The organism is Bordetella hinzii LMG 13501 (genome assembly GCF_001548475.1).
GTDB lineage: Bacteria > Pseudomonadota > Gammaproteobacteria > Burkholderiales > Burkholderiaceae_B > Bordetella > Bordetella hinzii.
Genome location: NZ_LRUJ01000006.1, coordinates 1 through 55,118, shown reverse-complemented (window position 1 = coordinate 55,118; position 55,118 = coordinate 1). Strand labels below are relative to the sequence as shown.

Annotated in this window: 55 protein-coding genes (1 of these 55 running past the window's edge); 26 read left to right on the top strand and 29 right to left on the bottom strand. The window is 67.6% G+C overall.

Annotated features, from left to right (window positions below; translation table 11 throughout):
• Positions 1-147, bottom strand: partial view of a DUF72 domain-containing protein gene (locus AXA74_RS24625; protein WP_029580672.1) — the 5' portion only. The gene continues 657 nt to the left of window position 1, outside the view; only the first 147 of its 804 coding nucleotides appear in the window; it begins with the start codon at positions 145-147; its stop codon lies off the left edge, out of view.
• Between the two features lie 84 nt (positions 148-231).
• Here AXA74_RS24625 and AXA74_RS05825 point away from each other — a divergent pair, with 84 nt between their 5' ends.
• The 4 genes from AXA74_RS05825 to AXA74_RS05810 all read left to right on the top strand — a co-directional run bounded on the left by AXA74_RS05825 (position 232) and on the right by AXA74_RS05810 (position 3,106).
• Positions 232-864, top strand: a complete 633-nt coding sequence (locus tag AXA74_RS05825; protein ID WP_032955704.1) for a LysE family translocator — start codon at positions 232-234, stop codon at positions 862-864.
• Between the two features lie 18 nt (positions 865-882).
• A complete protein-coding gene (locus AXA74_RS05820) occupies positions 883-1,506 on the top strand; it encodes a LysE family translocator (RefSeq protein ID WP_029580670.1) in 624 nt (207 codons plus the stop codon).
• A gap of 63 nt (positions 1,507-1,569) precedes the next feature.
• Entirely contained in the window at positions 1,570-2,691 is a 1,122-nt protein-coding gene (locus AXA74_RS05815) for a 3-deoxy-7-phosphoheptulonate synthase (protein ID WP_029580669.1), read from the top strand.
• 70 nt (positions 2,692-2,761) lie between these two features.
• On the top strand, positions 2,762-3,106 hold the full coding sequence (locus AXA74_RS05810; RefSeq protein ID WP_029580668.1) for an I78 family peptidase inhibitor: 345 nt from the start codon (positions 2,762-2,764) through the stop codon (positions 3,104-3,106).
• A gap of 4 nt (positions 3,107-3,110) precedes the next feature.
• On the opposite strand, the gene AXA74_RS05805 is transcribed toward AXA74_RS05810, so the two are convergent.
• On the bottom strand, positions 3,111-3,953 hold the full coding sequence (locus tag AXA74_RS05805; RefSeq protein WP_029580667.1) for a ParB N-terminal domain-containing protein: 843 nt from the start codon (positions 3,951-3,953) through the stop codon (positions 3,111-3,113).
• A 19-nt stretch (positions 3,954-3,972) separates the two neighbouring features.
• Complete coding sequence (locus tag AXA74_RS05800) at positions 3,973-4,584, bottom strand: LON peptidase substrate-binding domain-containing protein (protein WP_029580666.1); 612 nt, start codon at positions 4,582-4,584, stop codon at positions 3,973-3,975.
• 182 nt (positions 4,585-4,766) lie between these two features.
• Between AXA74_RS05800 and AXA74_RS05795 the strand changes: the two genes are divergently transcribed.
• The 3 genes from AXA74_RS05795 to AXA74_RS05785 are packed head-to-tail and all read left to right on the top strand — an operon-like array spanning position 4,767 to position 7,002.
• Entirely contained in the window at positions 4,767-5,183 is a 417-nt protein-coding gene (locus AXA74_RS05795; RefSeq protein ID WP_029580665.1) for a VOC family protein, read from the top strand.
• A gap of 38 nt (positions 5,184-5,221) precedes the next feature.
• Positions 5,222-6,658: an MFS transporter gene (locus tag AXA74_RS05790; protein ID WP_048940064.1), complete on the top strand. Its 1,437-nt coding sequence runs from the start codon at positions 5,222-5,224 to the stop codon at positions 6,656-6,658.
• A complete protein-coding gene (locus tag AXA74_RS05785) occupies positions 6,655-7,002 on the top strand; it encodes a GFA family protein (RefSeq protein ID WP_029580663.1) in 348 nt (115 codons plus the stop codon). The genes AXA74_RS05790 and AXA74_RS05785 overlap by 4 nt, the downstream gene beginning before the upstream one ends.
• A gap of 224 nt (positions 7,003-7,226) precedes the next feature.
• Here the strand turns inward: AXA74_RS05785 and AXA74_RS05780 are convergent, their stop codons facing one another.
• Positions 7,227-8,201, bottom strand: coding sequence for a GlxA family transcriptional regulator (locus AXA74_RS05780; protein ID WP_172899592.1), 975 nt, complete (start codon positions 8,199-8,201; stop codon positions 7,227-7,229).
• Positions 8,202-8,326: 125 nt separating this feature from the next.
• Here AXA74_RS05780 and AXA74_RS05775 point away from each other — a divergent pair, with 125 nt between their 5' ends.
• Positions 8,327-8,686: a DUF1428 domain-containing protein gene (locus tag AXA74_RS05775; protein WP_032979648.1), complete on the top strand. Its 360-nt coding sequence runs from the start codon at positions 8,327-8,329 to the stop codon at positions 8,684-8,686.
• A 58-nt stretch (positions 8,687-8,744) separates the two neighbouring features.
• On the top strand, positions 8,745-9,704 hold the full coding sequence (locus tag AXA74_RS05770; RefSeq protein ID WP_029580660.1) for a Bug family tripartite tricarboxylate transporter substrate binding protein: 960 nt from the start codon (positions 8,745-8,747) through the stop codon (positions 9,702-9,704).
• Positions 9,705-9,710: 6 nt separating this feature from the next.
• On the opposite strand, the gene AXA74_RS05765 is transcribed toward AXA74_RS05770, so the two are convergent.
• Positions 9,711-10,169 (bottom strand): GNAT family N-acetyltransferase, encoded by a 459-nt coding sequence (locus tag AXA74_RS05765; protein ID WP_032955709.1) that lies wholly within the window; start codon positions 10,167-10,169, stop codon positions 9,711-9,713.
• Between the two features lie 136 nt (positions 10,170-10,305).
• Between AXA74_RS05765 and AXA74_RS05760 the strand changes: the two genes are divergently transcribed.
• Complete coding sequence (locus tag AXA74_RS05760) at positions 10,306-11,466, top strand: MFS transporter (protein ID WP_032955735.1); 1,161 nt, start codon at positions 10,306-10,308, stop codon at positions 11,464-11,466.
• 111 nt (positions 11,467-11,577) lie between these two features.
• A complete protein-coding gene (locus AXA74_RS05755) occupies positions 11,578-12,159 on the top strand; it encodes a hypothetical protein (protein ID WP_029580657.1) in 582 nt (193 codons plus the stop codon).
• A 7-nt stretch (positions 12,160-12,166) separates the two neighbouring features.
• On the opposite strand, the gene AXA74_RS05750 is transcribed toward AXA74_RS05755, so the two are convergent.
• Both AXA74_RS05750 and AXA74_RS05745 read right to left on the bottom strand, forming a co-directional pair.
• A complete protein-coding gene (locus AXA74_RS05750) occupies positions 12,167-13,090 on the bottom strand; it encodes a ZIP family metal transporter (protein ID WP_032955711.1) in 924 nt (307 codons plus the stop codon).
• Positions 13,091-13,155: 65 nt separating this feature from the next.
• Entirely contained in the window at positions 13,156-14,070 is a 915-nt protein-coding gene (locus tag AXA74_RS05745; RefSeq protein WP_032955712.1) for a LysR family transcriptional regulator, read from the bottom strand.
• A 162-nt stretch (positions 14,071-14,232) separates the two neighbouring features.
• Between AXA74_RS05745 and AXA74_RS05740 the strand changes: the two genes are divergently transcribed.
• Positions 14,233-15,783, top strand: a complete 1,551-nt coding sequence (locus AXA74_RS05740) for an MmgE/PrpD family protein (protein ID WP_032979673.1) — start codon at positions 14,233-14,235, stop codon at positions 15,781-15,783.
• A gap of 18 nt (positions 15,784-15,801) precedes the next feature.
• The gene (locus tag AXA74_RS24125) at positions 15,802-15,948 is read left to right on the top strand and encodes a hypothetical protein (RefSeq protein WP_155271760.1); all 147 of its coding nucleotides are present in this window, start codon (positions 15,802-15,804) and stop codon (positions 15,946-15,948) included.
• Positions 15,949-15,952: 4 nt separating this feature from the next.
• Here AXA74_RS24125 and AXA74_RS05735 read toward each other — a convergent pair whose 3' ends face one another.
• A complete protein-coding gene (locus AXA74_RS05735) occupies positions 15,953-16,570 on the bottom strand; it encodes a LysE family translocator (RefSeq protein ID WP_032979649.1) in 618 nt (205 codons plus the stop codon).
• Positions 16,571-16,698: 128 nt separating this feature from the next.
• On the opposite strand from AXA74_RS05735, the gene AXA74_RS05730 reads away from it, so the two are divergent.
• The gene (locus AXA74_RS05730) at positions 16,699-17,160 is read left to right on the top strand and encodes an Lrp/AsnC family transcriptional regulator (RefSeq protein ID WP_029580652.1); all 462 of its coding nucleotides are present in this window, start codon (positions 16,699-16,701) and stop codon (positions 17,158-17,160) included.
• Here AXA74_RS05730 and AXA74_RS05725 read toward each other — a convergent pair.
• On the bottom strand, positions 17,132-17,599 hold the full coding sequence (locus AXA74_RS05725) for a winged helix-turn-helix transcriptional regulator (protein WP_126623572.1): 468 nt from the start codon (positions 17,597-17,599) through the stop codon (positions 17,132-17,134). The genes AXA74_RS05730 and AXA74_RS05725 overlap by 29 nt on opposite strands.
• A 77-nt stretch (positions 17,600-17,676) precedes the next feature.
• Here AXA74_RS05725 and AXA74_RS05720 point away from each other — a divergent pair, with 77 nt between their 5' ends.
• A complete protein-coding gene (locus AXA74_RS05720) occupies positions 17,677-18,894 on the top strand; it encodes an MFS transporter (protein WP_032979650.1) in 1,218 nt (405 codons plus the stop codon).
• Here AXA74_RS05720 and AXA74_RS05715 read toward each other — a convergent pair.
• Positions 18,836-19,708: a phosphonopyruvate hydrolase gene (locus AXA74_RS05715; RefSeq protein WP_029580649.1), complete on the bottom strand. Its 873-nt coding sequence runs from the start codon at positions 19,706-19,708 to the stop codon at positions 18,836-18,838. The two genes, AXA74_RS05720 and AXA74_RS05715, sit on opposite strands and share 59 nt — an antisense overlap.
• Before the next feature lie 174 nt (positions 19,709-19,882).
• On the opposite strand from AXA74_RS05715, the gene AXA74_RS05710 reads away from it, so the two are divergent.
• From AXA74_RS05710 to AXA74_RS05700, 3 genes are read left to right on the top strand one after another with little or no spacing between them, the layout of a single operon-like run.
• On the top strand, positions 19,883-20,062 hold the full coding sequence (locus AXA74_RS05710; protein ID WP_029580648.1) for a DUF3008 family protein: 180 nt from the start codon (positions 19,883-19,885) through the stop codon (positions 20,060-20,062).
• Between the two features lie 32 nt (positions 20,063-20,094).
• Positions 20,095-20,646, top strand: coding sequence for a helix-turn-helix domain-containing protein (locus AXA74_RS05705; RefSeq protein WP_032955716.1), 552 nt, complete (start codon positions 20,095-20,097; stop codon positions 20,644-20,646).
• Between the two features lie 12 nt (positions 20,647-20,658).
• On the top strand, positions 20,659-21,204 hold the full coding sequence (locus AXA74_RS05700) for a GNAT family N-acetyltransferase (RefSeq protein ID WP_032979651.1): 546 nt from the start codon (positions 20,659-20,661) through the stop codon (positions 21,202-21,204).
• Here the strand turns inward: AXA74_RS05700 and AXA74_RS05695 are convergent.
• From AXA74_RS05695 to AXA74_RS05680, 4 genes are all read right to left on the bottom strand, one after another.
• Entirely contained in the window at positions 21,201-21,656 is a 456-nt protein-coding gene (locus AXA74_RS05695; RefSeq protein WP_029580645.1) for a PaaI family thioesterase, read from the bottom strand. The two genes, AXA74_RS05700 and AXA74_RS05695, sit on opposite strands and share 4 nt — an antisense overlap.
• Positions 21,653-22,252: a TetR/AcrR family transcriptional regulator gene (locus AXA74_RS05690; protein ID WP_029580644.1), complete on the bottom strand. Its 600-nt coding sequence runs from the start codon at positions 22,250-22,252 to the stop codon at positions 21,653-21,655. Before AXA74_RS05690 ends, AXA74_RS05695 begins: the two co-directional genes overlap by 4 nt.
• A 33-nt stretch (positions 22,253-22,285) precedes the next feature.
• A complete protein-coding gene (locus AXA74_RS05685; protein WP_032979652.1) occupies positions 22,286-23,434 on the bottom strand; it encodes a thiolase family protein in 1,149 nt (382 codons plus the stop codon).
• A gap of 145 nt (positions 23,435-23,579) precedes the next feature.
• On the bottom strand, positions 23,580-24,533 hold the full coding sequence (locus AXA74_RS05680; RefSeq protein ID WP_032955719.1) for a LysR family transcriptional regulator: 954 nt from the start codon (positions 24,531-24,533) through the stop codon (positions 23,580-23,582).
• Between the two features lie 101 nt (positions 24,534-24,634).
• Here AXA74_RS05680 and AXA74_RS05675 point away from each other — a divergent pair, with 101 nt between their 5' ends.
• Both AXA74_RS05675 and dkgB read left to right on the top strand, forming a co-directional pair.
• Positions 24,635-25,837 (top strand): MFS transporter, encoded by a 1,203-nt coding sequence (locus AXA74_RS05675; RefSeq protein ID WP_029580640.1) that lies wholly within the window; start codon positions 24,635-24,637, stop codon positions 25,835-25,837.
• 32 nt (positions 25,838-25,869) lie between these two features.
• The gene (gene dkgB / locus AXA74_RS05670) at positions 25,870-26,676 is read left to right on the top strand and encodes a 2,5-didehydrogluconate reductase DkgB (protein WP_029580639.1); all 807 of its coding nucleotides are present in this window, start codon (positions 25,870-25,872) and stop codon (positions 26,674-26,676) included.
• Between the two features lie 262 nt (positions 26,677-26,938).
• On the opposite strand, the gene AXA74_RS05665 is transcribed toward dkgB, so the two are convergent.
• Positions 26,939-27,385 carry a carboxymuconolactone decarboxylase family protein gene (locus AXA74_RS05665; protein WP_029580638.1) on the bottom strand — a complete coding sequence of 149 codons (447 nt, stop codon included), beginning with the start codon at positions 27,383-27,385 and terminating at the stop codon, positions 26,939-26,941.
• Between the two features lie 156 nt (positions 27,386-27,541).
• On the opposite strand from AXA74_RS05665, the gene pdxR reads away from it, so the two are divergent.
• The 3 genes from pdxR (at position 27,542) to AXA74_RS05650 (ending at position 31,952) form a co-directional block, all read left to right on the top strand.
• Complete coding sequence (gene pdxR, locus AXA74_RS05660) at positions 27,542-28,960, top strand: MocR-like pyridoxine biosynthesis transcription factor PdxR (protein WP_032955720.1); 1,419 nt, start codon at positions 27,542-27,544, stop codon at positions 28,958-28,960.
• Positions 28,961-29,264: 304 nt separating this feature from the next.
• The gene (locus tag AXA74_RS05655; RefSeq protein ID WP_032979653.1) at positions 29,265-31,196 is read left to right on the top strand and encodes an ATP-dependent nuclease; all 1,932 of its coding nucleotides are present in this window, start codon (positions 29,265-29,267) and stop codon (positions 31,194-31,196) included.
• 129 nt (positions 31,197-31,325) lie between these two features.
• On the top strand, positions 31,326-31,952 hold the full coding sequence (locus AXA74_RS05650; protein WP_032979654.1) for a tyrosine-type recombinase/integrase: 627 nt from the start codon (positions 31,326-31,328) through the stop codon (positions 31,950-31,952).
• 415 nt (positions 31,953-32,367) lie between these two features.
• On the opposite strand, the gene AXA74_RS05645 is transcribed toward AXA74_RS05650, so the two are convergent.
• The gene (locus AXA74_RS05645) at positions 32,368-35,352 is read right to left on the bottom strand and encodes a TrlF family AAA-like ATPase (protein ID WP_032979655.1); all 2,985 of its coding nucleotides are present in this window, start codon (positions 35,350-35,352) and stop codon (positions 32,368-32,370) included.
• Between the two features lie 237 nt (positions 35,353-35,589).
• On the opposite strand from AXA74_RS05645, the gene AXA74_RS05640 reads away from it, so the two are divergent.
• Positions 35,590-36,840 (top strand): hypothetical protein, encoded by a 1,251-nt coding sequence (locus tag AXA74_RS05640; RefSeq protein ID WP_032979656.1) that lies wholly within the window; start codon positions 35,590-35,592, stop codon positions 36,838-36,840.
• A gap of 342 nt (positions 36,841-37,182) precedes the next feature.
• Here AXA74_RS05640 and AXA74_RS05635 read toward each other — a convergent pair whose 3' ends face one another.
• Positions 37,183-38,373 carry an MFS transporter gene (locus AXA74_RS05635; protein WP_032979657.1) on the bottom strand — a complete coding sequence of 397 codons (1,191 nt, stop codon included), beginning with the start codon at positions 38,371-38,373 and terminating at the stop codon, positions 37,183-37,185.
• Positions 38,374-38,466: 93 nt separating this feature from the next.
• Between AXA74_RS05635 and AXA74_RS05630 the strand changes: the two genes are divergently transcribed.
• A complete protein-coding gene (locus AXA74_RS05630) occupies positions 38,467-39,336 on the top strand; it encodes an AraC family transcriptional regulator (protein WP_048940613.1) in 870 nt (289 codons plus the stop codon).
• Here the strand turns inward: AXA74_RS05630 and AXA74_RS05625 are convergent.
• The 6 genes from AXA74_RS05625 to AXA74_RS05600 are packed head-to-tail and all read right to left on the bottom strand — an operon-like array spanning position 39,311 to position 46,390.
• Positions 39,311-41,410, bottom strand: coding sequence for an acetate--CoA ligase family protein (locus tag AXA74_RS05625; RefSeq protein ID WP_032979659.1), 2,100 nt, complete (start codon positions 41,408-41,410; stop codon positions 39,311-39,313). The genes AXA74_RS05630 and AXA74_RS05625 overlap by 26 nt on opposite strands.
• Positions 41,407-42,453 carry an acyl-CoA dehydrogenase family protein gene (locus AXA74_RS24765; RefSeq protein WP_060833141.1) on the bottom strand — a complete coding sequence of 349 codons (1,047 nt, stop codon included), beginning with the start codon at positions 42,451-42,453 and terminating at the stop codon, positions 41,407-41,409. The genes AXA74_RS05625 and AXA74_RS24765 overlap by 4 nt, the downstream gene beginning before the upstream one ends.
• Before the next feature lie 3 nt (positions 42,454-42,456).
• Positions 42,457-43,662: an acyl-CoA dehydrogenase family protein gene (locus AXA74_RS05615; protein ID WP_080700999.1), complete on the bottom strand. Its 1,206-nt coding sequence runs from the start codon at positions 43,660-43,662 to the stop codon at positions 42,457-42,459.
• A 1-nt stretch (position 43,663) separates the two neighbouring features.
• Positions 43,664-44,443, bottom strand: coding sequence for an enoyl-CoA hydratase/isomerase family protein (locus AXA74_RS05610; protein ID WP_376740352.1), 780 nt, complete (start codon positions 44,441-44,443; stop codon positions 43,664-43,666).
• 16 nt (positions 44,444-44,459) lie between these two features.
• Positions 44,460-45,404, bottom strand: coding sequence for a Bug family tripartite tricarboxylate transporter substrate binding protein (locus AXA74_RS05605; protein ID WP_029580630.1), 945 nt, complete (start codon positions 45,402-45,404; stop codon positions 44,460-44,462).
• A 14-nt stretch (positions 45,405-45,418) separates the two neighbouring features.
• On the bottom strand, positions 45,419-46,390 hold the full coding sequence (locus tag AXA74_RS05600; protein WP_032979661.1) for a Bug family tripartite tricarboxylate transporter substrate binding protein: 972 nt from the start codon (positions 46,388-46,390) through the stop codon (positions 45,419-45,421).
• A gap of 182 nt (positions 46,391-46,572) precedes the next feature.
• On the opposite strand from AXA74_RS05600, the gene AXA74_RS05595 reads away from it, so the two are divergent.
• Complete coding sequence (locus tag AXA74_RS05595) at positions 46,573-47,166, top strand: TetR/AcrR family transcriptional regulator (protein WP_029580628.1); 594 nt, start codon at positions 46,573-46,575, stop codon at positions 47,164-47,166.
• 6 nt (positions 47,167-47,172) lie between these two features.
• Here AXA74_RS05595 and AXA74_RS05590 read toward each other — a convergent pair whose 3' ends face one another.
• The 6 genes from AXA74_RS05590 to AXA74_RS24335 all read right to left on the bottom strand — a co-directional run.
• Positions 47,173-48,021: a hypothetical protein gene (locus AXA74_RS05590; RefSeq protein ID WP_032979663.1), complete on the bottom strand. Its 849-nt coding sequence runs from the start codon at positions 48,019-48,021 to the stop codon at positions 47,173-47,175.
• 102 nt (positions 48,022-48,123) lie between these two features.
• Complete coding sequence (locus AXA74_RS05585) at positions 48,124-48,903, bottom strand: efflux RND transporter periplasmic adaptor subunit (RefSeq protein ID WP_032979665.1); 780 nt, start codon at positions 48,901-48,903, stop codon at positions 48,124-48,126.
• A gap of 8 nt (positions 48,904-48,911) precedes the next feature.
• Entirely contained in the window at positions 48,912-50,894 is a 1,983-nt protein-coding gene (locus tag AXA74_RS05580; RefSeq protein ID WP_032979667.1) for a preprotein translocase subunit SecA, read from the bottom strand.
• A gap of 1 nt (position 50,895) precedes the next feature.
• Positions 50,896-53,049: a membrane protein gene (locus AXA74_RS05575; RefSeq protein ID WP_032979669.1), complete on the bottom strand. Its 2,154-nt coding sequence runs from the start codon at positions 53,047-53,049 to the stop codon at positions 50,896-50,898.
• 10 nt (positions 53,050-53,059) lie between these two features.
• The gene (locus AXA74_RS05570) at positions 53,060-54,883 is read right to left on the bottom strand and encodes an HlyD family efflux transporter periplasmic adaptor subunit (protein ID WP_029580623.1); all 1,824 of its coding nucleotides are present in this window, start codon (positions 54,881-54,883) and stop codon (positions 53,060-53,062) included.
• Positions 54,876-55,118, bottom strand: a 243-nt coding sequence (locus AXA74_RS24335) for a hypothetical protein (protein ID WP_211269876.1), incomplete at its 5' end; no start/stop codon positions are given. The genes AXA74_RS05570 and AXA74_RS24335, both read right to left, overlap by 8 nt.

Sequence of the window (55,118 nt, the reverse complement as noted above, 5' to 3'; positions counted from 1 at the left end):
GTAGAAGGTGCCGTTGACCTCGATGGCGCTGAGCTGGCGCGAGGCGTGGTGCAGTTCGCGGGCATGCGGCAGGCCGGGCGGATAGAACACGCCGTCACGCCAGGGGGGATAGGTCCAGCCGCCGATGCCGGCACGGATAGAAGTCATGCGCGCTCCCGTCAGTTGGCTCTATGGTAGCGGCCATGGCCGGGCTTGATGTAATCTCGCGTAACACCTTGCCTGGCGGCCCTCATGCCCGATCTTACCCACCTCCTCGGTTTTGCCCTCGTCTGCCTGGGCATGGTCCTCACACCCGGCCCCAATATGGTCTACCTGGTCTCCCGCTCGCTGTCGCAAGGCGTGCGCGCCGGCCTGGTGTCCCTGTGCGGCGTGGCCCTGGGGCTGGTGTTCTTCGTGCTTTGCGCGGCCCTGGGCATCACCGCCTTGCTGATGGCGGTGCCCTATGCCTACGAAGCCCTGTGCTTCGGCGGCGCCGTCTACCTGGCCTATCTGGCCTGGCAGGCGCTGCGCCCGGGCGGCCGCTCTCCCTTCGAAGTCCGGGCCCTGCCGCCCAGTTCGCCGCGGCGCCTGTTCTCCATGGGCTTGCTCACCAGCCTGCTCAACCCCAAGATCGCCGTGCTCTACCTGTCGCTGTTGCCGCAATTCATCGATCCCGAGCGCGGCCACGTGCTGGCGCAGTCGCTGGTGCTGGGGTTCACACAGGTCGGCATCAGCATCACGGTCAACGCGCTGATCACGGTCATGGCCGGCAGCATCGCCGTCTTCCTGATGCAGCGTCCGCGCTGGATGGCCGCGCAGCGCATCCTGATGGGTTCCGTGCTGGGCGCGCTGGCGCTGCGCATGGCGCTCGAAGCCCGCCGCTGAAACCAGGAAACACTCCCCATGACCCTCGCCGCCTGGCTTGCCTTCGTCGCCGCCTCCACCGTCCTGCTCATCATCCCCGGCCCGACGCTGCTGACCGTCATCAGCTACTCCCTGTCGCACGGACGCCGCGCCCGCCTGCCCCTGGTGGCCGCCGTGGCGCTGGGCGACAGCACCGCCTTGCTGCTGTCGCTGCTGGGCCTGGGCGCCTTGCTGGCGGCCTCGGCCTTCTGGTTCACCGTGGTCAAGACGCTGGGCGGGCTCTACCTGCTGTTCCTGGCCGTCAAGCTGCTGCGCGCCGGCGTGGCCGCGCGCCTGGACACGCCCCAGGCCGGCGCGGCCTCGCGCTGGCGGCTGTTCGCCAACACCTATCTGGTCACCGCCCTCAATCCCAAGGGCATCATCTTCTTCGTGGCCTTCCTGCCCCAATTCATCCAGCCGGCGCGGGCCCTGCTGCCGCAATACCTGGTGCTGGGCCTGACCTTCGTCGCGCTGGCCGCGCTCAACGCCACGATGTACGCGGTCTTCGCCGGCCAGGCCCGGCGCGCGCTGACCTCGCCGGCGGCCCAGAAGCGCTTCAACCTGGCCGGCGGCTCGCTGCTGGCCGGCGCCGGCCTCTGGGCCCTGGTGGCGCGCCAGCCCTGAGGCGGACGGCCAAAGTGCGATAATGGCGGACTGCCCAACGCCTCTCGCGCACGGAGAACCGCTTTGACCCGCATTGACGACGCTCTGCATGACCGGGAAGCCGGCCAGGCCGACTCCACCCAAGATACGACCCGTATCGATGGCACCCGCATCGGCGCGGTGCGCCCGCTGATTTCCCCGGCCCTGCTGCTGGACGAGCTGCCCACCCCGGCCGCCGTCCAGGACCTGGTCGAATCCCGCCGCGCCGAGATCGCCGACGTGCTGCATGGCCGCGACGACCGCCTCATCGTGGTGGTGGGCCCCTGTTCCATCCATGACCACGGCCAGGCCATGACATACGCGCGCCAGCTCAAGGCCGCCGCCGATGCCCTCAAGGACGATCTGCTCATCGTCATGCGCGTCTACTTCGAGAAGCCGCGCACCACTGTCGGCTGGAAGGGCTTCATCAATGACCCGCGCCTGGACGGCAGCTTCCGCATCAATGAAGGCCTGCGGCGCGCCCGCGCGCTGCTGCTGGAAATCTCCGGCCTGGGCCTGCCCATCGCGACCGAGTTCCTGGATCTGCTCAGCCCGCAATTCATCGCCGACCTGATCGCCTGGGGCGCCATCGGGGCGCGCACCACCGAAAGCCCCAGCCACCGCCAGCTGGCCTCCGGCCTGAGCTGCCCGCTGGGCTTCAAGAACGGCACCGACGGCGGCGTGCAGATCGCCGCCGACGCCATGGTGGCCGCCAGCGCCAGCCACGCCTTCATGGGCATGACCAAGATGGGCGTGGCCGCGATTTTCGAGACGCGCGGCAATACCGACACCCATGTCATCCTGCGCGGCGGCAAGAACGGCCCCAACTACGATACGGCCAGCGTGCAGGCCTGCTGCGAGGTGCTGCGCAAGGCGGGCCTGCGCGAACAGGTCATGATCGACTGCTCGCACGCCAATTCCAACAAATCGCATGAGCGCCAGGTGGACGTGGCGCGCGACATCGCCCAGCGGGTCGCCGGCGGCGAGACGCGCATCACCGGCCTGATGATAGAAAGCAATCTGCAGCCCGGACGCCAGGACCTCAAGCCCGGCGTGCCGCTGGCCCATGGAGTGTCCATCACCGACGCCTGCCTGGGCTGGACGCAGACCGAGCCGGTGCTGGCCGACCTGGCCCGCGCCGTGCGGGAGCGCCGCGCGCGCCGCTAGGCCGGCTGCGGGCCGGCGCGCACTCCACTATCATGGATGCTCCGTCCGCTTTCCCTTCCCAGGAGTATTCATGAACCGGAAACTGCTGACCTTCCTCTTCGCCGCCAGCCTGGCCGGCCTGGCCGGCTGCGCCGCCAACAAGAGCGCCGCGCCCTCCGCCTCGGCGCCATCCGCGCCGGCCAGCGCCAGCGGCTCCATGCTGCCCGGCGGCAAGAGCTGCGATGCCCAGCCCGCGCAGAACCTGGTCGGCCAGGCCTTCAGCGATTCCGTCGGCGCCGATGTGCGCAGCCGCAGCGGCTCGGACTCGGTGCGCGTGCTCAAGCCCGGCCAGGTCATGACGCTGGAGTACAACCCGGCCCGCGTGAACATCATCATCGACGGCCAGGGCAGGATCAGCGCGATCCGCTGCGGCTGAGCGCTCAGTCCGGCGGGCGGCGCGCCTCGGCCAGCGCCACCGTCAGGTGCATGACTTTTTTCTTCAGCGCGTCGCGCTCTTCGGTCAGGCGCTGGATGATGCCGTTCAGGCGCGCCACCTCGGCCGGGTAGTCCTCGATCGCCGGGCTTTCCCAGGGCGGCGCGGCGCCTCCCGCCGCCTCGGGTTCGGCGTCGGCCTCTTTGCGCAGCCTGGCCTCGTAGCGGGCCGCCTGCAGCTCCATGCGGGCCTGGCGCGCCACCTCGCGCAGGTTCTGCTTGCCGCCCTGGGCGGCCTGCTGCTGGCGCGACTCGGGCAGGCTGGCCACGGCCGCCGCCGCATTGATCGAAATCTCCCCCGCTCGCACCGCCCGGACCAGCTCCGGCACGGCGCGCTGCTCGATGCGCTCGATCTGCGCCAGGGTATTGCTGCTCACGCGGGCTTCGCGCGCGAGGTCCTGGCGGCTGGGCACCACGGGCGCGGCCGGCGCGGCCTCGTCCTGGACGGCCGGCTCGCGCGCCTGCAGGATCTGTTTTTTGCGCAGCGCCAGCACGCCGCGCTGGTAATCCGACACACTGCGCCGCCCCAGATGGTTGTCTATCATCCATAGGCGCACGTCGTCCATGGACTGGAAGCGTTCGTTTTGCAGCGTGCGGAATTCGATGCCGTGCTTGCGGCAGATTTCGTAGCGGTTGTGCCCGTCGACCAGCACATTGCCCCAGAGCACCAGCGCATCGCGGCAGCCTTCGGCCAGGATGCTGCGCTCCAGCGCGCTGTACTCATCCGGCGTAAGCGGGTCGATATAGGCCCGCAGTTCTTCGTTGATCTCGATATCCATGGCGCGAAGCATAACCGCTTGCGCGCCCGCCCTATAGCAGTCCGCGCGCGGCCAGGTCGGCGGCCACCTCGCGCAGCCGCGCCACGGGGTCGCGCAGCGCCAGCAGCCTGGCCTTGTCGGCCGGCGCCAGCGGCAGCAGTTCGCACCAGCGGTCGGCCACCCAGCCGGCCTCGTCCAGGCGGTAGGGCGGCGCCACCGGCATGTCGGCCGGGTCGTGGCCCTGCCGCTGCAGGCCGGCGATCAGGCGGCCCAGGGCGCCCACGGCATCGCGCAGCGCCTCGGGCACCGGCTCGACCGGATCGGCGGCGATGGCCTGCGCCTGTCCCGTCCACAGGCCATAGCGGCCGCGTTCGCAGCCCGCCAGCTGGAAGCGCTCGCCACCCCGGCAGCGCAACTCGTAGAGGGCGGCCATGGGCTGCTGCCACTGTTCGATGTGGGCCAGGGTGCCCACCGGCGCCAGCACCTCCATGCCGTCGGGCGTGCGGACCTCCTGTCCCGCCAGCAGGATCACCACGCCAAAGGGCCGCCCTTCGGCCAGGCAGCGCTTGATCATGTCCAGGTAGCGGATCTCGAACACGCGCAGGCGCAGGATCCCATCGGGGAACAAGGCGTTGGTCAGGGGAAACAGGGGGATGCGGGCCATATGGCTATCTTGGCATGAGATCGCCGCCCGGGCACGGCTGGCGACACAGTGAAACATCCTTGCCGCCGGGCCCGGCTTATCATCGTCGCGCGGCCTGGGCAAAAAACGGGAATGCAAAAAAAAGATGATTTGGTTAGTTTTTAGGACTAACATGCCAGGCGGCATCCCTCCAGGAGACGACCATGCCCGACATTTCCGCTTACCTGACCTTCGACGGCGATTGCGCCCAGGCCATGCGCTTCTATGAACACGTCCTGGGCGGCAAGCTCGAAGCCATGCTCCGCTTTGCCGACGCGCCGCCCGACATGCCCCACGACCCCAAGGACAGCGAACGCATCATGCATGCGCGCCTGACGCTGGACGGGCAGGCCATCATGGCCTCGGACGCCGGCAGCTGCCAGCCCTACGAGGGCAAGAAAGGCGTGTCGCTGGCCCTGACCTATCCCACCGTCTCCGATGCGCAGCGCGTATTCCGCCTGCTTTCGGAAAACGGCAAGGTGATCATGGACATGCAGCCCACCTTCTGGGCCGAGTCCTTCGGCATGGTGATCGACCAGTTCGGCACCTCCTGGCTGATCAACGGCGCGACCAAGACCTGAACCCTGCCGGGCGGCAACGCCCTCCTTGGCTGACCTCCATGCCTCATTCCCTCACCGGGCGCCAGCGCTGGTGGGCGCTCATGGTCTTGTGCCTGGGCGTGCTCATGATCGTGCTGGACACCACCATCGTCAACGTCGCCCTGCCCTCGATCAAGGCGGACCTGGGCTTCAATGAATCCAGCCTGGTCTGGGTGGTCAACGCCTATATGCTGACCTTCGGCGGCTTTCTGCTATTGGGCGGACGGCTGGGCGACCTGCTGGGCCACCGGCGCATGTTCCTGGCCGGGCTGACCCTGTTCACGCTGGCCTCGGCCGCCTGCGGGCTGGCCCACGGCCAGGCCACCCTGGTGGCCGCGCGCGCCGCCCAGGGGCTGGGCGGCGCCGTGGTGTCGGCTGTCTCGCTGTCGCTCATCATGACCTTGTTCACCGAGGCATCCGACCGCGCCCGCGCCATGGGCGTCTACGGCTTTGTCTGCGCCGGCGGCGGCAGCCTGGGCGTGCTGTTGGGCGGCCTGCTCACCAGCACGCTGAGCTGGCACTGGATTTTCCTGGTCAACCTGCCGCTGGGACTGATCGTCTTTCTCCTTTGCCTGTGGCTGCTGCCGGCGGGCGGCGGACACCGGCCCTCGGGCGCGCTGGACGTGGCCGGCGCCGTCACGGTCACGCTGTCGCTCATGCTGGCCGTCTACGCCGTGGTCAATGCCAACGAGGCCGGCTGGATATCGGCACAGTCCCTCACCCTGCTCCTGCTGGCGGCCGCGCTGATGGTGGCTTTCCTGCGCATCGAGGCGCGCGCCAGCTCGCCGCTCATGCCGCTGTCGCTGTTCACGCTGCGCAACGTCGCCACCGCCAACGGGGTGGGCGTGCTCTGGGCCGCCTCCATGTTCGCCTGGTTCTTTCTCTCGGCCTTGTATATGCAGGCCGTGCTCGGCTATACGCCGATGCAGGTGGGCCTGGCCTTCCTGCCGGCCAATCTCATCATGGCCGCCTTTTCGCTGGGCGGCTCGGCGCGGCTGGTCATGCGCTTCGGGATCCGCCCGCCCCTGGCCGCCGGCCTGGCCCTGGCCGCCCTGGGCCTGGCCTGGTTCGCGCGCGCGCCGGTCGAGGGCAGTTTCATGCTGGACGTGCTGCCCGGCATGGTGGCCCTGGGCGTGGGCGCCGGCATCGCGCTCAATCCCATCCTGCTGGCGGCCATGAGCGATGTCGATCCGGCCGACGCCGGGCTGGCCTCGGGCGTGGTCAACACGGCCTTCATGATGGGCGGCGCGCTGGGCCTGGCGGTGCTGGCCAGCCTGGCCGGCGGCCACAGCACCCGCCAATTGGCCGACGGCGCCGCGCCGCTGGCCGCCCTGACCTCGGGCTACGCCCTGTCCTTCGCCGTTGGCGCGGCCACCGCCGGCCTGGCCGCGCTGGCCGCCGCCGTGTTCTTGCGCCGCGGCCGCCATGCCTCCACCCCCTTGGGAGATCCCTCATGAATTACCACGGCAGCTGCCATTGCGGCGATGTGCGCTTCGCCTTCGAAGGCGAGTTCGGACCCGCGCTGGCCTGTAATTGTTCCATCTGCCAGCGCAAGGGCTCGCTGCTGTGGTTCATGCCGCGCGACGCACTGCGCCTGGAGACGCCCGACGCGCCCCTGTCACGCTACACCTTCAATAGCCATCGGATCGCGCACCAGTTCTGCCCGCGCTGCGGCATCCATCCCTTCGCCTGGGCCCAGGACCCCTCGGGCAAAGAAATGGCCGCCGTCAATATCCGCTGCCTGGAAGACATCGACCTGGATGCCATCGAGATCAAGCACTACGACGGCCGTGCGCGCTGATGACCCTGCACGCTAGGATTGGTCGGAAAACCTCGCCGGACGCGCGACCCCGCGCATGAAATCGTAGACATTGCCCAGGCAGCACGCGCCTGGCCTGGCGGCGGGTTCTCGCCGGTACCCGCCGCCCAAGGCTGGGCGCCGCGTTGCGGCGCCGACCCGCGCCGGTACTTCCCGGACGCATCGCGCCTCCTTTTTTTTTCGCGTGGCGGCGGCGCGCCCGGAGGTCAGCTGTAGCGTTCGCGGTAGCTCAGGGGCGACATGCCGCAGTGCTTGCTGAAAATATCGCGGAAGGCCTTGGTATCGCTGTAGCCCACTTCGTACATCACTTCGGCCACGGTCTTGCGCGTATGTTCAAGCTGCTGCTTGGCCGCTTCCACCCTGACCCTCTGCTGGTATTCCACCACGCTGTTGCCCGTGGCCTGGCGGAAACGCCGCTCCAGCGTGCGGCGGCCCACGGCATGGCGCAGGGCCAGGCCCTCGATGCCCAGCCGCTCGGAAAAATGCGTCTCGATGTGTTCCTGCACCGCCAGCACCACCGCGTCGCCATGGGTTTTCTGGCCAGCGAACACCAGGAAGGGCAGCTGGCTCTGGCGGTCCCAATCCAGCTGGAAAAGCTTGGCGCACCAGATGGCGATATCGCGCCCGGCATGTTTTTCGACCAGGTGCAGCACCAGGTGCGCGGCCGAGAAGGCCCCGCCGCTGGTATATAGGCCCCGCTCGGCCAGGACCACGCGGTCGCAGATCCACGACACCTTGGGAAACAGCGCGGCATATTGGTTGCGCACGACCCAGTGCACCACCGCGCGCCGCCCGTCGAGCAGCCCGCCGGCGGCCGGCAGCGCCGCGCCCAGGCAGAGATTGGCCAGCTCGCCGCCGTCGCGGTAATGCGAGCACAGCCATTGGATGAGCGCGGTATTGGCCGCCACCGCCCGGCTGACCGCCGCGGCGTCCGGCGCCATCAGCGGCGGCACCAGGCAAATATCGACCTGCCCGGGCTGGGCCAGCGTGGCGTCGGCCCTGACGGTGATCCGGCCCTCGTCCAGCGACATGGTGGGCTCGGCCGCCAGCAGGCGCACCGAAAAGGCCGGATCGCGCCCGCATTCGCGCAGCCGCGCGTTTGCCGCCTGGAAGCCCTGGCGCGCCGTCTCCAGCGAAGCGATATTGGCGCCGGCCGGCACCAGCATGGCGATGCGTTTCATGCTTGCAGCATAGCGCGCCGGGCTGTCGTGATCCACCCGCCAGAATGTCGCAAATCCCCTTCGCCGGCGGGCAGGCAGCGCCGCTACAGTGGATTTCCGGCGCACCAGGCGCCAAGGAGACCATGATGAAAGAGTATGTAGACGGGTATCTGCTGGCCGTGCCCAGCGACCAGCTGGAAACCTACCGCGCCCTGGCCTCGCGCGCCGGCGAGATCCGGAAGGAACATGGCGCGCTGGACTATCGCGAATGCGTGGGCGAATCGCTGGACCACGACCATGGCATGCGCAGTTTCCGCCACGCGGCCGACGCCGGCGAGAACGAAACCGTGGTGTTTTCCTGGATCGTGTTCCGCGACAAGGGCGAACGCGACCGCATCAACGCGGCCGTCATGGCCGACCCGCGCCTGCAGGATGTGTGCATCGAAGGCGTGTTCGACCCCAAGCGCATGGCCTGGGGCGGCTTCGATACCCTGGTGCAGGCCTGAGGCAGGCCGCCGTCGGGTACGATTCACCCCCTGCACACAACCACTGCAAGGGGAAACCATGAAACGCTTCTCGGCGGCCGGCGTCACCGCGCTGGCCTTTTTCCTGTCCACGCAAGCCTGGGCACAGACCGCCCAGGTGATGACCATCACCGTGCCTTATGGCGCCGGCGGCATCGTGGACAACACGGCGCGCGCCTACGCCGAGCGGCTGGGCCAGGAGCTGGGCCAGCCGGTGGTGGTCGAGAACAAGGGCGGCGCAGGCGGCATGATAGGCATGGCGGCGGTGGCCAAGGGCCCGGCCGAACGCAGCCTGGCCTTCTCGGCCATCAGCCCGGTGACGCTGTCGCCGCACCTGATGAAGACCCAGTACGATCCGCTCAAGGACCTCAAACCGGTGGCCGCGGTCATGTACTCGCCCGTCTTTCTGGTGGCCGGCCCCAAATTCAGCGGCGCCAGCTTTGCCGATATGCTGGCCCAGGCCCGCCAGGACCCCGGCGGGCTCAGCCTGGCCACGGCCGGCGTGGGGTCGCTCGGCCATTTGATGCTGGAGCAGATCAACCGCCAGGCCGGGGTGTCCATCACGCACGTGCCGTACAAGGGCATGGCGCAGCTGGTGCCCGACGCCCTGGGCGGCCAGTTCAGCCTGGCGCTGGTCAACGCCTCCGGTCCGGTCAACGGCCTGATCGACGAGGGCAAGCTCAAGCTGCTGGCCGTGGGCGCGCCCACCCGCCTGGCGGCCCGTCCCGATACGCCCACCTTGGCCGAACTGGGCTATCCCTCGGCCAATATGAGTTCGACCTTCGGCTTTTTCGCGCCCGGCTCGGCCTCGCCGGCGCATATCGCCCGCATGAACACGCTGATCAACAAGATCTCCGGCATGCCGGAAATCAGCAAGCCGCTGACCGAGGCGCTCAACGTCATGCAGATCGGCAGCGCCGAAGCCTTCGCCGCCCAGGTGCGCCAGGAATACGAAGCAAGCGGCCGCATCGTCAAGGCCGCCGATATCCGCGTGGACTGACGCGCCTCAGGCCGCCGTCCCGCCCGGGCGGCGCATGAGGAACTCGATATCGGTCTCTTCGTGGATGGCGAAGCCCAGGCGCTCGTACAGGCGCCGCGCCGGATTGCCCTTGAGCACGTATAGGCGCACCGCCTCGCCGCCCTCATCGGCGCGGGCCAGCACGCCGCGCAGCAGCCGGGCGCCCAGGCCCTGGCCCTGGCGGGCCGGGTCCACCTGGATCTGGATCACATACCAGCCCGCTTCATCGTGGCGCACTTTGAACAGGCCCGCCGGCGCCTGGTCGACGAGGACGATGCGCGCGTCCTCCCAGTGATAGCGGATGCGCTGCAGGTGGGCGGCCTCGTCGAAAGGCACGCCGTCGCGCCGCAGGTGCGGCTCCATGGTGCGGCGGCGCAGCTCCAGCAGAAAGGGCAGGTCCGCTTCGACGGCGGGACGCAGGGTGAGTTCGGGCAAGGCCAGGGACATGGGAAAGACAGGCGGAAGAGAGGAACAGGCGCGGCCAGATGGTAGCGCCGCCGGGTCCGCCGCGCCAGCGGCCGGTGTTTGCAGTATGCTCTGGCCCGGCCGCGCGCCTTGCCGCGGCATGGGCGGAGTGTTTCAAGTGGGCCACAGACTGGGCTGGCTGCGCGTTTTCTATTTTCTGTTCTACGGGCTGCAAGGCATCAGCATCCCCTTTCTGCCGCTCTGGCTCGCCAGCCAGGGCCTGGACAAGGATGCGATCGGGCTGATCGTGGCCACGGCTTTTCTGCCCAAGATTCTTTCGGCCCCCGCGCTGGCGCATGCCGCCGATCTCACCGGCCGGCTGCGCCTGCTGATCGCCCTGCCCCTGGCCGGCACCGCGCTGCTGTTTGCCTGCTACCCCTGGCAGCAGTCGCCGGGCTGGATGTTCTGGACCACCCTGGGGGTCAATCTGCTGTTGCCTGCCGTGCAGCCCGTGCTGGACCGCATCGCGCTGGCCGGCAGCCGCGGCGGCCGGCCGCTCTACACCACTGTGCGGGTCTGGGGATCGCTGGGCTTTGCCGCCCTCACCCTGGTGGGCGGCCACGTCATCCGCGCCACCGGCCCGCTGGCCATCATCCTGATGAGCGTGGCGCTGGGCCTGGCCTGCGTGGCCTGCCTGCGCGCCCTGGACGTGGGCGACGCGCCGCCCCGGCGGGCCCATTCCGGGCAGCGCTGGCCCTTGCTGCAGGTACTGCGCCAGCGCCCCGTCGTGCTGTGCATCCTCGCGGCCTCGCTCACCCAGGCCAGCAATGGTTTCCTGTATTCCTATGCGACCCTGTTCTGGACCGACCATGGCCTGTCGACCTCGGATATCGGTCTGCTGTGGACCGTGGGCGTGGGCGCCGAGGTGGTGTTCTTCTTCCTGGCCTTGCGCATTCTTCCCGTGGTCGGCCCGCAACGCCTGATCTGGATCTCGGCGGCCATGACGGCGCTGCGCTGGCTGGGGCTGGCGGCCTTTGTCGAGCTGCCCGTGTTGCTGGCCTTCCAGCTTTTGCAGGCCTTCACGCTGGGCGGCAACAACTCGGCCATCATGGCCTATATTTCGCGCCAGGTGCCGGCCCATTGCCAGACCTCGGCCATCGCCCTCTACACCATGCTTTCGGGCGGCATCCTGATGTTCTTCAGCGTCAATGCCGCGCGCCTGGTCTATCCGCGGGTGCCGTGGGGTGGCTTCGCCATGATGGCGGTGTTTGCGCTGTGCGCCATTCCCATTGTGCTGTGGGCCGCCCGCAAGCCCGTGGGCGGGCCTGAAACCCGCTGAAATCCCCCTAAAGTCTGGTCACACCCGCCCCGCGCGCCAGGGAGTAAATTACGTTTGCGAGACCGGGAAAGCCGCCGTCGCGGCCCCATTCCGGCGCTCTGGAGTCCTGCAATGAAATCGCGTTTGATGCGCCTGGCCGGCGCCGCCGCCCTGGTGGCCATGACGGCCGCCGCCGCTTCTCCCGCCCTGGCCGGCGGCCCACGCTGGGGCGGCGGCTATTACGGCGGCCATGGCGGCTATTACGGCGGCTATCGGGGCGGCCACGGCCACTCCAGCGGCTGGTCGTCCACCGACAGCTGGATCGTGGGCGGCGCGCTGGCCCTGGTGACGGCCGGCCTGCTGCTGTCGGCCAACTCCCAACCCAGCTACACGCCCTCGGTGCAAGCGGGCGGGGATGGATATATGTATACCTCCCCCGGCTACAGCACGGCGCTTACCCAGACGCCCAGCTATGCCCCGCCGCCGCCCGCCTACGAATCCGCCCCGATGGCCGACCCCGCGGACCCGGCTTCGGTCAATCTGGCGCCGGTGGCCCAGGCCGCGCCCGCGGCCGGGCAGACCGACTGCCGCCGCTACGCCATGAACCAGAGCGGCTTCGACCCGGCCGGGGTGAGCCCGTGGACCACCCAGGTCATGGTGGATTCGTACAACCGCGCCCTGCAGACCTGCCGCGACAATCACTGGGGCAGCTGAAGCCGTCTCAGCCCAGCGCGGTATCCAGGAACATCATCACCCCGAAACCGGCCATCAGGCCCACCGTGGCGAAGGTCTCATGGCCGTTGCGGTGGGTTTCGGGGATGACCTCGTGCGAGACCACGAAAATCATGGCCCCGGCCGCCAGGCCCATGCTCGCCGGATAGGCCAGCGCATAGCCGCTGGCCATGCCGACGCCGACCAGGGCGCCCAGCGGCTCCATCAGCCCCGACCCCACCGCGATCAGCACCGCCTGGCGGCGCGTCAGGCCGATGGCGCGCAGCGCCACCGCCACCGCCAGGCCCTCGGGAATGTCCTGGATGGCGATGGCCGAGGTCAGCGGCAACCCCACGCCCAGATCGCCGTTGGACAGACTCACGCCGATGGCCATGCCCTCGGGCAGGTTGTGCAGCACGATGGTCAGCACGAACAGCCATACGCCATTGATGCGCGCGCTCTCCGGGCCGCGCAGGCCGGTGCTTTCGTGCAAGTGCGGCGTGAAGTAGTCCAGTCCCAGCATCAGCAGCACCCCCAGCGCCATGCCCAGCACCACCACGCCGGCGGCCATGGGGCCGCTGCCCAGCAGCGCCTCGGCCGCGTCCAGCCCCGGCAGGATAAGCGAGAAGGCGCTGGCCGCCAGCATCATGCCCGCGGCAAAGCCCAACATGCTGTCCTGGGTGCGCGTCGAAATGCGGCCGAACACCCCGGCCACCAGCGCACCCAGCGCCGTGGCGGCAAAACCGGCGAAGCCACCCGCCACGGCCAGGCCGACATGGGCGCTGTTGCGCCCGGTGAGGGCCTCGTAGACGCTGCTGGCGCACAGCCAGGCCACGGCCAGCAGGCCCAGCATCAGGCCGCCCGTCACGAGGGGATGGGACTGCGCCTGGGCCACCCAGGCGCTGCGCAGGCTGGCGGATGTGGAACGGCTCATGGACTCTCCCTGGCGGCGGCGGATGCCTCATCTTGCCAGACCCTGGCCGATCCTGCTGCCCGCGGTCATTGCGCCCCGGCGCGGCGGTCGAGATTCCAGGGCGCCTGCCGCATGGACTCGGCCAGGAAATCGATGAAGGCGCGGATGCGCGCGCTCAGGTGCCGCCGCGAGCGGTAGATGGCATAGATGGGCTCCGGAAAGCAGAATTCCTCCAGCAGCGGCACCAGCTCGCCGCGGCGGAAGTCGTCGGCCACCATGAATTCGGGCAGCCGCGCGATGCCCAGGTCCGTGCGCGCCATCTGGTAGAGCAGGTCCGCCAGGTCGGCCGAGACGCGGTAGCGCGCCGGCACTTCGCGCACCCGGCCGTCCTGCAGAAAGGGCCAGGACTCGCGGCCCGGCAGCGAATAGGACAGCAGCTCATGCCGCTCCAGGTCGGCCGGCGTGCGCGGACGGCCATGGCGCGCGATATAGGCCGGCGTGGCGCAGAGAATACGGCGGCTGGTGGCGATCTTGCGCGCCACCAGCGAAGAGTCCGTGGTCGCGCCGAACCACACCGCCACGTCCATGTCGTTGGTCAGGCTCTCGAAGCGCGCGGCCACCCGGAACACCAGTTCCACATCGGGAAAACGGCGCACGAACTCGGGCAACAGCGGCGCGATCTGCGAACGCGCGAATGACAGCGACGCATGCACGCGCACCGTGCCGTGCGGGGCGCGCTCCAGCGCCTCGGCCAGGCCGTCCAGGTCGGCCGCCGCGTCGATCACGCGGCGGATGTATTCGAGATAGATCTCGCCTTCGCGGGTGAGCACGGCCGAGGCCGTGCCGCGGTCGAAGGCGCGCACGTTGAAGCGCCGCTCCAGCCGCGCGATCAACTTGCTGACCGTGGAGGGCGAGAGGTTCAGCACGCGCGCGGCGGCCGAAAAGCTGCCGCTCTCGGCCACCGTGACAAAAACATGGAAGTCCTCCAGACGGTCGAACATTGCCGCGCTCCAGGTGTCCGGCCGATTGTAGGGGCTCATCCGGGCTTGTGAACGGAATTCACAGCGGCTGTGCGGGCCGCGCGGCTATTGGCGCGGCGCCAGCGGGCCTATGCTTTTGTCGCGCGCCGCCCCGGCGCCTGCCCGAAGGAAGAGACCCGACCCATGACATCCGTATCCCCCGCCGCTCCCGGCCTCCAGCTGCACGAGGTGCGCGTCTACCCCAGCGCCGACACACCGCCGCGCGAGCAATTGCTGGCCTGGAAGCTGGCCGAGGCGGCCCTGGACGACACGCCGCTGGACGACGATGTGTCGGCCATGATCGTCAACCGCGTCATCGACAACACCGGCGTGGCCGTGGCCGCGCTGCTGCGCCGCCCGGTGGCCAACGCCCGCGCCCAGGCCCTGGCCCATCGCCACGAGGGAGGCGCCACCGTCTACGGCCTGCCCCCCTCGGTCCGGGTGCATTGCGAATGGGCCGCCTGGGCCAACGGCGCGGCCGTGCGCGAGCTGGACTTCCACGACACCTTTCTCGCCGCCGACATGAACCATCCCGGCGACATGATCGCCTCCGTCCTGGCCGTGGGCCAGCAATGCGGCGCGTCCGGCGCCGACCTGCTGCGCGGCATCGCGGCGGCCTATGAAATCTCCGGTGGCCTGACCAAGGGCATCGCGCTGCACACCCATCGCGTCGACCACCTCACCCATATCGCCGCCGGCATGGTGGCCGGCATCGGCGCCATGCTGCGCCTGCCGGCGCCGACGCTCTTCCAGGCCCTGAACCACGCCGTGCACGTCACTGTGACGACCCGCCAATCGCGCAAGGGCGACATCTCTTCGTGGAAGGCCGTGGCGCCGGCCCATGCCGGCAAGCTGGCCGTCGAGGCCGTGGACCGCGCCTTGCGCGGCGAGACCTCGCCCACCCCCATCTACGAGGGCGACGACAGCCTCATCGCCTGGATGCTCGACGGCCCGCAGGCGCGCTACCAGGTGCCCTTGCCGCGCGCCGGCACGCCCAAGCGCGCCATCATGGAAACCTACACCAAAGCCTATTCGGCCGAGATCCAGTCCCAGGCATGGATAGACCTGGCGTTCCGGCTGCGCTCGCGCATCGGCGACACCGACGCCATCGACAGCGTGGTCATCACCACCAGTCACCATACGCACCGCATCATCGGCAGCGGTTCGAACGATCCGCAAAAGTACAACCCCGAAGCCAGCCGCGAGACCCTGGACCACAGCCTGATGTACATCTTCGCGGTCGCGCTGCAGGACGGCCGCTGGCATCACATCGATAGCTATCGCGCCGAGCGCGCGCGGCGGCCCGACACGCTGCGGCTGTGGCGCAAGGTCAGCACCCGTGAGGACGCCTATTGGGACCGTCTCTACCACGACCCGGACCCCGCGCGCCGCGCCTTTGGAGGCCGCGTGCGGATCACCTTGCGCGGTGGACAGATCCTGGAGGACGAGATCGAAGTGGCCGACGCCCATCCTCGTGGCGCCCGGCCTTTCGGCAGGCAGGACTACCTCGCCAAGTTCCGCGAACTGGCCGGCGCCCATGCCCTGCCCGCCGAACAGGACCGCTTCCTGGAGGCGGCGCTCGGGCTGGCCGCGCTGCCGGCCGGCGCCCTGGCGGCGCTGAATATGCAGATCCCGCCCGCGCTGCTGGCCGACGACGGCCTGCCACGCGGCATTTTCGAGCGCCGCGGCGGCTAGCCCGCGGCGGCGCAGGCCTTGCGCTCGGAAGTGATCTACCCGCGCGCCCCCCAGGCCGGCGGCGAGGTGGCGGCCAGCACGCCCGAGCAGTTCTCGCGGCACCTGGGGGAGGAAATGGCGCGCTGCGCCAAGGTCATCAAGGCGTCGGACATGCCGGCCGAATAGCGCTTCAATCCAGCGACAGGCGCAGGGCAAACGCGGCGAGCACGCTGGAGAAGGCCCAGCGCTGCACCGCCTGGGCGCGCGGATGGCCGCGCAGCCAGCGGCCCAGCCGCGCCGCGCCCAGGGCCAGCGCCAGGTCGACCAGCAGCCCGAAGACCACCAGGATCGCGCCCAGCACCATCATCTGCGGCACGACCGGCCCGGGGCGCAGGAATTGCGGCAAGAAGACCGAGCAGAACAGCAAGGCCTTGGGATTGAGCATATTGCCCATGAAGCCGCGCAGCATGCTGGCGCGCAAGGCGCCCGGCGCCAGGCCCTGGGGCGCATCCAGCCGGAAGGGCGGCGAGCGGAAGACCTGGATGGCGATCCATAGCAGATAGGCCGCGCCGGCCAGGCGCACCGCGTGATAGAGCCAGGGCGCGTTCTTGAGCAGCACCGCCAGGCCGCAGGCCGACAGGGTGACATGGGCGGCCCGCGCCATGGCCAGGCCCGCCGCCGTCGCCAGGCCGGCGCGTACCCCGCGCGCCGCGCTGGTCTGCAGCATCAGCGCCATGTCCGGCCCAGGCAGGGCATAGACCATCAGCAAGGCGCCGATATAGAGCGACAACAGGGAAAAAGACAACATGGCGGACCTCGAAGACAGGGCGTCATGATGCACCCAAGGCCCGGGCGATATCCGGCATTTTTTACCGATCAAGCGCGTATGATTGGAGGATTCCTGCTCGTTTTGAACGATTATTGAAGGATTTACGCATGGAAGACCTGGATCGCATCGACCGCGCCCTGCTGCAGGCCCTGCAACAGGACGGGCGCATGCCGGTCAGCCGGCTGGCCGAACAAGTCAATCTGAGCGAGACGCCCTGCGCCCGGCGCCTGAAGCGCCTGGAGAGCGAAGGCTATATCGAACGCTATCGCGCCGTGCTGTCCAAGCGCGCGCTGGGCCTGGGCGTGACGGCCTTTGCCCAGGTGCGTTTCAGCAGCCATGACCGGGCGCTGTCGGATCGTTTCGAACAGGCGGTGCAAGCCCTGCCCCGCATCGTGGCCTGCCACAACATCTCGGGCAGCGCCGACTACTTGCTGCAGATCGTGGCCGCCGACCTGGAGGAATACGGACGCTTCGTGCGCGACGTGGTGCGCAGCCTGCCCGGCGTGGCCTCGGTGGAATCCATGCTCTCGCTGCAGGAGGTCAAGCGCGAGACCGGCCTGCCGGTTTGAGCACCGGCAGCTTGCACACCTCAGTGTCTTCGGGACGCAAGACCTCGCCGGCCTGGCAACGCGGCTGCATGTCGGCCAGCGGCTTGCCATGCTGCTTGTCGACCAGCACCGAGTGCGCCTCGCCGGGCGCATAGAGGTGGCGCTCGCCCCACTGCCGCAGGCTGACGATCAGCGGAAACAGGTCGCGGCCTTTGTCGGTGAGCTGGTACTCATGGTGTGGCCCGGCCGGCACGGTCTCCAGGATGCCGGCCTGCACCAGCTTGCGCAGCCGGTCGGCCAGCATATTGCGCGCGATGCCCAGGTTTTTCTGGAAACCATTGAAACGGCGCTCGCCGTCGAAGGCGTCGCGCAGGATCAGCAAGGCCCAGCGGTCGCCCAAGAGGCCCGCGCCGCGGGCCACCGGGCAGGGGGTGTAGTCGGACGCCATATCCTGGCCCATATCCCTACGATTAACAAGGTTGCATTTTAAAACTTCCGTCTCTACACTCGCAACGGTTTTAATTTGAAACCTACATCATGCCAACCGCGCGAGACCTCCCGACCCCGCTGGTGGCCCTGTTTGCCGTGGCCTGCGGCATCAGCGTGGCCAATGTCTATTACGCCCAACCCTTGCTCGACGCCCTGGCGGCCGACTTCGGCATCGCGCGCGGCGCGGTGGGCGGTGTCATCACGGCCACGCAGATCGGCTGCGGCCTGGCCCTGCTGTTCGTCGTCCCCCTGGGCGACATCTGGCCGCGCAAACGCCTCTTGCTCGTCCAACTGGTTTTGCTCACCTTCACCCTGCTTGCGCTGGCCGCCAGCCGCCACGTCGGCCTGCTGCTGGCCGGCATGCTGGCCCTGGGCTCGCTGGGCACGGCCATGACCCAGGGCCTCATCGTCTACGCGGCCGCCGCGGCGGGCGAGCATCAGCGCGGCGCCGTGGTGGGCGCCGCCCAGGGCGGCGTCATGGCCGGCCTGCTGCTGGCGCGCACGGTCTCCGGCCTGATCGCCGACCTGGCCGGCTGGCGCGCCGTCTATCTCGTCTCCGCGCTGTTCTGCCTGCTGCTGTCGCTGTGCCTGGCGCGCCTGTTGCCGCCGCCGGCGCCCGCCCAGGCCATGCGTTACCGCGATCTGCTCGCCTCGCTGGCGGGGCAGCTGCGGCGCAATCCCGTGCTGCGCGCCCGCGGCCTGCTGGGTTTCTGGATTTTCGCGGTGCTGGGCCTGTTCTGGAGCGCCATGGCCCTGCCGCTGGCCGACGCCGGGCTGTCGACCGCGGCCATCGGCGCCTTCGGCCTGCTGGGCGTGGCCGGCGCGCTGGGGGCGGCGCGCGCCGGGCGGCTGGCCGACCAAGGCCATGCGCAGGCCACCACGGGCTGGGCCTTGGCGCTGATGCTGCTGTCGTGGCTGCCATTGGCCGCGCTGGGCCAATCGCTCTGGTGGCTGGGCCTGGGCATCGTCCTTCTGGACCTGGCGGCGCAGGCGGTGCATGTGACCAATCAAAGCCTCATCCTGGCCGCGCCGCCTGCCCTGCATGGACGGCTGATCGGCGGCTACATGCTGTTCTATGCCGCCGGCAGCGGCGCCGGCGCCCTATTCACCACCCATCTGTACGCCTGGGCGGGGTGGCCGGCCGTATGCGCCGCGGGCGCGGCGGCCAGCGCCTGCGCCCTGCTCTGCTGGCGGCGATCGGCCGCGCTCAGCGCAGAAAACGCTTCTCCAGCTCGCGCATCGCGGCATCGCCCTGCAGGGCAATGATGTCGTTGACCGTGGGCAGTTGCGCGTCCACGCCGGCAATGCCGCCTTCGGCGCGGATGCGCGCGAAGACCTCGCGCATGGCGCCGACCGCGGCCCGGATGGCGTGATTGCCGTAGATCACCACGCCCACCTTGCGCAGTGCCGCGATATCGGCCTCGCGCAGCTGCGGGTAGGCCGTGGGCACCAGCACCAGCGGCGCCTCGCCGCGCCAGGCGCGCACGAAGTCCAGGATCTCGTCCGGGGTCTTCTGCTTGGAATGGATGAGAATGGCGTCGGCGCCTGCCTCGACATAGGCGCTGGCGCGCCGCAGGGCCTCGGCCTGGCCAAGGCCGGCGATCAGCGCCTCGACGCGGGCGATGACCACGAAATCCGGATCGCGCCGCGCCGCCACCGCCGCCGCGACCTTGCCCTGGAAGGTCTCGATGGACACCAGCTCCTGGCGCGCGCGCTCGCGCAGGCTGGTGTCCTTGGGAAAATGCTTGTCCTCCATGACCACGGCCGACACGCCGGCGGCTTCGAACTGCGGCAGCACATAGGCCACGTTGACGGCGTTGCCGAAGCCGGTGTCGATGTCGGCGATGACGGGCACGCTCACGCGCGCGGCCATCGCCCGCATCATGTCCAGATGCGTGGACAGCGGCAGGATGCTGGCGTCGGGCACGGCGTGGCTGGCCGACAGCTCGAAGCCGCTGCCCCAGATACCGTCGAAGCCGGCCTGCTCGGCCAGCACGGCCGACAGGGGATTATGGGCCGCCATGGCCGTGAACAGCCGGCCTTCGCGCAAAGCCTGGCGCAATACCTGGTGACGAGTCATTCAAAGTCTCCGCATCGGATGCTGGCGGCCACTGTAATGCCGGGCCCGCCGGCGCGCAAACCATGCCGTTGCATCCCGCTACGAGGCGTAACCCCGGGGGCCGCATCGGCGGCGATAGCATGGAATCGCAGGCCCGCCCTGCCCGTTGCCAACCTGTCCTGCAAGGAGGATGCCATGCCCGCCAAATCGAAAGCCCAGCAAATGGCCGCCGGCGCCGCCCTGGCCGCCAAACGGCATGAAACCCCGGTCGGATCGCTCAAGGGCGCCTCGCGCCAGATGTATGACTCCATGACCGAAAAACAGCTGGAAGAATTCGCCCATACCAAGCGGCGCGGCAAACCGCGTCACGCTTGACGGATTTCCATATTCGGGAAAAAATCCCGAATATGGAAAACACACCTCCCGAGTTCGACCAGCAGCTTGCCCAGCGTCTGAAGGCCTTGCGCGTGGAGCGGGGCTGGTCGCTGGACGAACTGGCGCGGCGCAGCCAGGTCAGCCGGGCCACGCTGTCGCGGCTGGAAAACGCCGAGGTCAGCCCCACGACCAGCGTGCTTGGCCGCCTGTGCGCCGCCTTCGGGCTCACGCTCTCGCGCCTGCTGCGCATGGTCGAGGAGGACTTCCCGGCCCATGTGCCGCTGGCCGGCCAGCCCATCTGGCGTGATGCCGGCTTCACCCGCCGCTCGGTCTCGCCCCCTGCGCGCAACTTGGCCGGCGAGGTGCTGGCCTGCGAGCTGGCGCCCGGCACCTGCATCGACTACGACGCGCCGCCGCGCCCCGGCCTGGAGCACCATCTGGTGCTCATGCAGGGCGACCTGGACATGACGGTCGACGGGCGCCGCCACCGGCTGGCGCCCGGCGACTGCCTGCGCTACCAGCTGCATGGCGCCAGCCGCTTTCTCACCCGCGCCGGCGCGCAGTATTTTCTCTTCCTCCTCTGACCCCGTCCTCCCATGACCCTCCTCCAAGCCACGCGCATCGGCGCCCTGTCGGCCAGCGACCTCGACACCCACCTGCCGGCCCTGGCCGACGTGCTGCAAGCCTGTGTCGCCGGCGGCGCCAGCGTCAACTTCCTGCTGCCCTACTCGCGGGAAAACGCCGCGGCCTTCTGGCGCGAGAAAGTCAGGCCCGGCGTGCAAAGCGGCGGCCTGCACCTGCTGGCCGCCTGGCGTGGCGATGCGCTGGAGGGCACGGTGCAACTGGACCTGGACACCCCGCCCAACCAGCCGCACCGCGCCGAAGTCCGCAAACTGCTGGTGCATCCACGCGCCCGCCGCCTGGGCCTGGCGCGCGCCCTCATGCTGGAGGCCATGGCCGAGGCGGCGCGGCGCGGGCGTCATTTGCTGACCCTGGATACCGTCAGCGACAGCCCGGCCGAGGCCCTGTACCGCTCGTTGGGTTTCGAGGTGGCGGGCCGCATCCCCGGCTACGCCATCGACCCCCATGGCGCGCGCGCCGAGTCCACCACGCTGATGTACCGGCGCGTGGACCGGCGCTAGCGCTTGCGCGCGAACACCAGCAAGGTGGAGGTGGCCGATGCCAGCAGCCGCCCCTGGGCGTCGGTCAGGCGTGCTTCGGAATACCCCACGCGCTGGCCCAGGCTCAGCACCCGGCCTTCGGCGCGGATCAGGCCGGTGTCGCGCGTGATGGCCTTGTGATAGGCCACCTTGAGTTCCAGCGTGGTGTAGGCCTGCTCGGCGCTAAGCTGCGAATGCACCGCACAGCCGCAGGCCGAGTCCAACAGGGTGGCGGCATAGCCGCCATGCACGGTGCCGATGGGATTGTAGGCATGCGCGCCCGGGATGCCGGCAAAAACGGCGCGGCCGGGCTCGACTTCGACGAAGTCGAAATCCAGCGACTCCAGGATGCCGGGCTTGCGGCCCGAGGCCATCAGGGCACGCAGCTGCGCCAGGCCGTCCAGGCCCGAACCGACTTCTTCTACCAGACTCATGTTTGCATCTCCCCGGGCAGGCCCAGGCGTTGTTTGAGAAATTGTCGCGCCCGCGCCAGCGATCGCGCGGCTTGCGCGTCATCGGGTTCGGCGCGGGCCAGTGTGAGCTGCCCCACCAGCTCGGCCAGCAGGGCGCGCGCCTGCCCGGCGGGATCGTCCCGGCCCAGTTCGGCAAGCGCTTCGGCCAGCGCGGCCTGCAGCGCCTGCGAACCGGCATGGAAGGCCAGGCGGGCCGGCGGCGCCAGGCGCGGCGGCTCGCCGGCCAGCGCGGCCAGCGGGCAGCCGCGGCCGGGCGCGGCGCGATGCTCGGGCGAAAGATAGCGGTCGATATAGTGCGCCAGCGCGGCGCCGGGCTCGCGTCCTTGCCGGCTGCGCGCCCACCACCGCAGGCTTTCCTCGAACATGCGCGCAATGGCGGCCGCGACCAGGGCGTCTTTGTTGGCGAAGTGGGCATAGAAGCCGCCGTGGGTCAGGCCGGCGGCGCTCATCACCGCCGCTACGCCCACCTGCGCCGGGCCGGCATCGCGCATGGCGCGCGCCGCCTCGGCGACGATGCGCTCGCGGGTTTTCTGTTTGTGCTCGCTGTCGTAACGCATGCTGTCCTCGTTCCAAGCCGCCACGATACGCGACTACACGGCTTCGAGCACCGTCGCGATGCCCTGGCCGCCGCCGATGCACTGCGTGGCCAGCGCATAACGGCAGCCCTCGCGGCGCAGCAGCTGGGCGGCCTTGCCCGTGATGCGCGCGCCCGTGGCGCCCAGCGGATGGCCCAGCGCGATGGCGCCGCCGTCCAGGTTGACGCGCGCCGGGTCCAGGCCCAGCTCGCGTATGCAGGCCAGCGCCTGCGAGGCAAAGGCCTCGTTGAGCTCCACCACGCCGATGTCTTCGATGGACAGGCCCGCGCGGGCCAGGGCGAGGCGGCTGGCCGGCACCGGGCCCATGCCCATGAATTCCGGCGCGCACCCGGCCACGGCCGTGGCTTTCACGCGGGCCAGGATGTCCAGGCCATGCCGGCGCGCGAACGCCTCCGATGTCACCAGCACGCCGGCCGCGCCATCGGTCAGCGGCGACGCGGTGCCGGCCGTCACCGTGCCGTCGAAGGCCGGACGCAGCGCCGCCAGCCCCGGCAGACTGGTTTGCGGCCGCAGGCACTGGTCGGCCACCACATGCAGCCCATCGGGCGTAACGACCGGCGCCAGCTCGCCGGCCAGGCGGCCCTGCGCCTGGGCGCGCGCGGCTTTCATCTGCGACTCGAAGGCAAAGCGCTCCTGGTCGGCGCGCGAGATGCCGTGGCGCGCCGCGACGTTTTCGGCCGTGCGCCCCATCGGGATATAGGCCTCGATGCCGATGGGCGCATCGGGATGGTCGGGCGACACGAAACGCGGATTGGGCGAGAAGGTGAGCCCGCCCTGCGGCACCATGCTCATGCTCTCCACGCCGGCGGCGATGAAGGCCTCGCCCGCTCCGATGGCGATCTGTCCGGCCGCCATGTGCACGGCGGACATCGATGAGCCGCAGAAGCGGTTCATGGTCATGCCGGGCACGCTGACCGGAAATCCCGCGAGCAAGGCGGCGATGCGCGCGATGTTGTTGCCCTGTTCGGCCTCCGGATAGGCGCAGCCCATGAACACATCGTCGATCAGCGCCGGATCCAGGCCCTGCGCCAGGGACCGCAACACCACGGCGGCCAGGTCGTCCGGGCGGGTCCGCGCCAGGACGCCCTTGCGGGCGAAAGCGAAAGGGGTACGGGCAAAGCCCGCGATGACAGTGCTGGACATCTCGTATCTCCCGGCCGTGGCGGCTTTATATGACGATCATCATATTAATATGATGATCGTCATATCCACAAGCGCCGTACCGGCGCAGCGCGTCGACGCATTCCTGCCGCGCATGCGTGGCGCAGATCGGCCATTTCGCCTTTTTTCACAGCCGCTTCGAGGGCGCGCTCTGGCCGCTGGTGGGCGACTGGCTGGCGGCCGGCGCCGAGGCCTCGCGCACCGCCTCGGCCAGGTAATCGACAAAAGAGGCGATGCGCGCCGAGATCGCGGTGTTGCGGTAGTAGACCGCGTTGATGGGCTGGCGCTCGTCGATGGTGTAGCGTGCGAGAATCTGCTTGAGACGGCCGCTGGCGCGGTCCTCGCCCGTCATGAAGTCGGACAGGCAGACGATGCCCATGTCCTGCAAGGCCAGCTGGCGCAGGGTCTCGCCATTGGAGGCCCAGATCGTGGGCGTGATGTAGCGGCGCTCGCCCGCCTCGTCGCGCAGCGGCCAGTAGTTCAGCGCGTCGGGCTGGTTAAAGCCCAGCAGGCTGTGGCCGCTCAGCAGCTCCGAAGGATGGCGCGGCGTGCCGTGGCGCGCCAGGTAGGCGGGGCTGGCCAGGATGCGCAGCCGGCCGCTGGCGATGGGCCGGCTGTGCAGCGTGGAGTCCTTCAGGTGGCCGATGCGGATGGCCACGTCGGTGCGCCGCTCCAGCAGATCGATGAAATGTTCGCTGCTGTTGAGCTCCAGCTCCACCTGCGGATAGCGTTCGCGATAGCCCTGTATCAGCGGCACGATGACATGCAGCATGAAAGGCGTGGCGGCATCGACCCGCAGCCGTCCCGAGGGCTGGCCGCGGCGCACCGCCATGGCTTCCTCGGCGCCCTCGACCGCCTCGATGATGGCGCGCGCCTGCACCAGGAAGGCCCGCCCCTCTTCCGTGAGCTCGATGCGGCGCGTGGTCCGGTGCATGAGCGTGGTCTGCAGTTTTTCTTCCAGGCGGCCCAGGGCGCGGCTGGCGGCCGAGACGGTCTGGCCCAGTTGCTGGGCCGCCGCCGTGAGCGAGCCGCTGTCGACCACGGCCAGAAAAGCCTGGAGTTCTTCGAGCGTAATCTTCATTTTTGACTTTTTATCAAAAGTATTTCGCTTATAAACGGGTTTTTCTGCAAAAGTAAAGCGCGCAAACTTCCGCCATCGTCTCTCACCCAGGAAGTTTGTCCATGAATCCCTCCTCCACCGCCGAGCCCTCCGGCGCCAAGGCCGCCCTGCCCTTGCTGGCCCTGGCGGTCGGCGCCTTCGGCATCGGCACCACGGAATTCGGCCCCATGGGGCTGCTGCCGGTCATCGCCGAAGGCGTCGGCGTCTCCATCCCCACGGCCGGCATGCTGGTCAGCGCCTACGCCATCGGCGTGATGGTGGGCGCCCCTCTCATGACGCTGGCGCTGGCGCGCTGGTCGCGCCGCAAGGCCCTCATCGCGCTGATGGGCATCTTCACGCTGGGCAACCTGCTCTCGGCCTTGGCGCCCGACTATACGACGCTGCTGCTGGCCCGCCTGGTCACCAGCCTGAACCATGGCGCGTTTTTCGGCCTGGGCTCGCTGGTGGCGGCCAGCCTGGTGCCGCGCCACCGCCAGGCCAGTGCCGTGGCGGCCATGTTCATGGGCCTGACCATCGCCAACATCGGCGGAGTCCCCGCGGCCACCTGGCTGGGCCAGGCGCTGGGCTGGCGGCTGTCCTTCGCGGCCACGGCCGGCCTGGGGCTGATCGCCATGCTGGGCCTGCGCCTGGCGTTGCCGGCCGGGCAGGCCGGCAGCCGCCCCAATGTCGGCGCCGAGCTGTCGGTGCTGACCCGTCCGGCCGTGCTGGCCGCCCTGGCCACCACCGTGCTCGGCTCGGGCGCCATGTTCACGCTCTACACCTATATCTCGCCCACGCTGTCGGCGCTGACCGGCGCTTCGCCCGCCTTCATCACCGGCATGCTGGTCTTGATCGGCGTGGGTTTCTCGCTGGGCAATATCGCTGGCGGGCGGCTGGCCGACCGCTCCCTGGACGGCAGCCTGATCGGCTTTCTGGCGCTGCTGATCGCGGTGATGCTGGCCTTCCCGTGGCTGGCGGCCACCCATGCCGGCGCGGCCATCGCCCTGCTCATCTGGGGCATCGCCACCTTCGCCGTGGTGCCGCCGCTGCAGATGCGCGTGATGCGCGCCGCCTCCGAGGCCCCCGGGCTGGCCTCCTCGGTCAATGTGGGCGCCTTCAACCTCGGCAATGCGCTGGGCGCGGCGGCCGGCGGCGGCGCCATCTCGGCCGGCCTGGGCTATGCGGCCGTGCCGGTCGCCGGCGCGCTGATCGCCGTGGCCGGCCTGCTGCTGGTGCTGTCGCAACTGCGGCGCTCGCGCCGCGCCCTCGGCGCCCAGACCTGCTGATCCTTTTTCAATCTTCCGCGATACCTATCATCATGAGCATTGTTCCTTCCTTTGGCCTGGGCACCTTCCGCCTGCAGGGCCAGACCGTCATCGACGCCGTGCGCACCGGCCTGGAGCTGGGCTACCGCGCCATCGACACCGCGCAAATCTACGGAAACGAGGCCGAGATCGGCCAGGCCATCGCCGAATCCGGCGTGGCCCGCGACGATCTCTTTCTCACCACCAAGATCTGGGTCGACAACCATGCCCACGACAAGCTGATCCCCAGCCTGCGCGACAGCCTGTCGCGGCTGCGCACCGACCGCGTGGACCTGACGCTGATCCACTGGCCCGCGCCGGGCAAGGGTGTGCCGCTGGCCGCCTATATGACCGCGCTGGCCGAGGCCCGCGAACTGGGGCTCACGCGCCATATCGGCATCTCCAACTTCAATATCGCCCTGACCGGCGAGGCCATCGCCGCGGTCGGCCGCGAAGCCATCGCCACCAACCAGATCGAGCTCAGTCCCTACCTGCAGAACCGCAAGCTCGCGGCCTATCTGCAGGCCCAGGGCATCGGCGTGACCTCCTATATGACCCTGGCCTACGGCAAGGTGCTCAAGGACCCGGTCATCGGCGCCATCGCGCAAGCCCGCCAGGCCACGCCCGCCCAGGTCGCCCTGGCCTGGGCCTTGCAGCTGGGCTATAGCGTCATCCCCTCCTCCACCAAACGCGAAAACCTCGCCAGCAATCTGCTGGCCCGCCAACTGCGCCTGGAGGACGAGGACATGGGGCGCATCGCCACGCTGGAGCGCAATGGCCGCGAAGTCAGCCCCGAGGGACTGGCGCCCGAGTGGGATTGAGCGCGCCTGCCCGGGTCGCCGCCGGGGCGAAGACGCCCCGAGTCTTGGCCCGCGGATTTTCCCGGTCCTGGGATTGAGTACGAAGTTGATGGGGAGTGCGAGGCAGGATCGGCGTCGCTTTACGGCCAGATGCGGACGCTCGTAAGCGGTTTTCCAAAGCGGCCCTTCGCGCAGCTCAGACTGAAATGCATCATCGACGCCTAGGGTTCTGCACTCTTCGAGCCCGTGAAGCATCACTTCCAATCTGCGTGTGGAAACCAGATCACGACTGAGCAGCGACAGGAACTCGAAATGGCGCTCCCAGCCGATTGAACGCGTTCATCGCGGCGATCGTGATCGTGAGGTCAACCAGATCCTTGGGCGCGAATTGTGCCGAGGCGGCGGCATACGCCTCATCAGACGCGTGCGTCTCGCTGACACGGGTCACCTCCTCAGCCCAGGCCAGCGCGGCGCGCTCCTGCTCAGAGAACAAATGGTGCACCTCGTCCCATACCGGTACCAAACTGATCTTGTCGATCGACATGGTTTTTCTTAGATCGCGACTGTGCATATCGATGCAGTGTGCGCACCCATTGATTTGCGAAACGCGGAGGAACACGAGGTGCACGAGTTCCTCCGGAAGGTTCGTCCTTCTCGTGACGTAGTGGTGGATACCGAAAAGTGCCTTTGCGCCTTCAGGTGCGATCTCTTGCCAGTTCAAACGGGTCATCACTGTCCTCTGCTGTTGTTTATGATTGTCGAATCGCGGCCAGCGCGCCCCGAAGGCCGCCGATCAACTTCGACCGAGATCCATGTCATAAGCAGACGTTACTACACCGGCTGTTGGAGAAACAGGCCCAAAAACTGCCGAAACGACTGACCCAAGATGACTGACTTAAGTAAGTTCGATGCACTGTCGATTCAGGTGGACCGAGCCGCCGTCGCGGCAATCGGCGACCAGATCCATGCGAGCCTGCGACAGGCGATCCTCGACGGCCGGCTTGCGCCAGGACAGCGTTTGCCTTCCGGTCGAGACCTCGCCGCGCAGCTTGGTGTCGCGCGCGGCACCATCCGCGTGGCATACGATCGGCTAATCGCCGAGAACCTGGTATTCGGCGCCGGACCCGCTGGAACGCGCGTAAGCGCTCGGCCGCCTACCATCGAAGCGGTCGACGCCTTGCCAATCGACAGACCTTTGGCGGCTTTCAACCGTCCATTTTCGAGCGCCCCACGGCCGTTCCAAATGGGCGTACCCGCTCACGACGCGTTTCCGGCCAAGCTCTGGGCCCGCATGCGAGCGCGAGCCCTACGCGACGACGCGATCACTGACACGGCCTACGCTGACCCGCGAGGCGAACCCGTGCTGCGGGCCCAGATCGCGAGCCACCTTGCCATCAGCCGGCAAATGCAATGCCATCCCGATCAAATCATCGTCACCGGTGGATACCGGCAGGGCCTGCTGCTTGCCCTCACGGCGCTACGCGCTCAGGGGCGCAAGGCGTGGATCGAAGAGCCAGGTTATCCGCTGGGTAGGCGCGGGCTCGAGCTGATCGGCGCCACCCTCGAACCTGTGGCCGTTGACGCCAAGGGGCTGCGCGTGGACGATGGCATCGCCCGGGCCCCAGACGCCCTGCTGGCACTGGTCACCCCAGGCCAGCACGCACCGCTAGGCGTGACCCTATCGCGCGCACGAAGACACGCCTTGCTCGACTGGGCGGCGTCAAGTGGCGCCTGGATCATCGAAGATGACTATCTCGGAGAACTTCAGCTCGACGGTCGGGCGGCACCGGCCCTCGCCTCAGGCGCAGGCGCCGAGCGTGTGATTCACATCGGGTCGTTCAGCAAAACGCTCAGTCCGGCGCTCGGCCTCGGTTTCGTCGTCGCCCCACGTTCGCTGGCGGAGCGTCTGGTCGAGGTCGCCGCCGTGTTGGCCCCGGCTCCGAACCGGATCGCCCAGTTGGCTGTTTCGGAGTTTCTATCCAATGGGCACTTCCTGCGGCACCTGCGGCAGATGAAGGCTCTCTATACCGAGCGCCGCAACCTCGCGCTAACGCATGTAAACAGACTTCTGCCGGGCACGCTAGCGGCTGGCCTGGGCGTAATCGCACCGCTCCCACAGATTGCCGACGACATCGCCGTGGTGCGTGCCGCCCGCGCACATGGCCTCGCGCCCTCGGCGCTCTCCGCTTGGCACCTTAGCCGCGGGCACGCGCAACGTGGCTTGCTACTCAGCGTGACCAACCTACACCCCGACAACATAGAAACCGCATGCGCGACGCTTGCAAGAATCGTTGCATCTCATTAAATCGTGGGCCGCATATCCCCGTGGATCATGCACCCGGCGTCGGAGCGTCCGGTTCTCGCGGATAGTGACCTCTGCGGTCGGCGGCGAAGTTTCGCCGACGGCCACGACCTGCCGGTGCAGAACGGCAGGTCTCCGGCTCTTCAGCGTGGCCGGCGATGCCTCTTGGCGGCTCGGTCTCAGTCAGTGGCCCACGATGCCGCCATTAGCCTTCTAGTGTTCCAGCCGATTTATATCTCGCAGCCATGGCTTGTTGGCAAAACGCCACTTGGTGACCATAATCTGCCTTACAAGAAAGGGAGAGGTCATGCGAATTCGCAAAGTTCAGATTAGCAATCTGAGAGCCATTGCTGACGCGACTGTTGAGTTTGACGACTACACCTGCCTGGTCGGCGCGAACGGCGCGGGCAAATCGACTGTCCTGTTTGCCCTCAATGTCCTGTTCCGCGAAACCGACGCGCAGGGCAATCCCCTCACCGTCTTGGCGGAGGAGGACTTCCATCGTCGAGATACCAGCAGGCCCGCCTCGGTGACCGTGTGGTTTGACCAGCTGTCTGCCGAGGCGCAAGAAGACTTCAAGGACTACTACCGAAACGGTTTCCTGGTCGTCACAGCTGCAGCTACCTTCGATCAAGCGAAGGGCAAAGCCGAGATCAAACAGTTGGGGCAACGCATGGCGATGGCCGAGTTCGCAGAGTACTTCGGACGAAAGGGCGACGGTGCCAAAGTTGCCGAGTTGAAAGAGCTCTATACGGGCTTGCGTGCCAAGTTTCCGGATCTCAATGCAGCTACGACCGGCCCGGCAATGGAGGATGCACTGCGTACCTTCGAGGCAGCCAGGCCAGACTTGTGCACCTTGATCCCAAGTGAGGATCAGTTTTACGGAGCGACCAAAGGGCAGGGCCGACTCCAGCGGCATATCCAGTGGGTGTACGTGCCCGCGGTGAAGGACGCGAGCACGGAGCAGGCGGAGGGAAAGGCGACGGCGCTGGGCAAGCTGCTTGCGCGTACGGTGCGTGCCAAGGTCAACTTCGCCGAGGGATTGAGCGAGCTCACGCTGGCGGCCCGGCGCAGCTACCAGCAGCTCCTTGACGAGAGCCAGGAGCAGCTGTCGGAGGTGTCTTCGGCCTTGAACGCTAGACTCGCCCAATGGGCACATCCGGAAGCAAGCCTCCGGCTTCAATGGCATCAGGATTCGGAGAAATCCATTCGCGTCGAAGATCCGTTCGCGCGAGTTCTGCTGGGCGAGGGCGAGTTTCAAGGTGAACTGGGTCGCTTCGGCCATGGTTTCCAGCGCTCCTATCTTCTTGCCCTGCTGCAGGAACTGGCCAACGCCGACACCGGCAGCGGTGCGCCCAAGCTCATCTTGGGTTGCAAGGAGCCTGAGCTGTATCAGCACCCGCCGCAGGCGAGGCATTTGGCGGGTGTTCTCCAAGAACTGGCCAACACGGGTTCGCAGGTCATGGTGTCGACTCACAGCCCCCTGTTCGTCGGCGGCGATTCCTTCGAAAGCGTCAGGCTGGTGAGGCGCGACGCGGCTTCCCATGCGACATCTGTTTGCCAGCCAACGCTGGCTACCATCGGCGATGCGATTGCGCACGCACTCGGCGAACAGCCTGTCGCAGAACTGGCGACGCTGTCGAAGATCTATCAGCTTCTTCAGCCCCAACTGGCCGAGATGTTTTTCACGCAACGCCTGGCACTAGTAGAAGGCATTGAGGACTGCGCGTACATCCATGCATGGTTGGCGCTCAAAGACCGCCTGCTGGAGTTCCGTCGGTGCGGCACCCACCTGGTGCCTGTAGGCGGAAAGAGTGAGTTGTTGCGGCCGGCGGTTATCGCTCGGCACATGGGCATACCGCTGTTCCTGATTTTTGATGCCGACGGCGACAAGATTGCGAACGAAGCCCATCGGCGAAATCACGAGCGCGATAACAAGTCTCTCTTCCGGTTTCTGGGTGTTGACGATGCGAACTTGTTCCCTGACGAAACGCTCTGGTCTGGCACGCATGCGATCTGGCCCAAGGAGCTTTCCGACTGCGTCGATGCGGATCTCCGGCAGTCCCTCGGCGATGAAGTGTTTGAGGCGGTGAAGAACAAGGCAGCTGTGCGTTGCGGTCAAGCGTCGGGCGCTAGAAAGCACACGATGATGGTGGGCGCGAAGCTCGCCTATGCTGTAGACGCGGGCGCGTCGTCACCTACGTTGGACCGACTATGCGATCAGCTGATCGCGTTCTAGCAGTTGCAGTCGGGTGCGGAGTGACCCCTTTGAGGCATGAAGGCCGAAGGGCTGACTGGCCGCTCAGGGTCGGATAGCGACCCTCCGTAGGAGCACACTGAATCTCCCTTTACGCGAAAGGAGATTGACATGGAATCCGCGAAAGTCACCGTTGGCCGTCGTGTGCCATGGAACAAGGGCAAACTTACCGGGCAGAAGCCACCTCTAAAGCTAGGAGAAATTTGGGCAATCCGAACGAGACTGAAGATGGCGTCCAACGTCCGGGAACTCGCAATGTTCAATCTCGCAATCGATAGCAAGCTTCGAGCGTGCGATCTCACGCGATTGCAGGTGCAGGACATACGTCACGGAAGCCATGTGGCCGCGAGAGCCACCGTCATGCAACAAAAGACCCAGCGTCCGGTTCAATTCGAGATAACGGAGCAAACCCGTGAGAGCCTTGAAGCATGGATCGAGGCGCGAGGACTAAAGGCGGCGGATTTTCTGTTTCCGAGCCGCTTGCATACGTCACCGCATCTGTCGACGCGGCAGTACGCCCGGATTGTGCATCGCTGGGTCGCGTCGATTGGCCTCGACGATACCGCATATGGCACCCACACTATGCGCCGTACAAAAGCCTCGCTGATCTACCGCCGGACGAAGAATCTTCGGGCTGTGCAGCTGCTGCTCGGGCATACGAAGCTGGAAAGCACAGTGCGCTATCTCGGCATCGAGGTCGACGATGCGCTTGAGATGGCAGAGCAAACCGAGGTTTGATGCATCCCGGCCGGCGAGCGGTCGCTTGCCGGCCACGTCCGGCCGTTCAATCAGCGATATGGTCGTGCAATCGAAAGGCCATTCAGCTCAATTAAGCGACGCTGAGCACGCCGCGTGTAGGTCCGGCTGAACGCAGGCGGCCTACGCTGATTTGTTCGTGAGCCGTCGGTGGTGAGGCCATGACGGTGCCATCGAACGTCCGCACTGGATACTACGGACCCATGTCACCAAAGGGTATGCGCTGGCATACGTAACAAGATCCAAAGTACGAAGGTCAACGGCGGCACGTGGAGCCTTGTTGCCTTTTCTCTCGGCACCGACTGAATAAATGGCCTTGGTTATGTGTCTCGCGTCGCGCCGAGTTCGACAAAATCGGCATGCATATCGGGTGGTGCCATACCTGTCGTCATTCTGATCAGATGGACACCCGCAATCGCCTGGCGCGCTCCTTGAAGGCACGCTCGCCACCTTCAAGGATGTCACAGACATGCTGCCGGATTTGCGGGTTTTCGAGGCTGCCACTCTCGTAGGAAATGATCGGCAACCGACCAGACCTGTGCGGCCCGCATTGAGCGACGATCACTTGATCCGCATCGGTATTCACGACAAGGTTGGCGTTGTGAGTCACGATAATGATCTGGCGCCGTTTCTTGGCATCGCGGAATCGATGCACCAGTTCCTGAAAGATGGATTGCGGGTCTAGATTTTCCTCGGGCTGGTCGATAATGAGCGGCCTGTCGTCTTCCGCGTCGATAGCGAGGTACAACAACAACAGGACAATGCCCCGGGTACCGGGCGATAACTGTTCGATATTGACGCCGTCGTATTGCAGCCCATAGCCGACCGTAATGTGGTCGGTGCTGTACAGCCAGTCCGATATGCTGCGCGCCCATGCGCGGAAGTCCGCGTTCTCGGGCATATGCGTCTTAAGTGCGGCTTCCTTGGCCTTGACAAAGTCGAAAAGCGCTGTGGCCGCCTCTGTCGCGCTTCCCGTCTCCCATGCCGCCATCAACCCCGCGCGTGCCGATCGCAGCAGTTCGCCGCGTCCCTTGAAGGGACCATTGGTACGCAAGTCGAGCAGGCTCTCGCCCTTGGCAGCCCATTGCTCGAGGTCGACGATTCGACGGACCGAGAACGACAATTTCGATAACGACCCTTCGGCTTCATCGATACGCGTTTTGATTGGCGCGTACAGGTCCGCGAGCTCATTCTCTTCTTCCACGATGGCCTCAAAAATGCCGGCGTACGCGGTGCGTCGAGCATTGACGAGTGCCCGGATCCGTTCATCAGCCCCCTGAATGCGCTCGATCTGCTGGACCACCTTGGCCCATGCGGCCTCCGCCTTGGTAATCTTGTCTGACAACGTCGAGAAGCGTTTGGCGTTCTGTGCGTCGACGCCGACTAGATTACGCAACCGAGCCAATTCCCGCTCAAGCAAGGAAAGCGTCTGATCGGCGAGATTCATATGTGCGGGAATCAGTTCGACGGACGGGTCAGGATTGTCCTGAACCGCTGGATCGGTTTCCGCGGGCCCTTGTAACGAAGCGATTGACAGGTTCGCCTGTTTGATTCGTTCCGTTAGCAGGGAGTCGACTGGGCCCACGTAGTCGAGTTTGAATGCCTCCCAGTCTGCGACGCTGAGGCCTGCATGTTCGCGCTCGTCTTTCAGATCGGTCAGTAGGGACGGCGCCTGTCGGAGCCGGAAGTCACTCACGTCATCCTTCAGATGCAGTAGTGCTTGATGCCGGCGCTTGGCCTGGTCCACAAGGAGCCGTTTAGCATCGACCGCCAGCGACACTTGCTCATGGCGTTTCGCACGTTCCTCATTGCCCTTAGCGACCAGCGACTTGCGATCGATTTTGTCCTTTTCGATCGCGCGTTTCCTTTCGTCCCTGTCTTTCTCCAGCGCCTTGAGACCGTCCTTCTTGACGCGCTCGTCGGTGAGATCCGTGGAGGCCCTAGTCAGCGCCTCTTGTTGGCGCTCGCGCTTCTGGCGTGAGCCCTCCAGACGGATGTCGAGCAGCTCTTTGAAAGATCCGGCCCCCTGCCGATCCGTTGCTGAATGAGCATTGAAGATCACCCGCTCAATCTCGATGACGAGCGCGTCGTTCAGGCCTTCCGCCGAGCAAAGTTGATCCACGAACTGTTGCGATAGGTACTGGACATACGGCGTGGCCAGCAAGTCCTCCATGTCGGCTTGAGCGAGTTCGTTGCCGGTCTTCTCACCTGATGCCCATCGCAATTCGGCGTAGCTGTCACCTAGGTACTGCTTGGCGCGAAGGATGAAGGAGCGTTCGTTCAGATGCGGGGAGAGCGCCAGGCCACCTGCCGCAATCAGATCGGCCAACGCGGTTTTGCCGGAGCCTCTCGCCCCGATCACCGCGACCAATCCCGCGTTCAAATCAACGGCACCGTTTGCAATCCAGGGCGCATTTGTCACGGACACGGAGTTGATTGTGTGACTGTCCAGCGCGCCGCGGGGTGGCTCTGCTCCGATGAAAACGCGCTCCTCGGGTTCGATGCAGGTCTGGCGTAAAGAGTCGAACGTCAGGTCACCCTTGATCCAGCAGCGGCGGTCACCATCGGGCAGCCCTGCTTTGATGAGCGAATGAGCATCCGACCCGTGCAAGCAGGGCTTACATCCGTTGTACTGGCTTTCGAGCTCGCTGACCGAAGCAGATTCCTTGCCCAGCCAGAACCGGATCTGTTTGGGATTGGCGCTGAAGACGATATGCGCCAGGCCCTCGACGTTTTTTCTCTGCGCAGCGAATGACGCTGTTGCATCCCGCAGACCCGACGTGCCGTCCTTTTCTCCGCCGGCCACGGCGATCAGGGCGTTCTTCTTTATCCATTCGTTTTTTGCCAATGCCTGTCTGAGCTGGTCGAAGTTCACCTTGAACTGGTTGGCGCCTTCGGATCGCGCCGCCTCGTCGTCAGTCAGTGTCGGATTGTGGGCTCGGCCTAGACGGATGAGGTCGCTGCGCTGGCAACGATAGGACTCCCCCAGATAGGAGAACTCGAACTCGAGGAGGAAGCGCTTGATGCGCTCGACATGGTCGGTATCCTGCGGCGAGAAGAGCAGGTGGATGTTGACCGCCGAAGCCTTTGCGGTTTCGATGCCCAGGCGCAGCTCGACATTAGGGAAGATCAGACCCACACCAGGCATACGGCCGCGGCGCTTCTCCCCCACAACCTGTTCGTAACGCTCGATACTAAAATAGTCGGTGATGCCTAGGGCGCGAATGGGTGGGCTTGAGGCTTCAATGGCGCCGAGAAACGCTTCCCATGGATCTGTGCCGGCATACTGGTCGTTCAAAGCGGTGCCGGGTGTATGGATGTGGGGGTCCCAGCGATGCCAGATCGAACCTCGCTTGCTTTGCACATCGTAAACGTCGGTCATACGGTTCTCAGCGGTGTTCTTGTGGCGGCCTCAGCCGAGTCGCACGAATTCGGTGCGATCTCATTGCGGTTGCCGCGAGGGGGCTTTACTCCGAATGCCGAGAATATAAGCTATTTTCCCAAACTGGCTTAATTTTCCCGATCACCTTTATGCCCGCTGATGGCACGAAGCGTTTCGGAAAAATAAGTTCGTTAATTCCATGACTACGACCGCGGACTGACTCGACTAAGGAATCGAATGGATCTTGAGAATCTCGACATCGCAGCTGATAGGACAAGGAAGCGCTTTTTTGATCAGATATCAAGCGGATCAATTGCACTGGATGGCGTGATGTCCCCGCTGACGCGCGAACTGGCCAAGCGTTTCGGAGCGGAAAACGTTGACATGACTTTCGGGTGGGCATGTACCCCCGTGGATTGGGTCTGTCCCGCCTGCGGACGGACCAAGTCAGAGATCGTCCGATTGAACACGAACGGCGATCTGATGTGTCGGCTAGTCGAGCACCATGATCACATGAAAGACCTCGTCAAGGACGAATTCGAGCGTCAATGTAAATTGCAGAAGACTATCGTCGCTGACGAGTTTGCGAGGCGATTTGCGACACGCGCGTCGCAGATGATCTCAGCGTACGACAATGCGATCATCTGTGACGACTGCAACGCTGCGGACCCTAAGGCCAAGGGTGCGGTGGGTACCCATAAGGAGTTCTCCTTTTCCCCTCAGGAGATTAGGCGTTTCGTGAGGCCCCAACCCAATGTTCCGCACGAGATCGACGTGGAGGAGGCTGCGCGTATCTGGCAAGTTAACGAGGAAACGTTCGCGCTACGACTAAAAATTGTAAAACGTATCGCCGGTATCGCCGCGACCAACACGCATTGGTATCAGGAACTGCCCTACGGCCAACGGGCGGAAACGATTTACCGCCAAGCCGAGTACTTGCAAAGACAGTATGGTGTTCCCGGGGCGCTCTATGAGCTGACGGGCAACAAGCGGCGATCACCAACCCAGGATCTGAGTGCATGGCGACGCGTCAAGCATAAAGGCCTGCGGGCGGGGCCCCGTCCCGAAGACGTGGCCTATCTCGCGAAGTTCTCCTTCAACCAGCATTGGAGCGCGGTGGAGGAATCTTGGCGGTGTCCGTCCTGCGACCGGACGAAACGACAAACAGTGCGCAAATCCAACAAGGGCGACTGGATCTTTCTTTTGTCGGACCGCTCCTTCTACGCGCCTGATAAACGGTATGGCAGTGAGCGAGCCGTGGTTTGCGGCGACTGCGGCCTGTTGGCGTCCAATCTCGGGAAGGAAGCATGTCAGGGCGCCAAAGCCGCCACAGCAAGTAACTATGCGCAATTTCTATCGGTATCGGAAATAGCGCTCGTTGTAGCTCCGCAACCCCATGCCAGGCATAACGTCAAGAATGACGTGGCCGACAATCTGATGATGAGCCTCATCGAGCGGGTAAGACTGCTTGAGCAGCATGACGATTAACATGCGGTGCACCGTACTCAGTGGGATGACGGTGCGAATTGCAGCTATTGGCGATACCAACGTCGCGTAAGCAAGGTCCGCACTCCCGCTATGTCGCTCATCATGTTGACTGCCCGAACGACCGTTGTACCCCTAAAACCGGTCCGAAGTTCGCATGGCACAGAGAGTCCGAGATGGGTCGAAAGCGGACAGGTTAAAGGACAGGCAAGTCTCCGGCCGATGTACTGCACGGTTGATCGGTTTCTCATCCAAAAAAGGCGAGCACCTAGCTAGCAACACATCGACGCGCCTCCCACGATCGAACAGGCTAACGTTATTCCTTCGACTGTCCCAGGAAGAACCCTAGCTTCGCGATCCGCCGGCGGGGGCCGCCGCCTGCCCCAACAGGCGCGCGCGGCCGGCCAGCGCGCCGAAGCCGGCCACGGCCAGGCATAGCGCCACGCCGATGGCCAGCGGCCGGTCCCAGCCCCGCGACCAGGCATGGGCCTTGCCCGCCAGCAAAGGGCCGCTGGCGGCCAGCAGATAGCCCAGGCACTGGGCCATGCCGGACAGCGCGGCCGCGGTGCGCGGATCGGCCGCGCGCAAGCCCATGAACATCAAGGCCAGGATCAGCCCGGCGCCGGAGCCCGCGCCCAGGCAGAACGCCCACAGCGGCGCGAGCGCCGGCCAGCAGGCCAGGCCCAGCAAGGCCAGCGCCATCAGCAGCCCGCTGCCGGCCGCCAGCGCTTTCTGGTCCTTGCAGCGGGCGACCAGCGGCGCGAGCACCAGCCCGGGCAAGGCGCTGGCCAGCTGCATCACGCCATGCACGGATCCGGCCGCCGAGGGCGAGAAGCCGGCATCGGCCAGGACGGTCGGCAGCCAGGCCACCGTGGCGTAGTAAAGGGTGGAATTCAAGCCCATGAAGAGCGTGAGCTGCCAGGCCAGCGGGCTGCGCCAGACCGGCGCGCCCGGGCCGGCGGCGGCCTGCACCTTGATCGCGGGGCCGGCCAGCTGCGCCCGCCAGGCCAGCATGGCCGCCAACGGCAGGAGCAGCAGCACGCCCAGGGCCAGCGGCCAGCCCCAGTGCCGGGCCAGCGGGACGGCGCTGGCCGAGGCCAGCGCCGCCGCGCCGCCCATGGCCAGGGCGCAGGCCGAGGTCACGGGCGCCACCTTGGCCGGAAAATCGCGCTTGATGATGCTGGGCAGCAGCACATTGCCCAGGGCGATCCCCACGCCGGCCAGCAGCGTGCCGGCATAGAGCGCGGCCGCCGGGCCCGCCGAGCGCAGCAGGATGCCGGCCGCGATCACGGCCAGCGCCGCCAGCAAGGTGCGCTCCAGGCCGTGGGCGCGGGCGATGGCGCCGGCAAAGGGCGAGACCGCGCCAAAGGCCAGCAGGGGCAAGGTGGTCAACAGCCCCGCCTGGGCCGGCGACAGGCTGAATTCGCCCTGCAACAGCGACAGCACGGGCGCCACGGCCGTGATCGGCGCGCGCAGATTGGCCGCCACCAGCAGCAGGCCGGCCAGCAGCCAGAGGCCGCGGGATTGATTCGACATAAAAGACTCAAAGCAGGAAAACCGACAGCCTAGCCTGCCCCGGGGCTTTCTGGATTAAGCTATGGCGACAATAAATCGCTGAATCCTGCCAAGATGTTTATGTTTCCGGTGCGCACGGTGGGTCTGGCCCACTCGCTGCGCGATGTCGATATGGACGCCGTGCGCGGCCCGGCCGTCGGCATGCGGGTCGAGGTCTCCGACATCAAGCGCGAAGTGCCGGTGCACCAACACCGCCAGGGCCAGCTGGTGCTGGCCCTGAACGGCGCGGTCATCTGCGAAGTGGCCGACGCCCTATGGATGGTGCCGCCGCATTGCGCTGTCTGGGTCCCGGGCATGCTGCCGCACAGCATCCGCGCCACGGCCAACGCGCGCCTGGCCTATCTCTTCGTGCAGCCCGGCGCGGCGGCCCTGCCCGCGCACTGCTGCACGCTGGCTATCACGCCCCTGGTGCGCGAACTCATCCTGGACATGGCTGCCCAGCCCGCCGACTACCCCGCCGACAGCCCCAGCCACCGCAAGGCCGCCGTCCTCCTCGAAGAGCTGGCGCGGATGCCCCTGGCCACCCTGCACCTGCCGGTCTCGCAGGAGCCGCGCGTGCGCCGGATCGCCCAGCGCCTGGCTGAGCATCCGGCCGACCGGCGCACGCTGGCCGAATGGGCGGGCTGGGTCGCCATGAGCGAACGCTCCCTGGCCCGTCTCATCCAGGCCGAGACCGGACTGAGCTTCGGCCGCTGGCGCCAGCAGATCCATCTCATCGAAGCGCTGCGCCTGCTGGCCGCCGGCCGCAGCGTGCAGCAGGTCGCCGGCGCCCTGGGCTATGACTCGGTCACGGCTTTCATCACCATGTTCAAGAAAGCCCTGGGCAAGCCGCCGGCGCGCTACTTCGCCGAGATGGGCCGCGAGGGCCCGCCCGCGCGGTCCTCCGGGCGCGCCGGCCTCAGTCCGCCGTCTCGTTCAGCGTGATGAGCGCATCCAGGCAGACCGCGCCGTCGGGCCGTATCACGAAGGGATTGACGTCGATGCCTTGCAGGGCCGCGCGCCAATCCACGGCCAGATAGGACAGCCCGATCAAGGCCTGGCGCAGGACCGCGGTGTCCAGCGCCGGCTGGCCGCGCCATCCCTTGAGCAGGCGCGAGGCGCGCACCGCGCCGATGAGCGCCTCGGCGCCGGCCTCATCGAGCGGCGCGCTGGCGAAAGCCACGTCCTGGAAAAGCTCGACCGCCACGCCCCCCAGGCCGAACATCACCATGGGGCCGAACAGCGGATCGATATGCACCCCCAGGATGGTCTCCGTGCCGGGGCGGCTCATGGGCGCGACCAGCACGCCGCTGATCCGCGCCCCGGGGGCATGCTGCCGGGCCCGCGACAGCAGCGCATCGTGGGCGCGCTCGACGGCCGCCGCATCGCCCAGGCCAAGCATCACGCCGCCGATCTCGGTCTTGTGCGCAATGTCGGGCGAGGCAATCTTGGCCACTACCGGAAAGCCGATCTCGCGGGCCGCGGCCACCGCCTCGGCCGGCGTGGCGCACAGGCGCTCGGGCAGGATGGGCAGGCCGTAATGGGCCAGCACCTGCTTGGCGCGAAGTTCGTCGAAGCGCCCCCCGGGCAGGGGCAGCGCGGGCGGCCGCGCCGAGGGCGCGGGGCCACGGGGCGCGCGCCAGCGCCCCGCCAGGCCACATAGCGCGCCCACGGCCGCCATGGCCCGGCCGGGATCGGCGAAAATGGCCAGCCCCGCGGCCTCCACTTGTTCGCGCGCCGGTTCGCTGTGCGGGCCGACCAGCACGATCAGCCGGCCGGGATGCTCCCGGCGCAAGGCCGCCAGCGCGGCCAGGATGGGAGCGAAACGGCGCTCGTCGCAAGGAATCTGGGCCAGGTAGAGGCAGAGCGTGGACCAGGCCGTGCCGCGCAACAGCAGGCCGGCCAGGCCGGCGATGCCGTCCTTGACCGCGCCGATCTGGGCCGTGGTATCGAGCGGATTGTCGCCGATGGCAAAGGGCACCTGGGCGCGCAGGCTCGCCGCGAGCTCGGCCGGTATCGGCGGCAGCTCCACGCCGTGGCGCTCGGCATCGTCGGCCATGAGCACGCCTATCCCGCCGGAGACCGTGAGCACGCCCGCCTGCGCGTTGGCGGGCATGGAGAACTGCGTGCACAGATAGGCGATATCGAGCATCTGCTCGATGGTCGCCGCCCGCCAGGCGCCGCACTCGCGCACCACGGTGTCGAACACGCGGTCGTCGCCGGCGATGGCGCCGGTGTGCGTGGCCGCGGCCAGCTGGCCGCGCGACGACGCGCCGACCTTCATGAGAATGACGGGCTTGCCGGCGGCCGCGGCCTTGCGCAAGGCGCCGCGCAGCACATCGCCATCGCGGCAGCCTTCGATGGCCGCGCAGATCACGCGGGTCTGCTCATCCTCGGCCAGGAAATCGATGGCCTGCGCCACGTCCACGTCCGCCTCGTTGCCGGTGGCGACGATGCGCGCGATGCCCAGGCCGCGCTGGATGGCCTGCGCATAGGCGCAGGATCCGAAGGCGCCGCTCTGCGTGGCGAAGCTGATGCCGCCCGGCCGGGGCGACAGGGCTTCCAGCGCGGTCGAGAAGGTGGCGTGGAAATGGTTGCGCACGCTGACGATGCCCAGGCAGTTGGGGCCCAGCAGGCGCACGCCGTGCTCGCGGGCCAGGGCCAGCAAGGCGGCCTGCCGCTGGCGGCCGGCCTCGTCCTCTTCGGCAAAGCCGGAGCTCAGCACCTGCACATGGCGCACGCCCTTGGCGATGCAGTCGCGCAAGGCCTCCCCCGCCGCCGCGGCGGGCACGATGATGAGGGCATGGTCGACCGGACCGGGCACATCGGCCAGCGCCGCATAGGCCTTCAGGCCCTGCACCTCGCCGACCTTGGGATTGATCGGATAGATCTGGCCGGCGTATCCGGCCTCGCGCAGAAAGCGGATAGGGCGTCCGCCCAGTTTGTCGGGATCCGTCGAGGCGCCGATGATGGCCACCGAGGCCGGATCGAAGAAAGGCCACAGAGGATGGCGGTTCATGCGGGACTCCCGGCCAGCAGGCCATGCAGGCTGCGCCGATGTCGCAGCGGATCGGTATGGAGCAAGGTGTTGGCGATCAGGCGGGTGGCCAGGCGGGCGGCCGGCATTTCGCTAGTCATGCCCATGCCGCCATGCAGCTGGATCACCGTCTCGGCAAACGGCAAGGCCTGCTCGCCCATGTACAGGCCCAGCAGATCGAAGGCGGTGTTGTCCGCGGCATCGAGCGAGCGCAGCGTGGCCTGCAGGAGGCTGGCGGCCGTTTCATAACGGATGTACAGGCGCGCCACTTCATGGCGCAGCGCCTGAAAGCCGGCCAGCGCCTGGCCGAACTGTTCGCGCTGCGCCAGGTAGGCGATGGTCTGGGCCAGGGCCGCCCCCATGGCGGCGACCGTGTCGGCCGCGCCGGCCGCCACCCCCACGCGCCAGCCGGCCTCCTTGGCCGCCGCCGCCGGCGCGCCGAGCGCCAGCACGCCATCCACGGCAAAGCGCTCGAGTTCACACACCTGCAGCGTCCGCCCGTCCATGGAGCGGTAGGGCCGCGCGCAGTCGCGCAAGCGCCGGGCCGCCGCCCAGGCCAGCAAAGGCCCCTGCCCGGTGCGCGCGGCGAGCAGCACGTGGCTGCAATCCTCGTCCAGCGACATCGCCGCCGTGCTGCCTGACAACCGCCAGTCCTGGCCGTCGCGCTCGCCCTGCAAGGCCTCATCGTCCAGGCCGCTGCCCAGCTCGATCACCGCCGCGCCGCTGGCCAGGTCCATCAGGAAGCGGTCCACGTCCGCCTGGCCGGCCAGCTTGGCCAGCAGGGCCGGCACCACGCCGCAGCGGCTGATGACAGGCAGGTTCACGCCCTGTCCCGCCAGGCCCTCGACAATCGCGGCCAGATCGGCGAACCCGCCGCTGGCGCCTCCCTGCGCCTCGGCCACCAGTACGGCGTTCCAGCCAAGCTCGCGGATGCGCGCCACAGGCGGACAAGCCTCGGCCTGGGCCAGGCGCGAGGCGCTTTCCGATAGCAAGCCGGGAAACAGCAATTTGGGTTGGAACGACATGCTTCAGACTCCGAAAAGCGCGCGCGCGATGACGTTGAGCTGGACTTCGGTCGTCCCGCCGGCAATGGTCTTGGAGCGCGCGAAGAGGTAGTTCTGCACCGCCAGCCCCTCGGCGCCCGCCCGCTGCGCCTGGTCCAGGAAGCGCGCCGCGCCCACGGGCCCGTGCACCATGAGAGCGATGCGCGAGATGTCCTGCGCGATGTGGCTGCAAGCCAGTTTCAAGGCCGAGGGACGCGCGCCCAGCGGCTCCTGGCGCATCATCGCGTCGATGGCCGAAGCCAGCATTTCGCGCGCGCTCTTGATGCGCGCGGCCAGTGACAGCAGCTCGCGGTCCAGCCCGGCATAGTCGCGCGCCGCATCCCTGTGCTGCGCCAGCAGGCGCGCCAGGCCGCGCCACTGCCGCATCAGCCGGGCCACGCTGGCCGGCGGCAGGCGCTCGCGCTCCAGGAGATATTTGGCGCAGGTCCAGCCGCCGCCCTCCGGCCCCAGCAGCCTGGCGGCCGGCACCCGCACATTCTCGAAGAACACCTCGTTGACATGGTGCCAGCCGTCGATGGTGTGTATGGGCCGGTGGCTGATGCCCGCGCTGTCCATATCGACCAGGAACAGCGATATGCCCTCCTGCTTGCGGCCTTCGCGCGAGGTGCGCGCCAACAGATAGATGCGGTCGGCCTCATGCGCGTGCGAGGTCCATATCTTCTGGCCGTTGATGACATAGCCGTCGCCATCGCGCTCGGCGCGCGTGCGCAACGAGGCGAGGTCGGAGCCGGCGCCGGGCTCGGAATAGCCCTGGCACCACCAGTCGCTGGCATCGACGATGCGCGGCAGGAACTCCGCCTTCTGGTCCGGCGTGCCAAAGCGCATGATGACCGGCCCGATATGGCCCAGCCCGTGATGGTAGAGGGGCGGACAATCCTCGTCGGCCATCACTTCTTCGAAAATCATCCGCTGGCGCAGCGTCCAGCCCGTGCCGCCATGTTCGCGCGGCCAGCCCGGCGCGGCCCAGCCTTGTGCATGCAGCCGCCGCTGCCAGCGGCTGTAGACCGCGCGCGTGAGCTTCTCGCCCGCGGCCACCTGGCGGCGGATCTCGACGGGGCAATATTCGCGGGCGAAGTCGCGCAGCTGGGCGCGAAACGCCGCGTCAGCCTCGCTTTCGGCATAGCCGCCCGTGGGCAGGTCAAGCAGGCGGGCATCGATCTCCAAAGCCATGTCAGCGTCCCTTGTAGACGGGTTGGCGTTTTTCCAGGAAGGCCTGCTGGGCCTCGCGCGCATCTTCCGTGTCCGACAGCGCCACCGTGATGTTCTGCTCGAAGCGATAGCCCTCGCGCGGCGGCATGGCCACGGTCACCTGGGCGGCCTGCTTGGCATAGCGCAGCGCGATCGGCGCCTTGCCGGCGATTTCATGGGCCAGCGTGAGCGCGTAGGGCATCAGTTCCTCGGGCGGCAGGCTGGCCTCGATCAGGCCCAGGCGGTAAAGCTCGTCGGCCGACACCTTCATGCCGGTGAAGAACATGCGCCGCGCCCGCGACTGGCCGAACACGCGCTGCAGCAGCGCCGTGCCGCCGGCCAGGCCGACATTGATCTCGGGCATGGACACATAGGCATTGTTGGACGCCACCCAGATATCGCAGGCGGCCATGAGGCCGAAACCGGCGCCCAGGGCGGGGCCATTGACCGCGGCGATGACGGGCTTGCCGCATTCGCTGATCGCCAGGGCAGACTCGCGGACCAGGCGGTTGTGACGCCAATAGGCGCCCGGGCCGCGCTGCTTGATGGCGGGCCGCTCCGAGACGTCGGCGCCGGCGGAGAACACCTTGCCCTTGCTGGTCAGGATCACGCAGCGCACCTCGGCATCATCGTTGAAACTGTCGAAGACTTCGATGATTTCGGCGCGCATCTGCGCGTTCTGGGCATTGACCGGCGGGCGGTCGAGATAAACGATGGCGACATGGCCGTCGCGCTCAATTTTCAGGCACTCGAGATTCATCATGCGCTCCAGGGAAAGATCACTGCAGGTCCACGCCGCTGTCGACCAGGGCCTTCAGGCGGGCCGATTCATAGTCCAGGAACCGGGCGAAAGCCTCGGGCGTGCCGCCCTCGACAAGCAGCGACGTCCTGTCGATGGCCGCCCGCGTGGCGGGGTCCGCGATGGCGGCGCGCAGATCCGCATTGATCTGCTGCAGCACCGCGTCGGGCGTGCCCTTGGGCACGAAGAAACCGAACCAGCTGCCGAAGACCAGGTCCACGCCCAGCTCGCGGAAAGTCGGCACGCCGGGCGCGCCCGGATGGCGCTTCTCGCTGGCGATGGCGATGGCGCGCAAGCGCCCCGCCTCGACGTTGCCCATCGATGAAGGTCCGTCGAAGATGCCGTCGACCATGCCGCCCAACACGTCGTTCATGGCCGGGCCGGTGCCCCGGTAGGGCACATGGGTGATCTGCACGCCCTCGGCCTTGGCCCACAGTTCGGCGGCGATGTGGGGGCTGGAGGCCATGCCGGAAGAAGCCAGGCGCAGATTGCCGGGCGACTTGCGCGCCTTGGCGAGCACATCGTCCAGCGTATGCAGCTCGCCCTTGGCCGGCACCACCAGCAGGTTGCGGCTATTGCCCAGCAGCATCACCGGGCGCAGGGCGTCCTTGCCATAGCTCATATCCTTGCGCAGCACGGGATTCGAGGTATAGGCATAGCTGGTGAGCAGCAACGTGTGCCCATCCGGCTCGGCGCGCGCCACGCTCTGCGTGCCGAGCATGGTCGCCGCCCCGCCCTCGTTCTTGACGATGACGGGCACCTTCCAGCGCCGGCCCAGGAACTCGCCGATGGCGCGGCCATAGAGGTCCGTCACCCCTCCCGGCGCATAGGGCACCACGATGGTCACCGCATGCTCGGGGAAAGCCTGGGCGCTGCCCAGCCCGCACATGGCCACGGCGCAGGCGGCCAGAAGTCGTTTCATCATTTGTCTCCTCTCCTTTATTCGGCTTTTATGCCGGCGCGCTCGATAAGCGCGCGCCATTTGTGTTGTTCGCTCTCGACCAGGCGGGCCATTTCGGCGGGGGAACTGCCCACCAGCGTAGTGCCTTGCGCAAAACCCGCCTTGACCGCCGGGTCGCGCAGAACGCTGTTCAAGCTGGTGTTGAGCCTTTCGATGATGGCCGGCGGCGTGCCCGCCGGCGCGGTGATGTAGTTGACCGGCACCGCCTCGAAGCCGGGCAAGGTCTCCGCGATGGCCGGCACCTGCGGCGCGGCCTCGCTGCGCGCCAGCGAGGACACGCCCAGGGCGCGGACCTTGCCGGCCTGGATGAGCGGCAGATAGACCGACAGCGTGTCTATGGTCATGGGCACCTGCCCGCCGATCAGGTCGTTCTGCGCCGGCCCGGTGCCGCGATAGGGCACATGGAAAATATCCACGCCCGCGGCCTGGCGGAAGAGCTCGCCGGCAAGATGACTGGTCGAGGCGACGCCGGAGCTGGCGAAGCCCAGCTTGCCGGGATGCGCGCGGGCGTAGGCGATCAGCTCAGCCACGCTGTGCACCGGCAGGCTGTTGCTTACCACCAGCACATTGGCGCCCTCGCTCACCCGCCCTACCGGCACGAGGTCGCGCGTAGGGTCATAGCTCAAATGCTTGAACAGAAAGGGGGCGGTCATCTGCTGGCCCGGCGTGGTGTACAGCAGGGTGTAGCCGTCGGGCGGCGACTGCGCCACATGGCCGGCGCCCAAGGTGCCGCCGCCGCCAGGCCGGTTCTCCACCACGACCGGCCGGCCCAGCGCCTTGCCCCAGGGCTCGGCGATGCGGCGCGCATTGGCGTCGGCGCCTCCGCCCGGCGCGAAAGGCACGATGAGCCGCAAGGCGTGATCGGGAAACCCGCCGTCCGCGGCCCCGGCCGGCGCCGCGAACTGCGCGGCCGCCGCCAGCGCCAGCGGGATCAGAAGTCCGCTGCGCATGCTTGTCTCCACCTATGTCGGGGTTTTGTCGCTGCAAAACTTGTCTCGCCGCCCGGCCTTTCCTTATGCTTGGAAACTTACCGACCGGTCGGTTGGTTCTAAGAATAGACCTGATCGCCGGGGAAATTCAATCCCGGTGGATTCCCTTATCATCACCCCGTCTTCTTCTACAGGGCCCCTCCATGACCTCGCGCGACCCCGGACGCTACGACCAGATCATCCATGCCGCGCGGCGCCTGATCGCCCGCCACGGCTACCGCGGCACGTCGCTGAACATGATCGCCGCCGAGGTCGGGGTCTCCAAAGCCGCCCTCTACCATCACTTTCCGGACAAAGACACGCTCTACCGCAGCCTGATCGCGGCCGGCATGGAGCATTTGTTCAATGAGGTGCGGGCCGGCATGCAGGCCGCGGGCGACGACCCGCGCGAACGGCTCTATGCCTTCATGCGCGCCTCGGTCGAGTATTACGAACGGCACCACGACAGCTGGATGTCGGGGTCCCAGTTGTTCTGGACCGCGGAAAGCCCCGAACACCGGGCCCTGGTGCTCACCTGGCGGGATGCCTACGAGACCTTGCTCAAGGATGTGTTGCGCGACGGGGTGCGTGGTGGACAGTTCCGGGCCGACACCGACGTCAGCCTGGCCAGCAAATTTCTGCTTTCATCGCTGAACCAGCTCTCGCGCTGGTACCGCCCCGGCGGCGGCAAAAGCGCGCGGGAGATCATGGACCGCTTCGTGGACATGTTCCTGCACGGCGTGCAGACCCCTGGCTGAACGCCTTCAGTCCCCCAGGCGCACGCGGGCGGGCACGAAGCCGGCGCGGCGCTTCCAGGTCAGCAGGCCCTCTGTGCCGTGCTCGAGCGCGCCATACCAGATGGCGCGCGCCCCGCGGGCCGGCGGCGTGGCCGCGCTCAACAGCCACTGCGCGATGCGCGCATGCATCAGCAGCATGACGCCATCGGCCAGATAGTCGCGGTGGCCCATGAGGTCGAGATAGTGGACCAGTTCGCCGCTGCGCGCCAGTTTGGTATAGGCCACCAGGCGCTCGCCGGTCCGAAGCGGGCCATTGCAATGCCCCGGCGCATCGATGAAGACCCCCCACCATAGTGTCCAGTGCGTGTCGCAGGCAGGCGGCTGCCAGGGCTGGCGCCGCGCGGCCTGCCGGCCGACGTGCGCGGGGCGCAGCAGCCAGCGCGCCAGCACCGGCCCGCCGCTGCGCACGGCCATCGATGTCTTGACGGCATGCACATCGTGGACATGGTTGGCCAACACGAACGGACGCACGCGATACCCCAGCCGTTCGGCGCGCCGGATCTTGGAAAGATTGCGCGAAGACAGGCCGCGCAACAGGCGCTCCAGGCCCTGGCCATCGCCGCAGGCGCGCAAGTCCAGCATCATGGGCGTGGCGCCGCGGCCACGCTGCTGCATGTCATAGCGCCGCGCCACGCGCCGCATGCGCGCCAGCGCCTGCGCCGCCCCCCGCCCCCGCGCCTGCTCCGCCTGCAGGCTCAGTGCCAGGGGCGCGGGCGGCTGCCCCCAGAGGCGCAGGCGCGCGGTTTGGCGCCGCCGCACGATCAAGGGGTCGAGCACGGCGTAGTAGGCACGCATCAGCAGGGCCAGGGTCTTCATGCGGCTTGCGGCGGGCGGACGGGAAAAAAAGTCTAGCAAGCCTGCCTGTAAGTATCCGCAACTACTGGATGCGGGGTCGCACAACCCCGCGGCGCCCCGGCTTCAAAAACGGATCGAGCAGCGTATCCCGGCCGGTATGGCGTGGTCTTTGTTGGGGATGGTGAGCAGGACCGTGAACGTGCCGCTGGCCGCGTCCATCACCCGGTCGATGCGCCAGACCTTGGCCTTGAGCGCCTGCCCGCTGATAGCCGGGTTGACGTTGACCTGGGCTTCGGCCTCGTGCTTGATCTGTCCGTACAGTCCCTCGGGCACGACCACCTTGACCACCAGGGGGTCGATCTGCGCCAGCTTGACGATCTTGTTGTCGTTGACGCGGTCGCCCGGACCGGCATAGCGCTCGGCCACCACGCCGTCAAACGGGCTCTTGATGCTGCGTTCAGCCAGGATGGCCTGCTGCAGGGCCACTTGCAATTGCGCCTGGCGGCTGCGCGAGCTCATCTCGTCGTAGTCGCCGGCCGGCAGCAGCTTGCGCTTGTAGAGATCGGCATTGCGGTCCACCACCCGGCTCAGGTAGGCCGCCTCGGCGCGGCGCAGGCCCAGCGTGGCTTCATCGACATGGGTGTTCAGCTCGGCCACGACCTGGCCTTTCTTGACCGTGTCGCCGCGCTGCACCAGCACCCGCTCAAGCACGCCGGCCGAAGGGCTGCCCAGTTCCGAAACCTGGAAAGGCTCGATCAGGCAGGCCATGGGATGGCCCAGGCTGTCCTGGGGCGCCGCCCCGGTCAGCGGCGGCAGCGTGGCATCGGGCGGCAGGCCCTGGGCCAGGGCGGCGTTGGCCAGGCAAGCCAGGCAGGCGGAACGGACTAGCGTGGAGATCTTCATGATGGGTCTCAGTCGCCCTGTCCGGAAAACGACAGGGAATTTTCGAGTTCTTCGTCCGCGGCCACCATTTGGCGTCGTTCGCGGGCCAGTTTTCTTTCGGTGCGCGCCTGGGCATGGCGCAGCCAATGAGCGGCCAGGCGCCGCCAGCCCGGGCCTTGCGCGGCCAATAGCGCGCCGACCGGCCGCGCCCACAGGCTGTCCTTGACGCTGTCGAGCACGGCGTCTTCCAGCGAGAGGATGGCCTCGGCATGGCCGGGATCGCCCTGGCGGCCGCTGCGGCCTTCCAGCTGGCGGTCGATGCGGGCCGACTCATGCCGCTCGGTCAGGATGACATGCAGGCCGCCCGCCGCGCGCGCGGCCTCCGACAGCGGGATGTCCGTGCCGCGGCCCGCCATATTGGTGGCGATCATGATGCTGCCGATCTCGCCGGCGCGCGCGATGAGCGCGGCCTCGTCGGCATCCTGCTTGGCATTGAGCACCACGGCGGGCAGCCGCGCCTCGGCCAGCACCCGGGCCACTTCCTCGGAAGCCGCCACCGAGCGCGTGCCGATCAGCACCGGCACACCGCGCGCATGCAGCTCGCGGCAGCGCTCGCGCACGGCCGCCCACTTGTCCGCCATGGTCCGATGCACGCTGTCCGGCGCGTGCAGCCGGCGCGACTTGCGGTGGGTGGGGATGCGCACCACCGGCAGGTTGTAGACGCGGCCCAGCTCCGCGCGGATCTCGGCCGCCGTGCCCGTCATGCCGGCCAGCAGGAGGTAGTGCTTGAAGAAGCGCTGGTAGCTGATGCTTTTCAAGGTGGCGCGCGGATCGCTGAGATCCAGCCCCTCCTTGTGCTCGATCATCTGGTGCACGCCCTGGCCCCAGGAGCGGTCCGGCATCACCCGCCCGGTGAACTCATCCACCACCATGACCTTGCCGTCGCGCACGATGTATTGCTCGTCCCGCTTGTACAGGTGCAGCACGGTCAGCGCGCTGAGGATGAGTTCTTCGCGCCGGAAGGGAATGCTCCAGGGCGCCGGCAGGGCCGCGCAGGCCTGGCGCAGATATTCGCGTCCGGCCTCGGTGAGCACGGCGCGCCGCTCCGCGGGCTGGATGCGGTAATGCGGCGCCTGCATGGCGGCGGCAAGCGCCATGGCCTGTGCGGTCACCGCGCTGCCGTCCTCTTCTTGCACGCCGGAGATGATGAGCGGAGTGCGCGCCTCGTCGACCAGCACGCTGTCGGCCTCGTCCACGATGGCGAAGCACAGACCGCGCAGGAACAGCTGCCGCAGGCGCCCGTCCGCGCCGCGCAGGCGCTCCAGGCGCAGACGGTCCTCGTCGCGGTCATCGTCCAGCACGATGAGATCGCGCAGATAATCGAAGACCAGGGTCTTGTTGGAACAATAGACGATATCGGCCTGGTAGGCGTCGCGCCTGGCCTGCGGGCTCATCTCCATGCTGACCCAGGCCACGCTCAGGCCCAGCGCCTCATAGAGCGGCGCCATGATCTCGGCGTCGCGCTCGACCAGGTAGTCATTGGTGGTGATGACATGCACGGGCAGGCCGGCCAAGGCCGCCGTGGCCGCGGGCAAGGTCGCCGTCAGCGTCTTGCCTTCGCCGGTGTTCATCTCGGCCACCATGCCTTGCAGCATGGCCCAGCCGCCCAGCAGCTGCACGTCGAAATGCGCCTTGCCCAGCGCCAGTCTGCCGGCCTGGCGCACCAGCGCGAACGCGCGCGCCGCGCTGGCCGGCGTGATGCCGTGGCAGCGCAGGTCGAAGGCGACTTCGTCGGCCTGGGCGCGCACGCCGGCCAGGTCCAGGCCGGCCAGCCGCGCGGCCTCGCGGTGCACCCGCGCCAGGATGCGCCGCGTACGCCATAGCGGCTGGCGCCGCTTGCGCGACAGCCAGCGCAAGACGCCCGTGCCCCAGGCCTCCAGCTTGTTGGCATGCCGCTCGCTCTCCTTTTCGGGATAGAGCGGATCGGGCGAGAGGGCGGCGAAACTGTCCATCTCAGAGCTTCAGCTGGCGCAGCACCATCTGGCGCACGGCATCATAGGCCTGCAAGGCCAGCGGCCGGGGCTCATGGGAAAACTTCACATAGACGCGCGCGCCGAGGTAGGCGCGCGGCGCATCCTCGGGCAGCAGCAAATCCATGACAAAGAGATTCTCGGCCGACTTGGCCCGCCCCTCCTGCGATTTGCGCGGATCCACCCCGATGCTGCCGCCGCCCTGCAGGCTCAAGGCCAGGCTGGGCAGCTCATCGGTGGCCGCCGGCACTTCGCGCGCGATGCGGGCGGCAAACTCGCGGCCCGGGTCCTGCACCAGGCGCACCCGCAGGCCGTCCAGCGAGCGGTGGATGCGCTCCAGGCTGGATTGCGGCACCACCACCCGCACCGTCTCGGCCTCGGTCAGCACGTAGCCCAGCAGTTCGCCGCGCTGGACGTAGCGCCCGGTCATGTCCTCGGGCTGGGCCGACACATATCGCCCGGCGTGCTGGCTGCGCACCTGTTGCGACTGCACTTGGTCGGCGATGGCGCGCCGCTCGGTCAGCAGGCTTTGCCACTGGTGGCGCGCGATGGCCGCCTGCACCTGGTTCTGGGCATAGGCCTGCACATAGCGCGCCTGGTACTCATCGACCTGGGCGGCCAGCATGGCATCGCGCCGCTGCAACTCATCGTTCTCGAGCAGCAAGAGCGGCGTGCCGGCGGCGACCGGCGCATCGTCGGCCGCCTGGCGCTCGCGCACGAAACCGGCCACCGGCGCGCGCACCTGCGCCGTCGGCGGCACCCAGACCACCCCCTCGGTATCGGTCGAGGACGGCATCGGCAAAAGACCCACCAGGCCGGCGGCGGCCAGCACGCACAGCGCGGTGATCAGGTAGGAACGCCCCCGGCGCGCCTGGATTTGCGGATCGGTGAAAAGATGGCGCGCCAGGCGCCACAGCGGCATGACGATGGTGTTCAGGATGGCCCAGCAGGCCAACAGCACCCCGAAGAAAAAGAACTGTCCCGCCACGAGGAAAATGGCCAGGAACATGATGAACATGCGGTAGACGAAGGACAGCAGCGCATAACCCACGAACCACCATTGCTCGCCCCGGGTGGCGCGCGGCGCCTCCACGGCGGCCAGCCCCAGCACATGGCGCTTGAACAGATAGCCCAGCCAGGCATTGGCGCGCTGGCCGAGGTTGGGGATCTCGATGGCATCGGCCAGCACGTAATAACCGTCGTAGCGCAACAGCGGGTTGCCGTTCATGAAGAGCGTGGACACCCCGCACAGGATGATGACGTTGTAGGCCAGCGAGCGGCCCAGGCCGGGCTCGAGCTGCGTCCAGGCGATCATGGCCAGGGCGGCGAGAAAGAGTTCGACCAGGATGCCGGCCGCCCCCACCAGCATGCGCCAGCGCTTGTCGGCGAAACCGGCCGCCGCCGAGGCGTCCACATAGGGAATGGGCACCAGCAGCAGGAACATCACGCCGATCTCGTGCACTTCGCCGCCGCGCGACTTGACCGCGCAGGCATGGCCCAGCTCGTGGATGGCCTTGACCACCGGATACACCAGGGCCATGGCCAGCACATTGCCAGCCGAGAACACCTGGTCCCAGACATTGTGCGTCAGGGCTTTCCAGTTCATGGCGCCCAGCGAGGCGCCATAGAGCACCACGGCCAGCCACAGCAGGCCGCCCACCCAGGTGAACAGCCAGCGATAGTACGGCAGCCCGGCGCTCAGCCAGCGGTCGGGATCGACCAGGGGCAGCTTCAGCGCGCTGGGATTGCCGATGTACTGCTTGATCTTCTGCGCGCGCTGGCGCCGCCGCCGCTGCACCAGGTCGCGCACATCGGGCGCCCGGTCGGTGACCAGCACGTCGGCCCGGTGCAACTGGGCCATCAGGCGGATGACCTCATCCTGCGGCATGGCGTCGTCCTCGAGCTGGGCACAGGCGATCTCCCAGATCTGCTGCACGCTGCGCCGCCCGTCCATGAGACTGATCAGCAGATTGGCCTCGGGCGTATAGCGGTGGAACTCGCCATTGCTGTGGTCCTGCATCACATACCAGATCTGGCCCCGGTAGGTATGGCGGTGGATATGGATATGCGAACGCAGGCGCGGGCGCAGCGTGCTGACGCGATGCCAGGAATTGCTGTAGAGAGCGGTGACTGCCATGTGCTGCGTCCTATCCGAACCAGGCCCACCACTTCAGGCGCAGCCAGTCCACGAAGCCATGGGTCCAGATCCAGGCATAGCGGCGTTCGCCGATGTCGATGCGCCCTACGCCCTCCATGCCGGGCCGCAGCACGGACAGGGCCTGGCCGTCGAGGCTGGCCTCCAGCCGGAAGACGGTCTTGCCCTCCTGCACCTGGGCCAGCGGCACAATGCGCGTGACCGTGAACGGGATCTGGCGGTCCGGCATGGCGGCCAGGGCGACACGTCCTGTCTGCCCCAAGGCCACATCGTCGATCTGCCGGTCTTCCACGTCCAGCCAGAGGCGGTAGCCATCAAGCGGCGAAATCTTGAAAAGCTCCTGGCCGCGCTTGACGGACTCGCCCAGCTGCTGGCTGAGGTCCCCGCTCACGAGGATGCCGTCAAACGGCGCGCGCAGGCTGGAGCGCTGGATCTGCTCGCGATAGAACTGGATCTGGGCCATGGCCTGGCGGGCCTGGGCCTGGGCGATGGCGGCCGCGGCGTTGTCGCCGCGCGCCATGGCCTCTTCGGCCTGGCGGCGGTATTGCACTTCCAGGTTGCCGGCGCGCAGCAATTCGAGTTCGGTCTCGCGGGTATCGAGCGCGGCGAGCACCTCGCCGGCCTTGACTTCGTCGCCGGCGCGATGCGCCGCCTCGGCGATATAACCGTCAAACGGCGCGGCGACCACGCGCTGCACCACGCCCTGCACCGTGGCGGTCGCCCCCACGCGGTAAGGACCATGGGCCAAGGCGCCGAACAACGCCACGGCCAGCACGGCCAGCACCAGCAGCTTGCGGCCGATATACCGGGCGCCGAAGAGCCGGCCGGCCTCCTGCAAGAGGGCATCGCGGCCCTTGCGCCACAGCGGCCGCTCCTGCTGCAGCCGCTGGTAGAGCACGCGGCCGGCCAGGAGCGCCACGCTCTGGCACAGTTCGACGCTCTGGCGGTCAAAGGCCTGGTTGTCGGGGCGCTCGAACAGCAGGGCGCCCCGCGCCTGGCCCTCGGGCGCGAAGGGCACGGTCAGCACATGGCGGTTGCCGAACTCGCGCGCCAGCTTCTGGTGGGCGCGCAGCTGGATGGTGCGCCCCTCGTCCTGGGGCAGGCAGAGCGTGGTGTTCTGGTCGATGGCCTCGTCCATGGCCTCGGCCACCGCCTGCACCAGGTTCATGTTCTGCACCAGGCGGCTGCTGTGCGACAGCGCATGCACCTTGATGCGCCCGTCCTGCCGGAAGCCGATGCTCACGCGGTCGCAGCCCAGACGGGTGGCCAGGTCGGTCGCCAGCGTCAGCGCCACATCCTTGAAACGGCCTTCTTTCAGGGCCCGGGCGACGCTGTTGACCACATACATCAGGCGCTCGATGGTCTGGGCGCTGTCGCCGCGCTCTTCCTGCAGCAGCCAGGCTTCCAGCACGCCCGCGCCCCAGCGCAGGGCCTGCACCGCCGGCTCGGGCGGCTGCGGCGCGGTCTCGAAGGCGGCCACGCCATGCAGGCGGCCGCCCAGGATGACCGGATAGGCCACCACCAGGTGCTTGCCATCCAGCGCCACCGCCACCTCCCTGCCCTGCAGACAATCATCGACCACGCCATAGAAGGCAGGCCCCGGGCGGCTACCCGGCGGCGTCTCGGCCACGGCCTCGAACGGGCCCGTGTCCGGTTCGCCCAGCACGAGGGCGCCATGACGCACGCCCGCGAGCTGGCCGGCCTGCAAGGCCAGCCAGGCGTCCAGGAAGGCCTGGCGATCGGCCGACGGCGACAGCGCCGACCACCATGCCAGATCCGCGCGCTTGACCTGCGCGGCGACTATCGGATCATTCATCCTCACTAAGGGCCTGCGCCTCCTCCATCGGCGTGTCCTTGCGGCTCACGCGCAGTCCGGTCTTGCGGCGGGCCTTGGGCTCCCACGTATTGGTTTTGGAATTGAACACCACCGAGCCGGCCATGCCCAGCGCGCCGGACAGGCCCAGCACCCCGACACCCGCCGCCATGGCGGCGCGCGTGTCCTGGCGCCCCGCCCCCGGCGGCGCGGCGGCTGGCGGCTGGGCCGCGCCGCC

Bases quoted from the DNA above. Each gene is read 5' to 3' on its own strand.
- AXA74_RS05825 (WP_032955704.1), top strand. From the start codon at position 232: ATGCCCGATCTTACCCACCTCCTCGGTTTTGCCCTCGTCTGCCTGGGC.
- AXA74_RS05820 (WP_029580670.1), top strand. From the start codon at position 883: ATGACCCTCGCCGCCTGGCTTGCCTTCGTCGCCGCCTCCACCGTCCTG.
- AXA74_RS05810 (WP_029580668.1), top strand. From the start codon at position 2,762: ATGAACCGGAAACTGCTGACCTTCCTCTTCGCCGCCAGCCTGGCCGGC.
- AXA74_RS05805 (WP_029580667.1), bottom strand. From the start codon at position 3,953: ATGCTTCGCGCCATGGATATCGAGATCAACGAAGAACTGCGGGCCTAT.
- AXA74_RS05800 (WP_029580666.1), bottom strand. From the start codon at position 4,584: ATGGCCCGCATCCCCCTGTTTCCCCTGACCAACGCCTTGTTCCCCGAT.
- AXA74_RS05795 (WP_029580665.1), top strand. From the start codon at position 4,767: ATGCCCGACATTTCCGCTTACCTGACCTTCGACGGCGATTGCGCCCAG.
- AXA74_RS05790 (WP_048940064.1), top strand. From the start codon at position 5,222: ATGCCTCATTCCCTCACCGGGCGCCAGCGCTGGTGGGCGCTCATGGTC.
- AXA74_RS05785 (WP_029580663.1), top strand. From the start codon at position 6,655: ATGAATTACCACGGCAGCTGCCATTGCGGCGATGTGCGCTTCGCCTTC.
- AXA74_RS05780 (WP_172899592.1), bottom strand. From the start codon at position 8,201: ATGAAACGCATCGCCATGCTGGTGCCGGCCGGCGCCAATATCGCTTCG.
- AXA74_RS05775 (WP_032979648.1), top strand. From the start codon at position 8,327: ATGAAAGAGTATGTAGACGGGTATCTGCTGGCCGTGCCCAGCGACCAG.
- AXA74_RS05770 (WP_029580660.1), top strand. From the start codon at position 8,745: ATGAAACGCTTCTCGGCGGCCGGCGTCACCGCGCTGGCCTTTTTCCTG.
- AXA74_RS05765 (WP_032955709.1), bottom strand. From the start codon at position 10,169: ATGTCCCTGGCCTTGCCCGAACTCACCCTGCGTCCCGCCGTCGAAGCG.
- AXA74_RS05755 (WP_029580657.1), top strand. From the start codon at position 11,578: ATGAAATCGCGTTTGATGCGCCTGGCCGGCGCCGCCGCCCTGGTGGCC.
- AXA74_RS05750 (WP_032955711.1), bottom strand. From the start codon at position 13,090: ATGAGCCGTTCCACATCCGCCAGCCTGCGCAGCGCCTGGGTGGCCCAG.
- AXA74_RS05745 (WP_032955712.1), bottom strand. From the start codon at position 14,070: ATGTTCGACCGTCTGGAGGACTTCCATGTTTTTGTCACGGTGGCCGAG.
- AXA74_RS05740 (WP_032979673.1), top strand. From the start codon at position 14,233: ATGACATCCGTATCCCCCGCCGCTCCCGGCCTCCAGCTGCACGAGGTG.
- AXA74_RS05735 (WP_032979649.1), bottom strand. From the start codon at position 16,570: ATGTTGTCTTTTTCCCTGTTGTCGCTCTATATCGGCGCCTTGCTGATG.
- AXA74_RS05730 (WP_029580652.1), top strand. From the start codon at position 16,699: ATGGAAGACCTGGATCGCATCGACCGCGCCCTGCTGCAGGCCCTGCAA.
- AXA74_RS05725 (WP_126623572.1), bottom strand. From the start codon at position 17,599: ATGGGCCAGGATATGGCGTCCGACTACACCCCCTGCCCGGTGGCCCGC.
- AXA74_RS05720 (WP_032979650.1), top strand. From the start codon at position 17,677: ATGCCAACCGCGCGAGACCTCCCGACCCCGCTGGTGGCCCTGTTTGCC.
- AXA74_RS05715 (WP_029580649.1), bottom strand. From the start codon at position 19,708: ATGACTCGTCACCAGGTATTGCGCCAGGCTTTGCGCGAAGGCCGGCTG.
- AXA74_RS05710 (WP_029580648.1), top strand. From the start codon at position 19,883: ATGCCCGCCAAATCGAAAGCCCAGCAAATGGCCGCCGGCGCCGCCCTG.
- AXA74_RS05705 (WP_032955716.1), top strand. From the start codon at position 20,095: ATGGAAAACACACCTCCCGAGTTCGACCAGCAGCTTGCCCAGCGTCTG.
- AXA74_RS05700 (WP_032979651.1), top strand. From the start codon at position 20,659: ATGACCCTCCTCCAAGCCACGCGCATCGGCGCCCTGTCGGCCAGCGAC.
- AXA74_RS05695 (WP_029580645.1), bottom strand. From the start codon at position 21,656: ATGAGTCTGGTAGAAGAAGTCGGTTCGGGCCTGGACGGCCTGGCGCAG.
- AXA74_RS05690 (WP_029580644.1), bottom strand. From the start codon at position 22,252: ATGCGTTACGACAGCGAGCACAAACAGAAAACCCGCGAGCGCATCGTC.
- AXA74_RS05685 (WP_032979652.1), bottom strand. From the start codon at position 23,434: ATGTCCAGCACTGTCATCGCGGGCTTTGCCCGTACCCCTTTCGCTTTC.
- AXA74_RS05680 (WP_032955719.1), bottom strand. From the start codon at position 24,533: ATGAAGATTACGCTCGAAGAACTCCAGGCTTTTCTGGCCGTGGTCGAC.
- AXA74_RS05675 (WP_029580640.1), top strand. From the start codon at position 24,635: ATGAATCCCTCCTCCACCGCCGAGCCCTCCGGCGCCAAGGCCGCCCTG.
- dkgB (WP_029580639.1), top strand. From the start codon at position 25,870: ATGAGCATTGTTCCTTCCTTTGGCCTGGGCACCTTCCGCCTGCAGGGC.
- AXA74_RS05665 (WP_029580638.1), bottom strand. From the start codon at position 27,385: ATGACCCGTTTGAACTGGCAAGAGATCGCACCTGAAGGCGCAAAGGCA.
- pdxR (WP_032955720.1), top strand. From the start codon at position 27,542: ATGACTGACTTAAGTAAGTTCGATGCACTGTCGATTCAGGTGGACCGA.
- AXA74_RS05655 (WP_032979653.1), top strand. From the start codon at position 29,265: ATGCGAATTCGCAAAGTTCAGATTAGCAATCTGAGAGCCATTGCTGAC.
- AXA74_RS05650 (WP_032979654.1), top strand. From the start codon at position 31,326: ATGGAATCCGCGAAAGTCACCGTTGGCCGTCGTGTGCCATGGAACAAG.
- AXA74_RS05645 (WP_032979655.1), bottom strand. From the start codon at position 35,352: ATGACCGACGTTTACGATGTGCAAAGCAAGCGAGGTTCGATCTGGCAT.
- AXA74_RS05640 (WP_032979656.1), top strand. From the start codon at position 35,590: ATGGATCTTGAGAATCTCGACATCGCAGCTGATAGGACAAGGAAGCGC.
- AXA74_RS05635 (WP_032979657.1), bottom strand. From the start codon at position 38,373: ATGTCGAATCAATCCCGCGGCCTCTGGCTGCTGGCCGGCCTGCTGCTG.
- AXA74_RS05630 (WP_048940613.1), top strand. From the start codon at position 38,467: ATGTTTATGTTTCCGGTGCGCACGGTGGGTCTGGCCCACTCGCTGCGC.
- AXA74_RS05625 (WP_032979659.1), bottom strand. From the start codon at position 41,410: ATGAACCGCCATCCTCTGTGGCCTTTCTTCGATCCGGCCTCGGTGGCC.
- AXA74_RS24765 (WP_060833141.1), bottom strand. From the start codon at position 42,453: ATGTCGTTCCAACCCAAATTGCTGTTTCCCGGCTTGCTATCGGAAAGC.
- AXA74_RS05615 (WP_080700999.1), bottom strand. From the start codon at position 43,662: ATGGCTTTGGAGATCGATGCCCGCCTGCTTGACCTGCCCACGGGCGGC.
- AXA74_RS05610 (WP_376740352.1), bottom strand. From the start codon at position 44,443: ATGATGAATCTCGAGTGCCTGAAAATTGAGCGCGACGGCCATGTCGCC.
- AXA74_RS05605 (WP_029580630.1), bottom strand. From the start codon at position 45,404: ATGATGAAACGACTTCTGGCCGCCTGCGCCGTGGCCATGTGCGGGCTG.
- AXA74_RS05600 (WP_032979661.1), bottom strand. From the start codon at position 46,390: ATGCGCAGCGGACTTCTGATCCCGCTGGCGCTGGCGGCGGCCGCGCAG.
- AXA74_RS05595 (WP_029580628.1), top strand. From the start codon at position 46,573: ATGACCTCGCGCGACCCCGGACGCTACGACCAGATCATCCATGCCGCG.
- AXA74_RS05590 (WP_032979663.1), bottom strand. From the start codon at position 48,021: ATGAAGACCCTGGCCCTGCTGATGCGTGCCTACTACGCCGTGCTCGAC.
- AXA74_RS05585 (WP_032979665.1), bottom strand. From the start codon at position 48,903: ATGAAGATCTCCACGCTAGTCCGTTCCGCCTGCCTGGCTTGCCTGGCC.
- AXA74_RS05580 (WP_032979667.1), bottom strand. From the start codon at position 50,894: ATGGACAGTTTCGCCGCCCTCTCGCCCGATCCGCTCTATCCCGAAAAG.
- AXA74_RS05575 (WP_032979669.1), bottom strand. From the start codon at position 53,049: ATGGCAGTCACCGCTCTCTACAGCAATTCCTGGCATCGCGTCAGCACG.
- AXA74_RS05570 (WP_029580623.1), bottom strand. From the start codon at position 54,883: ATGAATGATCCGATAGTCGCCGCGCAGGTCAAGCGCGCGGATCTGGCA.